The organism is Glaciimonas sp. CA11.2 (assembly GCF_034314045.1).
Taxonomy (GTDB): domain Bacteria; phylum Pseudomonadota; class Gammaproteobacteria; order Burkholderiales; family Burkholderiaceae_D; genus Glaciimonas.
Map to the genome: position 1 here is coordinate 288,358 of NZ_JAVIWL010000001.1, position 57,671 is coordinate 346,028.

Sequence of the window (57,671 nt, forward strand, 5' to 3'; positions counted from 1 at the left end):
CCTTAGGAGGTGTTGGAGGAGACAGGTGTAACTATATCGACTCCTTGACCTGTTGTATGCTGAATTATTCACATACCAGTTATTCATAAGATATATAACTTTCATATAGAGACAAAATTCACACGATCAAAATATTTTTTATCAGAGAAATTGTGCCATCAGATTAAAACGTTTCGCGCGTGACGCAGTCTAATTGATGGTATGAATGATTTCTGGCTCACATATGAATTTATCACCGGGAGAGCGCTATGAATGATAAGGAAAAACGCGATGCATTCGCACGAGAGCTAACACGCCGTTTTGATGAATTTACCAGCTGGGCAATTGAAAACTGGCCGGTCGAATCATTTCCACTGATGCAATCCGACTTCACAGCGACAGGAAAAGATATCAGCGACATTTTGGGACATAAACTTGCTCAAGGCGAAGAAACCGGAGGAGACAACCATGCAGGTAATGTGTCCCAATCTGAGCATGAACCGCAATATGTCAATGTCACGCCAATGCCTTGGCCTTAATAATTGGATGGCAACGCGTGACAGTAAGCTAAGTGCGCACCAATTGAGCACCAATTTTGTGCAAACGCCTCCTCTAAATAAGGAAGTTATTAGAAGTTCGCATTATTTTCACGTAGGTTCTTGCTAGTAACTCTTTTTTCAAGCAATATCGAAAAAGCACCATATATTTTGACTAGCAGCTGAAGCAAACGACAGCGCAGTCAATAGTTTTGCAAGAAATACGCTTAAAAGTCTTCTGATATCGGCACTTAACAATCCCACCTGTGGAGATTACGATGGATACTGTACTGGCCTCACCGCGTTTAACCCGCGCAGGGATTTTGTTTTCAGTAATCGTCGATTATCGGCATTATCAGTGCCTCGTGCCTGCCGCGACCCTTGCGGTATTATCGCATTCTAAAGATCCAAAACTTGACCTATTGACTACTTATCGGGCTTTTCAGACCAAAATTGAGGGCGTTGCACGGCGCGTCATCAATGCTGGTGTCGCAGGTGTTCCGGTGGTTGTGAGCAGCGGATACTTCCACTAGCGCTTGAGCGCATCTCGCAATTTTTAAAAAAAGAAAACGCTCAATATCCAGTTGGGAACAGTAGAAGTTTATGCTTTTTTTTGGTCACTACCGTCCGCCAAACATCATTTTTTACAAGCACATGGCCTCGATGCTTGAAGTAACTAGTTTGTCCTGATCAATCAAAACTGAGGATCGTTACTTGCTCTCGCCCAGTGCTCGCGTTGTAGGTATTGCAGGTGTAACAGGAGCCACGGGTACGATGGGTAAGGCTGGAGTAACGGGCATCGCTGGCGTGATTGCTAGAGATGGACTAAATGTGGAGGGCGTCCTGGACTGTGTTGGTATGGTCGTCTCTGGCAGAGGTGTGAGCTTTTTCTGACAGCCTGCTAACAATCCAGCGGATAAAGCAACGACAATCATTGTTCGACGAATCTGCATACAAAGTCCTTTGTAAAAGACAGCAACAGTGATTTTCTTTCATACTTCTTCTCCGTCCAATTTAGACATCATTTGGATGAATCGTTCCCTCGATATCCAAGACAGACATGTGCGGTCATCGAAGCTTCTTCCAACGTTTATACCTCTTGCGCTCTCTCCAAAGGATGATCTTTACATCAAATGCAACATCGTGCGATTGCTAGTTAACAGCAGCGGGGCACATTACAGTTCTTGCGCGTATAGCTAAACATGATGGCTTAAAAACCATGAGACTTCCAAAAAAATATCGACAAAGAAATTGCACTGGATGTGCAAGTTCCACCGCCATGTATATACTGACAAAGAATTTTTTTAGTACCAACCAACATAAGAACAGCGAGAAATATTATGCAAAATAGTGACGACATTGGTAAGCTCATCCTTCGTGCAACTCTGGCGATATTGATTCTTTTCCACGGAATTTCAAAAATTTTTAATGGTCCTGGTTTTGTCGTCGGCTTAGTCAGCAATGCAGGGTTGCCGCCAGCAGTCGCCTATCTGGTATATGTCGGCGAGGTATTGGCGCCAATAATGATATTGCTAGGCATCTGGACGCGTGTCGGCGCTTTAATCATCGTCATCAATATGTTGTTTGCGTTTTCGCTGGTACACAGCAAACAGCTAATGACCTTGTCCAGCACCGGTGGCTGGGGATTGGAGTTACAGGGATTTTATTTGTTTATAGCGCTCGCGATTTTACTGTTGGGCGCTGGCAGAATGAGCATTGGCGGGCGAGCAGGACGTTGGAACTAAGCGCCTTCGGCTACCGCTTTTATGTTGCATCCAAACCCGCTTAGTTGCGGGTTTTTTTATAGCCTCTAATCTTACGTTTTCCTCTTCTCAAAAAATTATATCGTAATTTGATATAATTCCATTCTTCCATTTCCAACATCGATGCCAAAATGACAGATGAAACTTCTTCTCCGCTCACGAAGCAAGACTTCGAAGCGCTTTCAACATTCCGCTATCAATTACGCAAGTTTTTAAGATTCAGTGAAGAAGCTGCGCAGAGCAACGGTGTCACCCCGCAGCAATATTTGCTGCTATTGCACGTTAAAGGGTCGCCCGGTCGGGACTGGTCGACGGTGGGTGAACTGGCGGAGCGTCTGCAATCACAACACCACAGCGTTGTCGCGCTAGTTTCCCGCTGCGAAAAACTACTGCTTGTACAACGCCGCACCAGCGAAGTCGATCGGCGGCAAGTCAATGTCCATCTTTTACCGGCTGGTGAACGCTGCCTGGCAACCCTCGCCAGCCTCCATCACGAAGAATTAAACACACTGACAGACACCTTCCGTATTCCAAATATCAATGTTAAACATTCATCATGAGCGTTCCTAAACAGGCATCGAATCACGCCCACCTTCATCATTTGCGACGCGATTTTTCAGCCGATCCAAGACTTTTAAAAATCTCATTGATCGCGGTGGTGATCGGCTGCTGCGGGACATTGGCGGCATTTGTATTACTGGCGCTGATTCACCTCTTCACGAATTTATTTTTCTTTCAGACGTGGTCGTTCTCGGTGCGTTCACCGGCTCAGCATCATTTAGGCGTTTGGGTCATCGCCCTGCCAATAATTGGTGGACTGATCGTGGGTCTGATTGCACGTTTTGGTAGCGAAAAAATCCGAGGTCATGGCATCCCGGAAGCGATTGAAGCGATCTTGTTTGGCAAAAGTAAAATGTCGGCCAAGGTCGCCATTTTGAAACCATTATCCTCGGGGATCGTGATCGGCAGCGGCGGACCGTTTGGTGCAGAGGGACCAATCATTATGACAGGTGGTGCTATCGGCTCACTGATTGCACAGCATTTTCACGTGACGTCGGCAGAGCGTAAAACGTTACTGGTTGCCGGTGCCACCGCCGGGATGACGGCTATTTTTGGTACGCCAATTGCTGCGGTATTGCTGGCCGTTGAGTTATTACTGTTCGAATTGCGACCACGTAGCCTGTTGCCTGTGATCGTTGCTTGCACCGTGGCCGGATTTACCCGCCCACTACTGTTGGACGCAGGTCCGCTATTCCCGCTACAAACCGGCGCAGTCGGTCTAGCGACTATGTTCTCTTGCGTGATTGCAGGGATTTGTGGAGGCGCGCTATCGGCCTTTATGTCGACCGCACTGTATAAGATCGAAGATCTGTTTGGCAAGTTGCCGATCCATTGGATGTGGTGGCCGGCAATCGGTGGATTGGCAGTGGGGATTGGCGGATATTTCGAGCCACGTGCGTTGGGCGTCGGTTACGACGTAATTGGTGACCTGCTAAATAATCATTTGGCGTTGCAAGTCGTCGTGAGCCTATTGCTGGTAAAAGCCATTATCTGGATGCTGGCTCTGGGCTCTGGCACGTCCGGCGGCGTGCTCGCGCCGCTGTTGATTATTGGCGCGGGGCTTGGGACCGTCCTTGGCCCACTATTACCCGGTGGTGATATGCATTTGTGGCCGTTGGTTTGCATGGCTGCGGTTTTGGCAGGTGTTTTGGGCGCGCCACTTACGGCTGCGGTATTTGCATTTGGATTGACGCATGACGCTAATGCCCTGCTGCCGCTGCTATTAACCTCGGGCGTAGCGTACGGCTTTACGGTATTAACCATGCGGCGCTCCATCATGACCGAAAAAATCGCCCGTCGCGGCTTTCATATTTATCGTGAATACGGAGTCGATCCACTGGAACGGCAGCATGTCGAAGAAATAAAAAGCGGCGTCGTCGTATCAATACCGTCTGATCTCAACGTAGGGGAAACCTTGACACGATATTTTGGGATAGATCAACAATATCGCTGCTATCCCGTCGTCGATGCAGACCAGCAATTAGTGGGCATGATTGATCGCGCCAGCATTCATCCGCAAGCTGACCCTGCCTCATCCATTGCGATGATATTAAGCCAGTCCGGCCAACATCAATCCCTGATTGTTGCGTTGCCGGGTGAGACCTGCCGTATCGCTGCCGCAAGAATGGCGACACACCACCTGGAAAGATTGCCAGTCGTATCGGATATCCATTCGAAGCGCCTGATCGGCATAATCAGTCGTAGCGATCTGATTAAGACTTATCAATCTTATTTCGACGACGAACAAAAGCGTGAGCGCCTGTTCAGTTCACCGGCGGCGACCAAAATTTAGCATGGCAGCGTAAGTGGCGATTGCGACTGATACCCTGTGACGGTCGTTATCACCGCTGCAAATAAATATACGCAAACAAAATAAACAAATAAGTGCTTGCGCTCCCAGATTTGTCGGACAATAATACAAATGAGAATCATTACTATTTAAACGGTACCAGAAAATCTGACAAGGAGTCCATCTTGACCAAGCCAGTGACATCCAAAGCCTCTTCCGCGCCCACAGATACGATATTGATAGATATTAATGCACACAACATAGCGCCAGAATTGTTGGTGTCTGCCGTGTTGCAACGTATATCGCAGTACAACACACGCAGCCTGGGAACTGGCGATTGTGCGCAATCAGCTGCAACCATTGAATATCATTTGCGCACGCTAGCCGACTTGCCGACTCTAGCGCCAGTACTGCGTGCTACTTGCCAACAGTTATCAGAGCAATGGGCATTGGTGGGAGAGCGAGCCATGCCCACGCATCCGCGCTCCGCGTCCACTTTTCTTACCCGCCTGATTTCTGGTAGTCGTACGAACTAGATGTTTTGGTAGCACCCAATTTAACGGCCAACTGGGCCAATCGCATTCCCCGGGAAGGGAGTAATCCCGCCTGAACTTCGCTGCTATGCCATACGTCTTAACCGGCCGTACCCCACCCTGAGCCGGTTGGTACAGAAATGATTGGTATAAAGCGAATTGTTTAGACGGTGTTTGTCGTGTGTATGTGTTTTATCGGCAGTAGCCACGCTGTCATTCTGTGTAAGGTCTCCTCCTGATACAGTCAAATAGCCAAGCCGATTTTTTTACGAAATAAAGATATTCTTCAATGCTTAAAAACGTTAACAATGCTTTGTCAGTTGACACGAATCTCACATCAACAAATCTCCGTTATTCAAATACGTATTCTTTAATGTGTTGGAAGATAAAATCTTCGTCTCGAAATGACCGCATCGCGCCGCTAATTCGCAGTCTTACAACACAATTGCCATTTGTCCTACATTCAATGCCAGGCGACAAAAGTACACTTCGTTCTATTGAGCATCCATGGTGTCGTTGCCGGGGTTTTCCTTAGATATTACCTATTTACATCCATGAAAGGACGGAACATGAATATCGGTCTCCACCTTACGCCTATCGTCTCTCTGATTGCTGGCGTATTAATTCTGGCTATTCCGCGGCTGCTAAATTACATCATCGCGCTATACCTTATCGTCATTGGCTTAATTGGTCTGCTCGGCAAATAATGTTATTTCAACCAGCATCCTGACGCAGTCAAACGGCTCGTCAGATACAAACACCAGAAAATAGTTTAACTACCTCGTCAGAATCGCTTGACACGTCAAGCGTATATCCCATACATTAAGCCCATGTCTTCTGCAAAACTCTCTTCCCGCTCACTGTTGCTTACCTCTGGCTCCCTGCCAGGGCTACTGCTACTACTGCCGCTAATAGCGCTATCGCTACTACGCGCACTTTGATCTCGACTACGTATTAATTCAGGTACAAACGAGATTGCAACTGGTAAATGTTTGACTCTTGCCAGCAGCAAAAAAACCAAATGCAGTAAAACAGAGAATCCTGGTAAAGGGTCTCGAACAGAAAAGCAAATTTAAAATGTATTTCAAGCCAACCTTCCTAGCATTTATATATGGCGCAAGACACACAAGCGCCGTGACAATGACACTGCCTGTGCGCGCAACCCTATTGCGACTGCTAAAACTACCGATCGGTTGCCTGGCCTCGCGTTAATCTGCAAGTGGCCGTCAGGCAACCTTTTTGCCACTACACACTATTTTCCGAATTTCACCAGTTCTAATAGAGGCTCATCATGATGTTGCAAAACCCAGCTACTAAATATCGCCCGTTTCCACCGATTCCATTGACTGATCGTACTTGGCCCAACCAAATTATCAGCGTGCCACCAATCTGGATGAGCACCGATTTGCGCGACGGTAACCAAGCATTGATCGAGCCTATGGATGCCGAACGCAAACTGCGCTTTTTTGAGTTGCTGGTAAAGGTGGGTTTAAAGGAAATCGAAGTGGGATTTCCATCTGCTTCTCAAACTGATTTCGATTTCGTTCGCAAACTGATTGAAGAAGATCGCATTCCTGACGATGTCACGATCATCGTATTGACGCAATCACGCGAAGAGCTGATTCGTCGCACTGTTGATTCGCTCAAGGGCGCTAAGCGTGCGATGGTCCATTTGTATAACTCCGTTGCGCCGGCATTTCGCAAAATCGTCTTCAAGATGTCCCGCGACGAAATCAAAGCTATCGCCATCGCCGGTACGCAATTGATCAAGCAACTCACGGATGCGCTTCCAGAAACACAATGGCGATTCGAGTATTCTCCTGAATCCTTCAGTATGACTGAACTGGATTTTTCCAAGGACATCTGCGACGCCGTATCTGCGACCTGGGAAGCATCCCCTAAGCGGAAAATCGTTTTTAATCTTCCTGCCACGGTCGAATGCAGCACGCCAAACGTCTACGCCGATCAAATCGAATGGATGCACCGCAATCTGGCCCGTCGTGATTCTGTCATTCTCAGCGTCCATCCACACAATGATCGTGGTACCGGCGTCGCTGCGGCAGAGTTGGCCGTGATGGCAGGCGCTGATCGGGTTGAAGGCTGTTTGTTCGGCAATGGCGAGCGCACCGGCAACGTCGATCTGGTCACGTTGGCACTCAACTTATACACGCAAGGCGTGAATCCAGGCCTGGATTTCTCCGACATCGACAGCGTTCGTCAATGTGTTGAGGACTGCAATCAATTGCCCGTACATCCCCGCCATCCGTATGTCGGCGATCTGGTCTTCACAGCCTTCTCCGGCTCGCATCAGGACGCGATTAAAAAAGGCTTTGAAGCACAACAAGCTGACGCCATTTGGGAAGTCCCGTATTTGCCAATCGACCCGATTGATCTTGGTCGCAGCTACGATGCGGTGATTCGCGTTAACAGTCAATCCGGCAAAGGTGGCATGGCGTATTTGCTGGAACAGGAATATGGCCTGGTCATGCCACGCCGTTTGCAAATAGAGTTCAGCCGTGCAGTTCAAAAAGCAGCCGATTCGACTGGCAAAGAAATCGTCTCGAGCGACATTTACCGGATCTTCAAGGAGGAATACCTTGATAAACAAACCCCATACGTGTATCGCGCGCACCGCATGACCGAAGACTCAAGCAAAGCTGAACCAATCAATATCGAACTCGATATTATGCGCGATGGCCAACAACTAACCCTCAAAGGGAAGGGAAATGGTCCGATCGATGCCTTTGTCAATGCATTAGGACTGGATGTAAAGCTCATGGACTTCCATGAACATGCCATCAGCGCCGGCGCTGATGCGCAAGCCGCCAGTTATATTGAATTGCGCCTGAATGACGCGCCAACCGCATTTGGTGTGGGTATCGACGCCAATATCGTGACTGCTTCATTCAAAGCAGTATTAAGCGCAATCAATCGACAAATTGGCATTGCCAGTGAAGCCGCCAATCAGGAAAACAACCATAGAGCCGCTGCTGCATAAGCATTCATCGACTCTATAACGACTGACGGCTATCGTGGCAACCCCGCGATCGCCGTAACCTGAATCCTGATGTATTACCGTATGTTGTGGATGACGGACCTGTTGCGCTTTGCCGTTACCAATGACAAAGCGCACATCTTTCATAAAAAGACGTGCGCTCGTGTGGTGTTTCGTGTTGTATAGTACCGGACAAAAGCCCGGTCATTACCGATAAACTTAACCCAATTTGGCGTTACCCAACTGTACTAAAACAGTACTAAGCCGTTATTGCGTTTTACGCAGCTACAGCAAAATTTAACGCGTTGATACTGACACGTGCGGCGGCAAATCCAGCTTCTTTAGCATCTGGACCATAATTCAAGCCATCGGCACGTATTACTTCGATATCGGTAATACCTAAGAAACCGAAAACAACTTTCAAGTAGTCCTCATGGGCAAAACCCGTTGGCGTACCAGCGTGTATGCCACCGGATGTCGCCACAATCACTACCCGCTTACCTTTTGCCAAACCTTCTGGGCCAGTTTCCGAATATCGGAAGCTTACGCCCGCAACACAAATCTGATCAATCCATGCTTTTAGTTGCGTTGGAACGGTAAAGTTGTACATTGGCGCGCCAAGGACAATCACATCCGCCGCCATAAATTCGTTCAAAATCGCCTCACCGAAGGCAACCTCTTGCTGTTGCGTCTCGCTGCGTTGTTCAGCGGGCGTACCCTTAGCCACAAACGTTCCACCGGAAATGTGTGCGGTGACGTCTTTGCTCAAATCACGATACACCACTTCAACGCCAGACTCGGCCGACGTCAAATTAGCAACGACCTCACGAGTCAGTGCGCGCGAAGCCGAAGCGTCGCCAAGAATGCTCGAATCAATGTGTAATAATTTCATGATAATTCCGTCCAATAAATGTAGAAACTGTTCAAAATTTGTGACAAATCAGAGCAATTGAAGACTTGTTTCGTCCGATGCACGTCATAAAATAATGAAAGATTCGGATAACGCCAACCTGGCGCATGGTTTAACAGCATCCTACCTTGCACCACAAAATTGAACTAGCCGTCAATACTGAGATATATTGTTCTATATAAAGAACAATGAAAGACAATTGTGAATGATTTAAATGACCTGTATTTTTTCGCTAATGTGGTCGAAGAAGGCGGTTTCACGGCCGCTGGCAGATCCCTTGGGATTCCAAAGTCGCGACTATCGCGTCGCATCTCGGAACTGGAGGCACGGTTGGGCGTCCGATTACTGCAACGCAATACGCGTGGGATTGCACTCACTGATATCGGCAGTCGCTATTACAAGCAATGCCAGATCGTTTTGGCGGCGGCAGAAGCTGCGGAGAACGCGGTCACCAGTTCGCTGACCGAACCGAGCGGTCATGTGCGGGTAAGTTGTCTGGTGCCGATTGCACGTGAAAAGTTGACGCTTGCTCTCCCGTTTTTTTTGGAGCGATATCCTCGCGTAAGTGTCGAGCTGGTATTGACCAATCGGCGCGTCAATTTGCTGGAGGACGGAATTGATATCGCAGTCCGCGTCCGTACCCCTGAAGAGGAAGATCCCAATCTCGCCACGCGCAGACTGCAACGGACTGAAGTTTATCTGGTCGCTGCACCGACCTTAATGAAACAATTCGCGGTCCCGGAACACCCCCGAGCGTTAGCAAAATTTCCTTTTCTCGGTGCAGTCAATCAGGATCGTCGTGCACATTTTCCGATGGTTGGCCCCAACAACGAGCGCTACACACTAGTAGTCGATCCAAGACTAGCGGTGGAAGACTTTACCATTCGAAAACAAGCCGCATTGCACGGCCTTGGGATTACGATGCTGCCATCAGAAAATTGTGACGACGAAATCGCCCGCGGAGAACTGCTGCGCGTCTTGCCAAATTGGGGCATGCCTTCGGGCACGCTGCAACTGGTCTATCTGACGCAGCGCGGACTCCTGCCCGCGGTCCGAGTTTTTATCGATTTTTTAATTGCGGAACTGTCCGAAAAATCAGAAAAAGTTAGTTAGTCAAGGCGCGGCAACGATGATCTCGCTAATCGTACACCACTGAATTGCCAACGCGCAGTCGCAGGGAAAAAATTGCGATAGCTCAATCGTGTGTGACCAATTGGTGTCACACACGACGACCCTCGCAGGACATATTGATTCACCATAAACTTACCGTTGTACTCACCTACCGCGCCTTCAAGCGCAGTGTAGCCCGGATACGGCCCATAACTACTCGTGGTCCATTGCCAGACTTGCCCAAAATAATCGGTCTCATCGTGATCGGCAACGTTAGCCGCACTCTCCCATTCGGCCTCGGTCGGAAGTCGCGCACCCGCCCAACGCGCGTACGCTTCGGCCTCAAAAAATGAAATGTGTGCGACCGCCTCATCCAGCGCTATTGGCTGCAAACCATTCAAGGTAAATTCCTGCCATGTCGAATCAAATTGGGAATGTGATTCTTGCCAGTAAATAGGATGAGTCAATTTTTCCTGCGTAATCCAATCCCAACCTGCGGCAAGCCATAACAAGGGATTTTGATAGCCACCATCTTCAACAAAAGCGAGATATTCACGATTACTGACCAGACGTGTTGCAATAAAAAATGGCTCAACAAATTGGCGATGGCGCGGTGTTTCATTATCAAAGAAAAAACCGACACCATCGTGCCCGATCTCCACAATACCACCATCGAATTTTTGCCAGTGTGATAGCGCTATTTGCGGCAATACATCCCTTGGCGCAACTTGATACAAAGATGTTTCGAGTAATTTATAAGGTGGCTTTAGCGGATTCATCGAAAATAGATGTTTGATATCCGTCAGCAACAACTCTTGATGTTGCTGCTCGTGATGCAATCCTAATTCGACCAGGGCGGCCAACGCATCAGCACTTGCAGATGGTAATTCTAAAGAAAATATTTGCGATACACGTTCGTCTACATTGCGGCGATAAGCCCATACCTCGTCCAATGACGGGCGCGTTATCAAGCCACGCTGCGCGCGCGGATGTTGCTGACCAATACCGTCGTAATAAGAATTAAATAGAACGCGGAACGCAGGATGAAATGGCTGAAAATTCGGTTCGAATCGTTCCAGAATGAATGTCTCAAAAAACCAGGTCGTATGCGCCAGATGCCACTTAACCGGACTTGCATCCGGCATCGATTGCACGCAGCAATCCTCTGCCTCCAAGGGTGCCACAAGCGCCATCGTATCTTCACGCAGCCTGGCAAACAAGGCCGCTAATGTCGCCATAGCCAAGGTCGGGGCCGCCACTTTTTCTACTGTCAAAGCACCCATTCTCATCCTCCCTGCGCGTGACACACCATGAACCACTCATGCGGATCACACCATGTCTGAATCTTGCCAAAACCGGCTTGCTGCAGCAGCGCGGTAAAACTCTGCTGCGTATACTTGTAACTGCTCTCAGTATGAATACGCTCGCCTGCCACGAACTGGCGGCTTCCACCATTTTTCCAGCGCACAGTCACGTTGCGCTTAGCTTCCAGATGCATTTCTACACGATGTTGTTGAGCATTATAAAAGCCGCGATGACGCCATTCACGAAGTTCAAAATCGGCATCCAACAGACGATTAATATGCTGTAAAAGATTGAGGTTAAACGATGCAGTCACTCCCAATGCGTCGTCATAAGCGGCATCCAGAATTGCCTTGTCTTTGATGAGATCGATCCCAATCAACAAGCCGCCACCGCCACTTTTATGTTCACCGTCATCGTTGTCTTTACCGCTATGGTTGCTATGATCGATCCCAATGGTTTTTCGAATCCGCAATAAAAATTTCAGCGCCTCAAGCGGCGTGTAGTTACCGATGGATGATCCCGGATAAAAAAATTGTCTACGTTCGCGCGAGATCGATACGGGTAATTCAAGCTCGTTCGAAAAATCCATGCCGAGACAAGTCATCGCGATGTGGGGAAATTGTTGCTGCAAACCCGCCACCGCCTCTTGCAAAAATTTCTCGGAAATATCGACCGCTACGTATTCACTGGGCTGCAAACTAGGAAAAAGCTTGGCGGCCTTGGCGCAATTGCCAGCGCCAAGATCAATCAACGTCGCCTTACGCCCCACCGCCGTCGCGATTTGTGACGCATACTGATCGAAAATGATTGCTTCGGTGCGGGTCGGATAGTATTCCGGCAACTCACAAATCGCAGCAAACAGACGCGAGCCGAGCGTATCGTAGAGATATTTGGGCGATGTTGACGCCTGAGGTGCCATTAATCCGGCCTCAAGCTGCGTAACGATCGCATCCTCAATATAACTTTGCGGCGTGCAGTTTTCCGGCTGCTCCGGTTGTTGTTGTTGAGCCAAGGAAGTCTCCAGAATGGTAAAAATAGTATTTATCGAACTAAGGCGTCCAACATCAGGCTATATATTTTGATGAGATTTAGGTAAAAGCACCGCGTACGCTAAGAATTGAGATGAATTACCGACAATTCTGCGCTGCTTCGCAACATCTACTACACTAGCAAACTAGTTTGATACCCAGTGATAGTAGTATTTGTATAATTTATCAGAGTATCGACATTCAGGTCAGACACTTGGTTCAAATTTACACGCGGAAATGCCATGCCGCAAACACAGCGCAACAAATTAACCAGTTAGCAACAAAATCAAAAGTAACATGACAACCACAACAAAAGTCCCTCAAAAACGCAGTTTAGCTACTTTAGCCGGATTAATTCCCTACCTTTCTCCTTATAAGCGCCAATTTGTACTGGCTGGGATTGCGCTATTGGTCGCCGCTGCCGCAACGTTGGCGATCCCTTACGCTTTCCGACAAATGATTGATTTGGGCTTTGGTGGAAACGGCATCAAGGACCCAAGCCACATTGATCTGTATTTTCTGGCTTTATTCGGCGTCGCGTGTATTTTGGGCGTAGCCACCGCGGCACGTTTTTACATGGTGTCCTGGCTTGGTGAACGCGTCACTGCGGACCTGCGCAGCGCTGTCTACTCCCACGTCGTGACCCAAAGTCCACAATTCTTTGAGACTACCAAAACTGGCGAGGTGCTCTCTCGCATCACGACCGATACCACGCTGATTCAAGCGCTGGTCGGGACCAGTATTTCAATGGCGTTACGCAATGGTTTACTGTTCGCTGGCGGCTTGATTATGTTGTTCGTCAGCAGTATCAAACTGAGCTCGATCATCATCGTCATGCTGGCCTTGGTAGTGCTACCAATCGTCTGGTTTGGACGGCGCGTACGAAAACTGTCTCGCGCCTCGCAGGATCGTGTTGCAGACGCCTCGGCGATGGCGGGTGAAATCTTGAATGCGATGCCGACTGTACAAGCCTTCACGCATGAAAACATCGAAGGAAACCGTTTTAAAGGCGCCATTGAAAGTGCGTTCGCAACTGCAATGGAGCGAATCCGCGCCCGTTCGTTGTTAACCATGATGGCGATTTTACTAGTGTTCGGTGCGATCGTATTCGTACTATGGTTGGGCGCGCACGCGGTCGTGCAAGGCAAAATGAGTGGCGGTGAACTGGGACAATTTATCTTGTACGCAGCGCTGGTTGCCGGTTCAATCGGTGCGTTGGCAGAAGTCATGGGCGATACGCAACGCGCTGCCGGCGCGACTGAACGCTTACTGGAATTATTATCGGCTAAGTCACCTGTTCAGTCATTATTAGTACCTGAAAACTTGCCGCCACGTACCGAACAAGGTGCGGCAGTAACGCTGGAAAATGTTGCCTTTCATTATCCATCCCGTCCAGACACGGCGTCGTTATCAGCGTTCTCGTTGACTATTCGTCCCGGTGAGACCGTCGCGATCGTTGGTCCTTCCGGCGCGGGTAAAACCACTTTATTTCAACTATTGCTGCGCTTCTATGACCCGCAACAAGGCAGCATCAAACTGGACGGCGTAGACATTAAGTTTCTGGATTTGCATAGTTTACGTGATGCCATCGGGATCGTTCCACAAGACACCGTCATCTTTTCTGCCAATGCGATGGAAAATATTCGGTACGGTCGGGTCGACGCTACGGATGCAGAAGTCATCGCAGCGGCGACCATGGCAGCCGCCGATGAGTTTATTGTCAGGCTTCCTGAAGGATATCAATCGTTTCTGGGCGAACGCGGTGTACGTTTATCTGGCGGCCAGCGTCAACGCATTGCGATCGCCCGCGCCATGTTGAAAAATCCACCATTACTGTTACTGGATGAGGCCACGAGCGCACTTGACGCCGAATCTGAGCGTGTTGTCCAAGGCGCATTGGAAGCTGCCATGGTCGGTCGTACCACGCTGGTGATCGCTCACCGTTTGGCGACAGTCCAACGGGCCGATCGGATTATCGTGCTGGAACACGGCCATATAGTCGAAACAGGAAACCACGCGTCACTTGTCGCACAAAATGGCCTTTACGCGAGTCTGGCGGCGCTGCAATTTGGCACTGCAATTTAATAATGGCATCATCTAAAACCCTTTGATCGGAAAACCGCTATGAGCTTATTATTTTCACCCTTAACTTTACGTAGCGTCACGCTGCCAAACCGGATCGCCGTCGCTCCGATGTGTCAATATTCGGCCCAGGATGGCTTTGCTAACGACTGGCACATGGTGCATTTGGGCAGTCGTGCGGTGGGCGGCGCTGGACTGGTGATTGTTGAAGCGAGCGCGGTCGTTGCCGATGGCCGAATCACACCCGAGGATCTTGGCATCTGGAAAGATGAACATATTGCGCCATTACGCCGGATCACGCAGTTCATTGCTCAGCAAGGCGCAGTAGCCGGCATTCAGCTAGCCCATGCCGGACGCAAAGCCAGTGTCACGCGACCATGGGAATCGACGCAAGGCAGCATTCCATTAGCGCAAGGTGGCTGGCAAACGGTAGCACCGTCGGCACTGGCCTTCGACACTAGTTTCGCAACGCCGTTAGCACTCACGGTGGAACAAATTGCCGATATAGTGCAAGCGTTTGTCGCTGCTGCAGAACGTGCCCACAAGGCTGGTTTCAAACTGATCGAAATACATGCAGCACACGGCTATTTGTTGCACGAATTTCTATCGCCATTAAGCAATACCCGCACCGATCAATACGGGGGCAGCTTTGAAAACCGCATACGTCTGGTCATGGAAGTCGTCACTGCTGTCCGTCAGGTCTGGCCTCAAGAGTTACCGATGTTTGTGCGGGTCTCTGCGACAGAATGGGTCGAGGGCGGCTGGAACCCGGATGAAACAGTGGCTTTGAGCGTATTGCTACGGGAAGCGGGTATCGATCTGGTGGATATCTCGACTGGTGGCAATGCGGCCAATGCCGTCATTCCGGTCGGTCCGGGATATCAGACGCAATTTGCGGCCCGCGTTAAAAAAGAAGCAGGCATTGCCAGCGGTGCAGTTGGCATGATTACGGAGCCGATTCAGGCTGAACACATTTTGCGCACCGAACAAGCCGACCTGATCTTGCTGGCGCGTGAATTGTTGCGCAACCCTAACTGGCCACTACACGCTGCGGATGCGCTGCGTGCCGAAACACCATGGCCACCGCAATATGCTCGCGCCACATCACGCAAAATGCCAATGCGGCCGTCGATTGATTATGGCGATGAGTGAAATCAATCGCGTATAAATTAGCCGTAACTTCGTTCACTCTTAGTTCACGTTAAGTACCGACTAACAGCGATTACGAGAAATCAGCGCTGCCGAACCCGTGAGACGGTTTGGGAGCGTGACCGCAACATCAAGTCGCGGACATACCAAGTCCGACGGCGACTTCAGAAATCAGGCGACGCAACCACACCACGTCGGGCGCAACATGCGAGCGCGTATGCCACAGCATGTAAAACCGCATCTTCGGCATGTCGAAAGGAAGCGGAAATACCTGAATCGGCCAGTCCTTCACAAAGTAATTAGCGAACTGACGACCGGTCGTAAAAATCAAATCTGACTTTGCCAACACATGCGGGACCAATGCAAAATAGGGAATCGCCACCTGAATGTTGCGCTTTAATCCTTGCTCCGCCAAAGCCGCATCAATGCTGCTCCGATGGCCTTCGATGTATGGGGTCGGTGCAAGGTGCGGCATCTCAACGTAATATTTTAGCGTCAGTCCCTTTTTGGCAACCGGGTGATCACGGTGCATCATGCAGACGACTTCGTCCTCAAACAGTTGCGCAAGATGCAAATGCTCAGGCGGATCGGGCCAATTACCGATGACCAGATCCAGCCGTCCGGTCTCCAGCGCATTAGAATAATCCAGCCCAGCATCAAGTGCATGCACCATCAGACTGGCGCCAGGAGCGCGCCGCCGCACTTGTTCAATGATCGAGGGAATCAACAAAACGTTCAGATAGTCCGGCGTTCCTACATGGAATATCCGTACAGTGCTTCCTGCTTCAAATGCTGCTACCGGTGCGCCGATTTTTTCAAATACATCGAGTCCTTCCTTCGCCAGCGCCAATAGTTCCTGCCCGCGCTCGGTTGCTACCATTCCCGTTTTGCCACGCACTAAAATGGCATCGCCGGTCAACTCGCGCAAGCGCTTCAACGTATTGCTGATAGTCGGTTGCGATTGCCCCAACTTAATCGCCGTGCGTGACACACTCTTCTCCACCAGCAAAGTATGCAAGACGCGAAGCAGATAGGTATCGAGATGATGATTAGCGCGAGAAGTCATTAACAGTGGAGGAAAATTGAGTGAACATGAGGCGAACATAAGCCATCGGACAAATATGCCTGACAACTACCAAAAAAGTGTCTTTATACATTCTTGAAGGATAACGGATAAGTGACTGATTGAGTATATTCACATTCGCACAACCCTCATTCGTTTGATGCCTCTTTTCTGCTGTTGGGTGTACGCAATGCGTTGACGAAAAGAGTGCGCATGATTGGTGCACATTTTATGCGCTCCGATTATTCTCATCTCAAGCGGTCTCGGATAAACATTTTCCAACGATGACCGGCATTGAAGGCTTACATAAAGAGATTCACCAAAAATAGGCTCTTTTGAGGCGGCATTACATGATTCAAATTCGATTTCCTACCAACTTTAGACGACCGGTCTAATTTACGCTATACTTGCTAATATCATGCGAGCAACCTACGACATCACCAAACGCCACATACTCGACGCTGGACAGCAAATTATTGCGGTCAAAGGCTTCGCGGGCGTTGGATTAAGCGAAATTCTGAGCGCTGCAGATATTCCAAAAGGATCTTTTTACCATTACTTTGGATCAAAGGAACAATACGGCTGCGCGCTTCTTGAGCAATATTTTGATGAATATCTGGTTAAGCTCAAGCAAATACTGCACGCTCCCTTCGATGCTTCCAATACGGCACAATCAGCACGTTACCGGCTCTTGCAGTATTGGGGAGGATGGGTTGAAAGTCAGTCAAGCCACGACCCCAAGGGACGATGCATGGTGGTGAAGTTGGGCGCTGAAGTTGCCGACTTGTCGGACGATATGCGCATTGCACTGTGCAAAGGGACCAAACGCCTCATGGAGCAGTTGGCTATTTGCATTACCGAGGGCATCACAGAAGGTTCTCTGGATTCTCAGCTTAATCCCGAAAAAACGGCTGAAATGCTTTACCAAATGTGGCTGGGCGCAAGCCTCCTTGCCAAGCTACAACGTGATCGCCGCCCTCTCGAAAACGCCATGGAGACCACCATCAGCGTTTTGAAACAAGGGTAAAACCGCTTCCTTAGCAGTCTTACATTTGTTTACGAGAATCTCCCTGTTCATTCAGCCTATTAACTGAATGCTTTAAACAATCAAAAGCTATTTCTAACCCACATCGCTTGATTTACATGACAGCCCTATTGACTCGTCTTTTAGCTAGTCGACCGGTCTAATTTATAACTAATAAGGAATCGTATGTTTAATTTCGAACTCTATAATCCAACAAAAATTGTATTTGGTCGCGATACCGTCGCCAAACTATCTACATTAGTCCCAACTGATGCGCGCGTATTGATCTTATTCGGTGGTGCAAGCGCACAAAAAAATGGCACACTTGATGAAGTAAAAGCTGCGCTGGGCACACGCGAAGTGCAGGAATTTTCCGGCATCGAACCCAATCCTTCCTACGAAACCCTGATGCGTGCCGTAGAACACGTGCGCCGTGAAAAGATCGATTTCCTGCTAGCCGTGGGCGGTGGCTCCGTCATTGACGGCACCAAATTTATCGCCGCAGCCGCACACTTCGATGGTGAGCCTTGGGATATCGCCGTCAAAGGTGGCGTCAATATAACCAATGCTTTACCTTTTGGGACGGTGTTGACATTGCCCGCCACCGGCTCAGAAATGAACAATGGCGGCGTTGTGACGCGTAAATCAATCCAGGCCAAACTCGCCTTTCATAGCCCGTTGGTTTATCCGCAATTTTCGATACTTGATCCGAGTAAAACCTTTACCTTGCCACCACGTCAAATCGCCAACGGCGTTGTCGATGCCTTCGTGCACACAGTAGAACAATATTTGACCTATCCGGTAAATGGTCAGGTACAGGATCGCTTTGCTGAGGGATTGCTGCTGAGCCTGATTGAAACCGGTCCTCGCGTCATGGCCGAACCCAACGACTATGATGCGCGTGCTAACTTGATGTGGGTGGCGACATTGGCATTGAACGGTTTGATCGGTGCCGGCGTACCGCAAGATTGGGCGACGCATATGATCGGCCACGAACTGACGGCGCAATATGACATTGATCACGCCCGTACCCTGGCAATCGTGTTGCCATCGCTATTGACAGTACAACGCGAAAACAAGCGTGCCAAACTGCTGCAATATGCTGCGAGAGTGTGGAACATCACAGAAGGTAGCGAAGATGCCCGAATTGATCAAGCTATCCAGAACACCCGCGATTTCTTTGAAAGCATGGGCATTAAAACTCGCCTCGGAGATTATGAATTGGGTCAGGCTGCCATTGATATTGTGGTGACACAATTGAGTGCGCACGGGATGACAAAGTTAGGCGAACACAAGGATATTACGCTGGAAGTGAGTCGCAAAATCCTTGAAGGCGCTTTATAGTAAAAGAGACATCCATACCGGATCAGAATGACGTGGCGTACGCGTAACCGCAACCGTACGCATCTGTTCCTTTAATAAGCTGCGAATAGTGCGTGAGCGTTACTGCGTCACTACCGGGCCGGATTTCTTTTTCTCGCATAAACTAATGCAATGCTATTTCATTCGATAGCCATCCTACCGACAACGCCGGGACACCGGCGTTGGTTCAACTTTCAGGAGACATAACCATGCCTAAAGACAACACACTCAATCGCAGTATCGTCCTTGCCGCCCGTCCACATGGCGCGCCGACGGCCGAAACGTTTCGGTTAGAAGAAACGGCTGTCCCGACGCCCGCAACCGGTCAACTATTGCTGCGCACTCTGTATCTGTCGCTTGACCCTTATATGCGCGGCCGTATGAGCGACGCACCATCTTATGCTGAGCCAGTGGCGGTGAATGCGGTTATGGGCGCTGGCACAGTCGCCCGCGTAGAGGCATCGCTGCATTCTGATTTCAAAGTAGGCGATCTTGTGCTCAGCTATAGCGGCTGGCAAGACTATATGTTGTCCGATGGCACCGGTCTGACAAAACTTGATCCTCATCTTCTTAAGCCATCGCACGCGTTAGGGGTACTGGGCATGCCCGGCTTTACCGCGTATGTCGGCTTGCTCGATATCGGTCAGCCGATAGCTGGCGAAACTGTGGTCGTTGCTGCTGCAACCGGCGCGGTTGGCTCTTTAGTAGGACAAATCGCTAAGCTGAAAGGATGTCACGTCGTAGGAATCGCAGGCGGTGCAGAAAAGTGCACATATGCAGTCGATGAGCTAGGTTTTGATGCCTGTATTGATCATCGCAGCAAAGACTTTCCACAGCAACTGGCCGCAGCCTGCGATAAAGGGATTGACGTCTATTTTGAAAACGTTGGTGGTGCAGTATTTGATGCCGTACTACCGCTGTTGAATTCATTTGCACGTATTCCAGTATGCGGCTTAATCGCCAACTATAACGCGACAGGATTACCGGAAGGACCAGATCGCTCATCAATACTTTCACGCGCGATATTGACCCGCCGCCTGAAGATACAAGGATTTATTAATTCAGATTATGCCCCACGTCATAACGCGTTTTTTAGCGAAATGAGCGGCTGGTTAAAAACTGGAAAAATTAAATATCGCGAGGAGTTTGTTGACGGTCTGGAGAATGCACCGCAAGCGTTCATCGGACTGCTTGAAGGTAAAAATTTCGGCAAATTAATTATCAAGGTTGCAGAATAAAGTCCTGCCTTAGTTGGGGTCAGCGTAACCGTATTCACGCTTGCCAAGAATGTCTGATAACAACAAAAAACGCTCGCGAACCGGAATAACCGGAGCGCGAGCGTTTTTACTACCATTAGCCGTCAGACATCCCATCAGGCAGACCGCGATGAACGCACCACGCCGCTGACCGACTTTGCATAAGCCCTAGTTTATTTAGTGCCGAATATCCGATCCCCTGCATCACCTAAGCCAGGAACAATATACGCATGTTCATTAAGGTGGGAATCCAGACTGGCCACATATAATTTAACGTGTGGATGCGCATCCTGAAATACTTGCACGCCTTCCGGTGCGGCAACCAACGCTAGAAAAACAATTTGCGCATCGGTCACACCACGCTGCTTGAGTACATTGACCGCATACACGGCTGAGTTGCCTGTCGCCACCATCGGGTCACAAAGAATAAACGTGCGCTCAGCCAAATCCGGCAAACGCACAAGATACTCAATCGGCTCCAGCGTGGCAGGATCGCGGTAGACGCCAATATGTCCCACGCGGGCCGATGGCACCAAATCCAACAAGCCATCACTCATACCAATACCTGCACGCAGAACTGGCACCACGGCAAGCTTACGTCCGGCAATTACCGGCGCGTCCATACTTTGAATCGGGGTTTCAATACGCTGTGTCGTCAACGGCAAATCCCGCGTGATCTCATATCCCATCAATTGGGTAATTTCACGCAACAACTGGCGGAAAGTACGCGTCGACGTATCCTTACTACGCATATGGGTCAGCTTGTGCTGAATCAACGGATGATTAAGGATAAACAGATTGGGGAAACGCGGGTCGCTGAGCATAAGAATGAGACGAAAAATGATCGGTTGAGGTGAGCGAAACAAGGCAACGTATCTGTCAACAAGTGCCGCCGTATTTTCAGGCGGCGCTTATGAAACTCTCATGCACCTTTTGGAAAGTTTTATGCGACTCTTTAACGGCACCATCGAGGCCCATGCACAGTATGACAACCACCAGCAAACACCAACTACTGCGTGATGGATGCCGAGTTTTTTTCAGGTGCGACTAAAGTCAGCAAAGCTAAAATTTGCTCCAACTCATGGCGTACTTCGATCAGGTTAATTTTATTCTGTGCAGCTTCCGCGGCGGCGGCCATAGAATCTTTTTCTGCCTGCGCCATCCTGCCATCGAGTTTGTTACGCGCACCGCTAATGGTGAAACCTTGCTCATATAACAGTTCGCGGATACGCCGAATCAACAATACTTCATGATGTTGATAATAACGACGATTACCGCGCCGCTTAACCGGCTTCAATTGCGTAAATTCCTGCTCCCAATAACGCAAAACGTGCGGTTTTACGCCACAAAGTTCACTTACTTCACCAATAGTGAAATAGCGCTTTGCAGGAATAGGCGGCAAGACGATAACCTCAGATTTACTAATACGATCATTCATGAATTAGCTTAAAGAACGAGGGAAAAAGGTTGTTGCGAAGTCGCTTCGACCATGCCTTTAAGCTTCTGACTGGCATGAAAAGTGACGACACGACGCGCGGAAATAGGAATCTCTTCACCGGTTTTAGGGTTACGACCAGGTCTTTGTGGCTTGTCACGTAATTGAAAATTACCGAAGCCTGATAACTTAACCGCTTCGCCGCGTTCCAACGCATTCCGCATTTCATCAAAAAAAGTTTCGACCATATCTTTGGCTTCACGCTTGTTAAGGCCAACTTGTTCAAATAAAAGCTCCGCCAACTCGGCTTTTGTTAATGTCGGTAAATCTTTTTCAGCCTGCGAGCGCGCTTGTGCCTCGCGCATCGCCCGATTCAGATCAGCGTCCAATACCGATTCAAACTCAACTGCCTGCATATCGCTCATTCTGCGTTCATTCCGTTGTTCTCACCCTGTTTTGCGATTCGCCACGTCAAAAAAACGAGCATTCTACTTATGCGACTTTTCAGCACGAACAGCTTCGTCATAGCGCCTCTCAGTCACGCACCTGGAGCTTACTTTAAAGCATAGCCTTATTTTCCAACCATAAAGATTAACTTTAAGGTTGGCTCAAAGCTGGCATGAAAAAACCTACCAACGACACTTACTACTGGCACAAACTTCACGTCAAAATGTAAGCCTACCAAATGTGTATTACCTGACAGGTTTTATGTTTTTTAACAATCCAGCGTTTGCTTAACTGCGCAATTTCGCGCCGTCAATCTTTCCAATTGCCGCAATCAAAGCGGTCATGGCAGCATCAACGGTATCGTCTTGAAGGGTGTTTTCAGTATCTTGCAAGGTAAACCGGAAAGCAAGACTTTTTTCGTCATTTTCTAATCCCTTGCCATGATATTCATCAAATAAAACAAAGGCTTGCAGAATTCGACAGGCGTTGTTAGTACTCTTTTCGGTGGCAAAAATATCCAGCAAATCTTGCGCGGGAACACCTTGATTGACGACCACCGCGAGGTCCCGTACCACTGCCGGGAATTTAGAAATGTCGACGTACTTGGGAACTTCGCGTTGCTGTAAAGCCTCTACCGTAATCTCAAATACAACTGCCGCCAGCGGAAGGTCATATTTCTGCTGCAAGCGCGGATGCAGCTCACCAATGAATCCAACGGCCTTGCCGTTCAACATGACCTGTGCCGAGCGGCCAGGATGCAAGGCCGGATGATCAATCTTAGCGAAGCGCAATATTGCCGGAGCGAATAAGGCCTCGAGATCTGCCTTTACATCATAAAAATCGACGACGCGGCTAACCTGTCCCCATTGCTCTTCAGCGTAGGGACCGTACGCCAGACCAGCGACATGTTTCTGTTGATCGAACCCTGCGACTGCTAACGCGCCGTCCTGGCTATCTACGTTACGCAAAAATACGGTACCAGATTCAAAAATACGGACGCGACTCACTTTACGGTTCAAGTTGTATTTCACATTTGCGACCAAACTGGCGATCAATGAAGAACGCATCACGCTCATCTGACTAGCGATAGGATTGATCAGTTTGATTGGTTGCACGTTAGCCGCAAAGTCAACTTCCCAGGCTTCTTCGACAAAGCTAAAGTTAATCACTTCCTGATAGTCCAGCGCGGCTAGCTTATGGCTGATTGCGAACAAAGAGCGCGTATTTTCAGGCGCAATAAACATTTCATTCGGCGCAACCGGCGGCAATGCAGGTATATTTTCAAAACCGTACACGCGCACGATCTCTTCGATCAGGTCTTCTTCAATTTCGATATCGAAACGGTAGGACGGCGGTGTAACCGAAAAAATACCCGGCTCTTGCGTAAACGTCAGATTAAGGCGTGTAAAAATATCCGCTATCAGTGCATCGGTCAGCGGCACACCAATCACCTTCACAGCGCGAGCGGTGCGAACGGTGACGGGCAAGCGTAACGGCAAGTTAATTTTTTGGTCGTCAACAGGACCGACTTTGGTATCGCCGTTGCCGCAAATTTCGATGAGCAACGCTGTGATCCGTTCGATATGTTCAACCGTGGTCGCAAAATCAACGCCCCGTTCAAAACGATGCCCGGCATCTGTGGAAAAATTAAACCGGCGTGCGCGTCCCTGAATCGCTTGCGGAAACCAAAACGCTGCTTCGAGATAAATGTTCTGCGTCTCCAACGAAACAGCGGTCGCGTCACCACCCATGATACCGGCCAGCGATTCGATTTGCTGTTCGTCTGCAATAACGCCAATCCACTCATCAACACTAACGGTATTGCCGTTTAACAGCTTGAGTGACTCACCCGTTTTTCCCCAACGTACATCAAGAATGCCATGGATTTTATCCAGATCAAACACGTGGGTCGGACGACCGAGTTCCAGCATTACATAATTGGAGATATCCACCAGTGCCGATATCGAGCGTTGACCGCTGCGTTCCAGACGTTGCTTCATCCATTGCGGCGTCGCAGCCCTGGCATTCAAACCGCGAATAACGCGGCCCGAAAAACGGCCGCATAAATCTGGTGCCGAAATAGTGACCGGCAATACTTCTGAAATATTGGCGCTTACTGCCTGGTAAGCTGGATGCTTAAGTTCGGTGCCGGTTAATGCAGACACTTCGCGCGCCACGCCCAATACGGAAAGGCAATCGGCCTTATTCGGCGTCAGTTTAATCGTGAATTTCAGATCATTCAGCTCATAATAATCACGAAAATTCATTCCTACTGAAGCATCGCCGGGCAATTCCAGCAGACCTTCGTTTTCTTCGGATAATTTCAGTTCACGGGCCGAACACAACATGCCGTGCGATTCAACTCCACGCAACTCGCCCACTTTGATTTCAAAAGGTTTGCCGTCAGCACCCGGCGGCAGCATGGCTCCCGGCATCGCGCACGGCACTTTAAGGCCAGCGCGAACGTTCGATGCGCCGCACACGATTGTCAACGCAGTGCCGGTTCCAACATCGACCTGACACACATTGAGTCGGTCTGCGTTCGGATGTTTGGCGATGTCTAACACGTGGCCAACCACGACATTCGTGAACGGCGGCGCAACCGGCGCGACCTCTTCTACTTCGAGGCCTGACATCGTCAGCAAGTGGGATAATTCGTCCGAAGTCATGCTCGGATTGACCATTGTACGCAGCCAGCTTTCAGAGAATTGCATAGTAAACCTTCAAAAACCTTTCATCATGGAAGACTCGGATCAGCTTGCTCGCCATGAAGGCGGCACATAGCATCCGAGACGTCTTGGGCGAGCGCGATTTCTAATTAAATTGCTTTAAAAAGCGCAAATCGCCTTCGTAAAATAGACGCAAGTCGCTGATCCCGTAACGCAACATTGTCAAGCGCTCGAGACCTGAGCCGAACGCAAAACCGATAAACTGCTCAGGGTCAAGACCCATATTGCGCACAACGCTCGGGTGAACCTGACCTGCACCGGACACTTCTAACCAACGCCCTTTTAGTGCGCCACTGCCAAATGCGATATCGATTTCGGCCGATGGTTCGGTGAAAGGAAAATAAGAAGGTCGGAAGCGGACTTGTAAATCGTCGGTTTCGAAAAACGCTTTGACGAAATTCAGGTACACGCCCTTTAGGTCGGCAAAACTGATATCTTCAGCGATCCACAAACCTTCAACCTGATGAAACATCGGCGAATGGGTAGCATCACTGTCCACACGATAAGTGCGACCGGGTGCGATTACTTTGATCGGTGGCTTGTTCATGCGCGCATAGCGTACCTGCATCGGACTGGTATGCGTACGCAATAGCAACGGCTTGCCTTGTGTGTCATTGCCTTCGATGTAGAAGGTATCCTGCATTGAGCGCGCAGGATGATTTTCCGGGCTATTCAATGCGGTAAAGTTAGTCCAATCTGTTTCGATTTCGGGACCGTCGGCCACATCAAAACCAATCGACCGGAAAATTTCTTCAACCCGTTCCCAGGTCCGCATCACGGGATGAATTCCGCCAACGCCACGACCACGACCAGGCAAAGTCACGTCAATTGCCTCGGCATTCAAACGGACTTGCATCTGCGCGTCTGCCAGCGCATCACGGCGCGCGGTCAGCGCGTTCTCGATCTGCTGTTTGGCGACATTGATCACGGCACCTTGCACTTTACGTTCGTCCGGTCCGAGCTTGCCCAGACCTTTCATTTGCTCGGTAATTTGACCGGTTTTGCCAAGATATTTGGCTTTGGCGTTTTCCAGCGCAGCCGCATCAATTGCGGCAATAAAATCAGCCTGGGCTTGCGTTACAAGTTGTTCTAGGGAGTTCATGCAGTTTTTCCTGCTCCAATGGGAAGCCGAAAAATTCCAATAAGCATTAGTAATGAAGGGGAGAAATTAAAAAAGTGTTTAAATAACGGCGTTATCCGCATCCACTGCGTTACACCTATCGTCAAATTGCCAAGGGCATTCAGGCGGCGTAACAACACACTTTTAATCTATCCACACTCTCATTTCCAAAGCAAACGGGAACAAGAAACCATTAAAAATTCAGCAAAGACAAACGAATGAAATCGTATTCGATACAGAATAAAATGGCAGTTAAAAAACACAAACGGGGCATAAGGTATACACCTCTGCCCCGCTCGGGATTGCGCATGCTTCATAAATTAAAGTTACCTGAGGTGACCTCAACTCAGCTGCACTAGCAAAACTACGTCGTTAATTACGCAGCGATGATGGCTTTAACTTGATTGACAATCGCAGCAAACGCTGGCTTGTCCATCACTGCCATATCGGCCAGGACTTTACGGTCCAGTTCGATAGAGGCACGTTTCAGACCATTCATGAATACGCTGTATGTAACGCCATGCTCACGAGAAGCGGCGTTAATACGGGCGATCCACAATGCACGGAAGACGCGCTTCTTGTTACGACGATCGCGATACGCGTATTGACCAGCGCGCATAACTGCTTGCTTGGCAACACGGTAAACTTTACTGCGGCGACCGCGGTAACCCTTAGCAAGGGCTAGAACTTTTTTATGACGGGCACGAGCTGTAACCCCACGTTTTACTCTAGGCATAGTAACTCCTTAATAGTGTGAGGTTATGAGTTCGGCAACATTGCGCGGACGGATACCATGTTTGTTTCATGGACACCGACTGAACCACGCAAATTACGTTTGGTCTTGGTTGTTTTTTTGGTCAGGATGTGACGTTTGAACGCTTGACCGCGCTTAACAGTTCCACCCGGACGGACGCGAAAGCGCTTCTTAGCACCGCTTTTCGTTTTCATTTTTGGCATGATTCTATCTGTCCTTAAGGACAGCTCCTTTTTTAACATGATTGTAGGTGGCAACAATCGTTGCACTTGTATGCCTACTCTCACTTGTTTAAACCTGACCACCCAATTCCGTGACCAGATTTTGCAACGGAATCAAGTCCGTTGCTTTTGGATCGGGCGGGCGATAAATCGGTCACCTGATCACAAAATTTGAAAAGAAATGCAATCAACGGAGTCATCCGAATCATTCACTCCTTCTTTGTATTATTTCTTTTTCTTAGGGCCAATGATCATGATCATCTGGCGCCCTTCCATCTTAGGCCACTGCTCAACTTGTCCGAACGGCTCAAGATCAGATTTAAGGCGTTCCAACATGCGCACACCGATATCCTGGTGGGCCATTTCACGACCGCGAAAACGCAGGGTGATTTTGGTTTTATCGCCGTCTTCAAGAAACTTGGTCAAATTGCGCAGTTTGATGCCGTAATCGCCATCATCGGTACCCGGACGGAATTTAACTTCCTTGACCAGAATAACCTTCTGTTTCAATTTGGCTTCGTGGGCTTTCTTCTGTTCCTGGTATTTAAACTTACCATAGTCCATCAGACGCGCAACGGGAGGCTGAGCAGTCGGCGCAATTTCCACCAGATCTACGTTAGCTTCTTCAGCCAGACGAAAGGCTTCCGCCAACGAAACGATACCGAGCGGTTCGTTTTCGACGCCGCTTAGACGCAATTCAGGTGCTGTTACTTCACCATTTATGCGATGTGACTTGTCCGTAGCTATTGCAGTTTCCTTTAAAAATCAAATAGATAAGCCGTGCTTCCACGCTTTGGGTTTTCCGTTCAGGCTTTGGTTTCGACCTCAATTTTAAGGCGTTCTACCAATGCGTCAATTGACATGACACCTAAATCGACATTACCCCGCGCACGCACGGCCACTGTATTTGCATCACGCTCCTTATCACCAATAACGAGGATATAGGGCGGTTTTTGCAAAGAATGCTGGCGTATTTTATAGGTAATCTTCTCATTACGCAAATCTGCCTCTACTCTAAATCCTTGTTTCTTCAGCGTTTGTGCAACACTTTGCACGTATTCCGACTGTGCATCCGAGATATTCAAAATAACAACCTGAACCGGTGCCAGCCATAAAGGCATCGCGCCAGCGTGGTTTTCAATCAAAATACCAATGAAACGCTCCAACGAACCTACAATCGCCCGATGCAACATGACCGGAACCTTGCGATTGTTATCTTCTGTCACATATTCCGCGCCCAAACGACCAGGCATTGAGAAATCGACCTGCATCGTGCCACATTGCCATGAGCGACCAATAGAGTCTTTCAGATGATATTCAATCTTCGGACCATAAAACGCACCCTCACCCGGCAATTCCTCCCAAGTGGTTCCTGACGCACGCAGAGCGTCGCGTAGTGCGTCCTCAGCCTTGTCCCACACATCATCTTCACCGACGCGTTTTTCCGGTCGCAGGGCTAGTTTGACCGCGACTTCGGTAAAACCGAATCGATCATAGACTTCACGTACCACTTTATCAAAAGCCGCAACTTCGCTCTGGACCTGATCTTCGGTACAGAAAATATGACCATCATCTTGCGTAAAGCCGCGCACACGCATCATGCCGTGCAAAGCGCCGGACGGTTCGTTGCGATGGCATTGACCAAACTCGCCAAAGCGCAGCGGCAAATCGCGATAGCTATGCAGTGTAGAGTTAAATATTTCGACATGGCCCGGGCAGTTCATCGGCTTCAGCGCATAGCTGCGATTTTCCGATTCAGTTGTGAACATATTGTCACGGTAATTTTCCCAGTGCCCGGTTCTTTCCCACAACGAACGATCCAGAATCTGTGGTGCCTTTACTTCCTGATAACCATTATCTTGATAGACACGGCGCATGAACTGCTCAACTTGTTGCCAGATAGTCCATCCTTTTGGATGCCAGAAAATCAAACCTGGCGCCTCTTCCTGCATATGGAATAAATCTAAAGCGCGGCCTAGTTTGCGGTGATCGCGCTTTTCTGCCTCTTCCAGCATGTGCAAATAGGCTTCCTGATCTTCTTTTTTAGTCCACGCAGTGCCGTATACCCGTTGCAGCATTTCATTTTTAGCATCACCACGCCAGTAAGCGCCCGCTAACTTCATCAATTTGAAGACTTTTAGCTTGCCGGTAGAAGGTACGTGCGGACCGCGGCACAAGTCGGTGAACGACCCTTCGGTATAGAGCGAAACCTCTTGATCAGCCGGAATTGATTCGATCAACTCAGCCTTATACGCCTCACCAATTGACTTGAAGTAAGCGACCGCTTCGTCACGTGGCAATACCCGGCGTGTCACTGGCTCGTCTTTTTTTGCCAGTTCTGCCATTTTCTTTTCGATGACAACCAAGTCTTCCGGAGTGAACGGGCGTTTATATGCGAAGTCGTAATAGAAGCCATTTTCAATCACCGGACCAATAGTCACTTGCGCGTCGGGGAATAACTCTTTGACTGCATAGGCCAACAGATGGGCGGTCGAATGGCGAATCACATCAAGGCCCTCGGCATCTTTGTCGGTAATGATGGCCAAGGCGACGTCGCGCTCAATCAGATATGAGGTATCAACGACGACGCCATCGACTTTACCTGCTAACGCGGCTTTTGCCAGGCCTGTACCAATACTTGCGGCCACTTGGGCGACTGTCAGTGGCGCATCGAATTGACGCTGTGAACCATCGGGAAGTGTAACTGATACCATTTTGAACTCCATATCGATCATCGCTCTACATTCAGCGATGCCATATTAAATAAAATAAATTGATGAATAATGGTCAAAAATGCAGACGAAAAAAAACGCGGACCAGCCGCGCTTTCTCAACAATGAAAAAGACCTCGACTAGTGTCGCGCGCAGATTGCGGTGGTAGTTCGCGGTGTCATAACCAGGATGCCTTTCTCGCTCTTACAGATATTGTTTCGTGTTTTGACTGCTGTGATGGTCTAAAGCCTGCAGATTGACGGATGATACCAGAAAACCACCGCAATATGGGTAGCTGCGCATCAGCCGTCCAACGAGCGATAAGCGGCGGACGTATCGTTTTAGTCGACTATTTGCCGTTTAAGCCTCATCTGCGATGTAGAGCGAGCCAATGGTAAATCACCCACTTAACGACTTATCAAGTTTACACCTTTATTTTGGTACGTTACTCGCTACGACTGATTTGGCGTCATCTGTACGATTCCACCAACCGCCTCCCAATGCCTGAAATAACGCTGCGGTGTCAGCAAAACGGGCCGCTTGCGCCTGCGCCAGATTGATAATCGCTTGCTGATAGATTAGCTGCGCGGTCAACAGCGTTTGCGGACTGGTTGCGCCTAGTTGCACTGATTTTCGAGAAATTTCCAGACTTTGCGCTGCCGCCCGTTCTGCCGCCAATTGCGCTTTAAGCGTTTGGGCGTCATATTGAAGCGCGCGCAAACTATCGGCAACATTTTGAAAAGCAAGAATCACAGTACTACGATATTGCGCAGCAGCTTGCTCAAACAGCGCCTCAGAGGCCCGCTTTTTATGGAGCAGCGCGCCGCCCGAAAACAACGGTTGCGTCAGTCCTCCGGCTAATCCCCAAAATCCGGTTCCACCCGTAAATAAATTACCGAGCTGACTTGCCGAACTCCCGATATTGGCACTCAACGTTATTTGCGGCAGCATATTTGCTGTCGCCACGCCTACCGCCGCTGACGCCGCATGCAACTGCTCCTCTGCAGCACGCACGTCTGGTCGTTGCCGTACCAGATTTGATGGCAGACTCACTGGCAATTGCTGAGGCAAACTTAATTGTGACAAAACGAATTTTTCATCCAATTCATCACTTGGGAAGCGCCCCGCCAACGCAGTCAATCGATCACGTTGCTGAGACAATGCATTTTGTAAAGGAGGCAAAGTAGCCTGCGTCTGCGCCAGTGCCGCATTTTGGATAGATACGTCAGCCAGCGCCACATCACCCAGTTTGTACTGACGTTGCAATAAATCCAGCAATTTAGTCTGCATGCGGATGACGTACTGGGCCGCAGCGATTTGCGCCCGTAAGGACGCCTCCTGAACAGCTGCTGCGACCACATTTGAAGTCAGCGTCAAATAAGCCGCTTCGAGCTGAAAGCGTTGCTGTGCCGCCTGTGCTTGCAAGTTTTCGACCTGACGCCGATTACCGCCAAAAACATCCAGGTTGTAAGACACATTGAGCTGTGCCGTATGCAGATTAAAGACCGGCGTTTCCGACTGAATCGGCGTCGTCGGCACCTTCTGACGCGTCGGCGTGAAGCTCGCATCAACAGTCGGGAAAAAGCTTCCACGCTGCGCCACGACTTGCTCTTCCGCCGCCCGCAAAGCAGCTTGCGCCGACTGCAAATCCGGGCTGGCCTTCAATGCCTGTGCAATCACCGTATTCAAGGGCGCTGACTGAAATAACGTCCACCATTGCGCCGGAATATCCATACCGGCTACAAATTGCTGTTCGGTCCCACCCATTGTCTCGGCAGAAACGGTTTTAGTTTGTAAAGGCTCTTTGGAATAGCCTTGCACCGATGGTGCGTCGGGCTGCCTAAAGTCAGGGCCAACTGCGCAACCGGCCAACACCATGGCGACTGCCAATAACGGAGGACTTGCGAGAGACTGCAACGTACATTTTTTCATGATTTAACCTATTCAATCTTTGGCCGTACTCCGGCTCAACGATCTATTTTTGTTAATCGACTAGCGGCCATCGGGAGTCGGACTTACCCCTTTACGCCGTTCTATCCAACGCTCCAGAGCGAAATAGAATGTGGGCAAAATAAACAGTGTCAACAGCGTCGCGACCACCAATCCACCGACAACGACCGTGGCCAGGCCGCGCTGTACATCGGTGCCGACACCGGTTGCCAGCGCGGCTGGCAACATGCCAACCGACGCTACGGTTGCAGTCATAAGCACCGGGCGGAAACGTTCAGAGGCGCCCGCCAAAACCGCCTCCATTAACATCACACCTTGTTGTCGCACCCGATTGATGTTGGATACCATGATGATGCCGTTTTGTACCGCAACACCAAATAGAGCGATGAAGCCGACGCCGGTCGCAACGTTAATAGTATTGCCAGTGACACGCAATGCGATCAGGCCGCCCAGTGCGGCCAGCGGCACTACACCCAGAATGAGCATGGCTTGGCGCAATTTGCCAAATCCGGCATATAAAATAAGCGCCATCAAACCCAGTACCAGACCGAAGACCACAATCAGACGTGCTTGCGCCCGCTCCTGATTTTCAAACTGGCCGGCCCATTCCAAACGATATTTGGAATGATCAAACTGCACATCGCTAGCGACCCTGGCTTGCGCATCTTTATAATAGGAAAGCAAATCCCGATCTGCGTAATCAAGTCGTACGGTTAACTGTCTGTGCGTACTTTCATGCGTAATCGTACTTTCGCCAGTTCCAGCCCGAATATGCGCTAATTGAGAAAGCGGAATGCGCGCGCCGCTGGATGCCGTAAGGAGCAAATTTCCCAGCGCCTCGGGACCATTCCGACTATCCTTGGGGAACCGAACCGTCACGTTATAGATACGATCGGCAACATACATCTGCGTCACCGGCGCGCCTCCGATACCGGTCTGTATCAAGTTAGAAATATCGGCAATATTGATACCGAGACGGGCAGCGGCAGCCCGATCAATATCAATCACCATCTGTGGGATCGGTGGTTCCTGAAAAATCGATACGTCAGCACTTCCTCGTACGCCGTGCAGAACGTCAACAATGTTATTGCCGATGCGACGCAACTCTTTGAAATCTTCACCATAGATGCGAATCACCAACGGACTATGCGCGCCACCCACCGCGTCATTAACGCCGTCACTAATCGGCTGACTAATACCGATAGAAAAGCCAGGCAGCTGCACTAGCCGTGCGTTGAGACGTCGAACAAAATCGGCCTTATTTTCTCCAGGAGGCCAGGTGTTATATGGTTTCAACCCCACCGGCACTTCCATATGCGACGGCGTCCATGGATCCGTACCGTCATCACTACGACCAAGCTGCGTGACGACATAAGAAACTTCAGGGAACGATAGCAGCGTACGCCTTAATTCGGCCGCCATTTCGCTGCCTTTTTCCAGCGACAATCCAGATGGCATCTGGACTTGCAACCAAAGCGTCCCTTCATCCAGCTGCGGCATGAACTCGCGCCCGGTAACAGCACCTAAAGCAATCACACCGACCAATGCCACCACACCAATCACATACGCAATCGATGGATTGTTCAACATACCACCAAGTGTATTTCGATAACCTGTACTTAACCATTCGAGGGGCTTGTTATGAAATATTTTGCGTGGCTTTCGCAACGCCATATAGGCCAATCCAGGCACCAGAACGATGCTACAAATAAGCGCACCGATCAGCGCGTAGCTGACGGTGAACGCCATTGGTGATAACAGCTTTCCTTCAGCACGTTCAAACGCGAACAACGGCAAATACGCACTAATAATAATCAACGTCGCAAAGAAAATCGGCTTGATCACTTCGGTGGTCGCTGCACGAACTTCTATCTCGGTTAGCTCTTCAGTTGGCTTGGCCTCGCGCCGCCGCAAAATCGCTTCCGTCACAACAATTGCACCATCCACAATGATGCCAAAATCGATTGCGCCCAACGAGAATAAATTCGCTGGCATTTTGGTCAAATACATCATAATGAAAACAGCTACCAACGCCAGCGGAATCGTCACCGCTGCAACCAGCGCACTACGCGGACTACCAAGAAACAAAATCAGCACGATACATACAAGGCCAATTCCCTCCAGCACCGTGTGGCTGACTTTATGGACGGTCAGTTGAATCAGTTCATCGCGATCAATATAAGGAACAATTCGCACCCCTTGCGGCGCCAATTGTTTCTGTAACTGTGCCACTTTTGCATGCACATCCTTGATCACTTCGGACGCATTTTGATATTTCAATAGCTTGACGATGCCTTCAATCGTATCGGGATTGTTGTCCTTGCCAAGAATTCCCTGACGTTCTTGATGACTGTATTGCAGTTTGCCGAGATCACGCACCAAAACCGGCACACCGCTGACTTGCTTGACCACGACATTGCCAAGGTCCGTCAAGCTGCGCATCATCCCCAGTCCACGTACGACATAACCCTGCTCACCACGGGAAATACGACTGCCGCCTGCGTTGGCGTTATTGTTATTGATCGCAGTGGTCACGTCCGGTAGCGAAACGCCAAAGCGCTGCAATTGATTTTGATCAATCTCAAGCTGATATTCCATCGTCATGCCGCCAAAATTGCCCACATCCGCAATACCTGGAATCTGCCGTAATTCGGGGATGACGATCCAGCGCTGAATCTCTGACAGTTCCATCAAATTCTTGCTATCAGACTCAAGCGTGTAGCGATAAATTTCGCCCGAAGGACCGCTGACCGAATCCAGAGTTGGTGTAATCCCTGTTTGCATTGTTACCAGCGCGATGCGCTCAGTGACGCGCTGACGCTCCCAGTAATCTTCAGCACCATCTTTAAACGTCAGTGTAATCAGGGATAAGCCAAATGTGCTGGACGAGCGTATATGTACCAAACCAGGCGTGCCGCTCAATTGACGTTCTAGCGGTATCGTGATCTGTTGCTCAATTTCTTCCGCAGCCAGACCGGGCGCCTGGGTCGTCACCTGTGCGGAGACATCGGAGAGTTCAGGATAAGCTTCTACCGCCATACGGGTCCACGAATAATAGCCAAACAGCGCCACCAAAATCGTCACCAGAATCACTGCATAGCGCTTTTGCAGGCAATAGCGGACGACGTTATTAATCATTAAGAAGCACTCCGCCCTTAGTCACAACCCGATCCCCGACGTTGAGGCCGGCTTGAATACGGACGCTGCTGTTTGCTTCACTACCCAGTTCAACCTTGTGCCTTACAAACGTCCACGGTGTCGTCTCGACGAAAACGGTAGTGTCATCGTTATTCATGAGTAATGCCGAAGTTGGCACTACTGGCGCGGATGTTTGAGCGACGGCGAACGACACCCTTGCAAACATGTTTGGCTTTAATTTTCCATCGGCATTAGGCATGCTGATACGCACCAACGCACGACGTGTATCCGGTTGCAAAACATCGCTGATAAAACTGACGCTGCCTTTAAATGGCATATCAGCATAAGCTGGCAAATGGATCGCCACTTGCTGTCCGGTCTTGATGGATGACACTAAATTTTCAGGCACATTGGCAGTAATCCAGACGTTATCCAGATTCGCTATCGTCATCATCGACGCGGTTGGATCATTGACGCTTTGACCGACGCCGATTGACAATGCCGTGATACTGCCGGAAGTAGGCGCGACGATATTGAGGCGGCGTCCATTGCTATCTGCGCTTACCACACCCAAGGATTTCAACCGCGTATCAGCGCGAGTAAACTCAGCCTGCGCCTGAATGCTTGCGCTTTCAGCTTGCTCCAAATCCTTCGCCGCGCCTGCGCCAGCGTCTTGAACGCCGCGCTGGCGATCAACGATCTTCTTCGCCAGCTGCAAAGTATCGCGGGTCTTCTGTTGGTCCGACGCTGCTTGCGCAAAATCACCCGACGTCATCACCAGCAACAGCTGTCCTTTTTTGACATGATCGCCAAGGCCAACCTTTAGCTCCAACACTTTTCCCGCAACCGGTGGCACGATATTGATGGTCCGGGAAGGATCGGCTTCTACTTGCGCTGGCAATTCCAGAGCATGTGTGGTATCCATTGCCGCAACCAATTGCACGGTAAGACGGTCACGCAGCGGCGAATGCAAAGGAACTAAAATCTGATCGCCTTTTCTAATCAAATTAGGGATTGGCTCAGCGTTGGCATCTGCTGCATGGATAACACCTTTACTGCTTGACGTAATCCAAACGATTCCGGCAATAGCGAGGACACCGATTGCGAGAATACAAACATTTTTTTTTCTAGGCGGGATAGACTTTTGCATGATGGTACTTATAGTAAGAATCGTTGTTCGCTGATCGGGCTGATCTTCCCAACATCAATGTAATTCTGTTGCATTCGTCGCTTTATCAGGTGTTGTAAAAAGAATGCGACATCAATGTATGGCTTCAGGGCTTGGAGGGTTGATCAACTCTCGTGGCGGGAACCTTGCTGATCAAGGCAGATTTCAAAACGTCGGCCTGTCCGGTGTGCTGATCGACGATTTCAAAAACAATTTTTTCACTATTGAAAAATTGGTATAACTGCTCTTTAACATACGTATTTTTGTCACCAGTAACATCTAATGACAAAGATGAAGCCGCTTGTAGATTGGAACTTACAGTGTGCGTACCGGAGCTGGTTTCCATCACCAGGTAGGTCATCGGAGCCAAATTGGCGATCCATTTACCATCCAAAAAAATCTCAGTCTTTTGTTTCGGCTCCATTGTTCCGGGCCGTATCAGATAAATTTTCCCTAAGCCGTTAGTCGGTGCCACAAACTGCTTAGCGTCGGCATCTTCACCTGACGTTGCAAGCGGCACGGTCACGCATTCAATCTGGTGCAGAAACCGTCGACACGGCACCAGCGCATCCTGTGCGTTTGCCGAAGATATCGTCATGCCCAGCGCTAGCAGGATGTAAATAAATAGGATGCGAGTGGAATAAGTCATTGAGTCGGAACTAGCGCCAGTAAGTAATATGGCACAGGGAACCTAACTAATTGACAGGATTCCTTGCGATTCCAGAAGTAACTACTACAGAATAACCACCGATCCTGTCAATAACCTGAAGGAAACCTGACAAAATCCTGACAAACAAAAGATAAGCGATCAATTGATGGTAATAGACTAAATAGAACGCGGACGGAATGCAGATGCCAACATCGCAATCGAAGCAAAGCCATCCAGATGACCGCTGCCAATTTGGATGATTGTGGGGCGACAGACCTGCAATTAGAGCAGCAATGTAGACTGCAACTAAGACTGCAACTTAGTGGGAGTGCCAAGAATAGGAAAGGGGAAAAGCACTGAGAATATGGTGCCGCATGTCGGTCCGGGTTCCACGGTGATTCTGGCCCCATGGTCTTTGGTAATATCGCGCACAATCGCTAATCCCAGGCCATTGCCAGCAATATTGTCATCAATACGATAAAAGCGCGTAAAGATTAACTCTTGCTCCGAGGCGGCGATGCCGGGCCCCGAATCCTCTACCGAGAAAATGCCGCCATCGTTGCCTTGTATCGTATTAACAGTGACAGTGCCGTTGCCAGGTGAGTAGCGGATCGCATTATCGATCAGGTTATCGATCAGATCACGTAATAGAAATGGATCTCCCATTACACGGGTTTTATGCAGATTAAAACCGATGTCGATAGCCTTTTTATCGGCTTCTTCGACGAAATGCTGAATCGACTCTTCCACCAGTTTATTTAATTCAATGACTTCCAGCCGTTCTTTTTCAAATTTTGTCGGCTCCGCTCTTGCCAAGGCTAACAACTGATTAGTCTGGCGGATCATCCGCTCGGTCGACGATGCCATGAGTTTGATCGAATGCGCGGTTTCCGGTTCGCTAGCGTTCTTTTGTAGTAACCATTCCAATTGCGTTCTGAATCCAGCCAACGGGGTTCGTAACTGGTGCGCGACATTTGCCAGAAAATGTTGCTGTCGCTGAGCGCCGTTTTGCACCTTGTTGAGCAAACCGTTGATAGCCGTCACTACTGGCCCAAGTTCCAGCGGCACATTGTTTTCATCCAACGCGGATAAATCGTCGTGGCTACGTAAATTCAAATCCAGCTGCATTTTTTTCAGCGGCAACAAGCCTTTGCTCACAGCAAACCAGATCGTCGCAATCAACATAATCGCTAATAGCGCCTCCAGTATAGAGAGCGCAAAAAAAATGACGGATCGAATATGGTTACGCTTACGTAGCGTTTCTGCGACGCCGATAAATACCTGCTGGCGCCCAACCGTCGTCTGGAGTGCCACTATTCGCACCGGCTCACCGCGCATTTGACCTTCATAGGGCGTAGGCTCGTTTAATGCTTTTTGCTGCGGCAGCGCCGGAAAATCCGCATCACCAGCGAGCAACTTCCCATCTTGGCTTCGCACCACCAAATAAATGGCGTCAAAGTGATCGACTCGCAATACTTGCTCAGCCTGTTGCGACAACATGCTTTCTACCTGGCCATTCTTTTCCTGCAAACGGGGAACCATGGCCCAGCCAGCATCTGCCAGACTTTGATCGAAGGCAATTTGTGCAGGTACCCAAGCCAGCCAATAACTAAGGCCAGCGCCAACAAAATTCACAATGAGGAGCGGCACAATTAGCCACATCAGCAGGTTGATCCGAATACTGTTCATAGCTCGACTTTTTCCAGCATGTAACCGAATCCTCGTATAGTACGAATTTCAATTCCGGCATCCGCAATTTTCAGTCGAATACGCGAGATATAAACTTCCACCGCATTAAGGGTCAGTTCCGCACCCCAAGGTAAAATCGCATCAATGATCTGTTGCCGCGACACCACGCGGGACGCTTGTTGCAGCAGATATTCAAGGACTGCCCATTCACGTACCGAGAGTTCAATCGACTTACCATTGATTTTTGCTCTGCGGGACGACGTATTGAGTGAGAGTCCACCCAAATGCATCTCCAGCGGCTGTGGCGCGCTGCGTCGCAATAAAGCCCTTACACGTGCCACCAATTCCTGTGTCGCAAATGGCTTCACCAGATAGTCGTCGGCCCCAATCTCCAGACCGTAGACCCGATCCTGGACGGAGTCGCGTGCGGTCAGCAACAACACGGGAATATGGCTGCCACGGGCGCGCAAGCGACGGACGACTTCAAAACCATCCATACCCGGCAAACCGATATCCAACACCACTACGGAAATCTCGGTGCGTTGTAACAGTGCGTCAGCATCGCTGCCATTCTGCACCACGTCAACGACCATTCCATGACCTTTGAATATCCGCAAAATGCCGTCGGCAAGTACTGAGTCATCTTCTACCAACAGAATGTGCATAATCTTATTTGCGAAGTGTGAATATGGGGCAGTAAATATGGGAAGCCGCAAGGAGTGCATCTACTAACCACATTATTTAGAAGCCAATTCTAATCGGTATCGTTGATTGAAAGTGCTGCTCGGCTGCGTGATGACAAAACACACCCCCTAGTCGACGGCGCAACAGCAAGATTGAGCAAAAACTATTCGTTATAAAAAGCCATAAAATTATGTAGTATCGTGCGTGGCCGCACTAAATAATGGCCTAATATTAACTATTTATTGGAAAGACGACTCACGCTAACACGCTCCCCTGAGATTACGTGCGCGAAAAGAGTGGTTTCTGCAACGGGAAAAGGGAAGGCAACGCAAGTGAATCTTGGCCTGTTCGAAATACAGCAATGTCACCACGACAAAAGATAACCCGCCCCAGACTGGATAATCGTATTGACCTCCGATTGACCTCTCTTTTTTCATTAAATTGCAACATTGACATCGTCGTCTGCATCATGACTCTGCGCTATTAAAGGATAAAATTCATGACCGCTGCCATTGGTATTATTTCAACTATCTTAATTACCTTAGTCGCATTGCTACACGTCTATTTTCTAATACTTGAGATGGTGTTCTGGGATAAACCACTAGGACTGAAAACGTTTCGCCTGACGCAAGAATTCGCCACCGCCTCCAAGGCATTAGCAGCGAATCAAGGCTTATACAACGGGTTTCTAGCTGCCGGTTTGTTGTGGGGACTTTGGTTGGGACCAAACGGATTCTCGATCAAAGTGTTTTTCCTGCTATGCGTCATCATTGCTGGCTTATTTGGCGCAGCAACGGTGGGCAAGAAAATTTTGATCGTTCAGGCGCTTCCCGCCATCATTGCCCTAGCTGTGTTGCTGGCGATTTGATCCGTCCTTTGATACTTCTTTGGAGTAGCTCAACAGCTAACTCGGGCATCTTACCTGCATCAACCTTCTATCGCATCAAGCTTTGTTGGAGCTGCACTTATTGATCATCTCAGCGCCGATTTTTTGCGCCTCTCGCTCCGCGTCTTCTTGATTCGCAAAGACGTGCTCAACGGAAACCCGTTGATTAGGAAAAATATTATTCCGGTGCATGGGATTGGGTGACGGCGCAAAGATGGTTAGATATGCGGCCCAATGCTCGCTGTCAGGCAATAAGACGGCCGAATACTCAATTTCATACGTACCTAAAAGTTCGGATGGCATCGTAGTCTCCTCATTGTTAGGAATATCCTACCATGGAAAAAACAAGACTACTTTATCCGAGCTTGTCATAGCTACGCATCTGCATACTCTATTGTCCAGATTGGCATCCGCTTAAAAGGTTTGCCTAATGTTGACGGCCGTCAGTTTGCTTTTTTCTGCGCCAGAATCTTGCCAATTAAGCGTCCTGCAATCCACGACAATGCAACGCCAACACCAAAGATTGTCGAGTTTTCCCAAATGGTACTTACTATGAATGCCGGAAGTACTAGCTTATAAAGCAGCACAAACAAGCAGATCACAACCCACGACGCTATCTGTCCATAATATCTGGGATTGAGTGGCACTTTTTTTTGAATGGGCGGTGAATTTGCACCGCCTGTTTTGCCAACCAGATCAGCGCCGCATTGCGTGCATGTTAAATCGGTCGTGAGGCTTTGCGTCTTGCACTGATGACAAATCATGATTTTCCTAACGTTATTATTGGGAGTGCGCGACGCGTCTGGGATTCTAGCAATGCGCCCAATGTCTAGGCAGGCACTGGCACGCGAATCGGGGAACGGCTAAGAATGGCGCTGAAAATGAAAAAGGCCTTTCCGAAGAAAGACCTTTTATATTCTGGTGGGCGGTGCAGAATTCGAATCTGCGACCCCTTGGATGTCGACCAAGTATTCTAACCAGCTGAACTAACCGCCCGTTTGCAACAGGACAGAATAATACAACAACACTCGCATCTGTACAACCTTATTTTAAAGCTTCTGGCAAAGATTGACCATCAACCACCAGAACGCAGGACTCATATGGCGCCCTACTATTAATTAGATGCAATTTCCCCAGGTAATTTGTGCCAGACGCTGAGGCCTCGAACCTCTTTGTCGATGGTCCCTAGCACACCCTCATGCAATTCAAGCTCGTCGACGCTGGCAAGACGAACGAAAATTTCCGCCAAAGGCGTTAATGGCAAACGCGCCCCATCTTCACCCTCTCCATCCTGGTTATCGCCAAAATCAATGCTAAAGCTATTCTGACCGCGCGTCATGGCAAGGTAAACTTCTGCCAGCAACTCAGAATCGAGCAAAGCGCCATGCAAAGTCCGATGCGCATTTGAAATGCCATAGCGATCACAGAGCGCATCCAGCGAATTCCGCTTTCCGGGATACATTTCCTTAGCTTGCACCAGCGTGTCGATCACGCCATCAATCTCGCTACTAAAAGTTTCAAGGTCCAGGCGTTTAAATTCAGCATCCAAAAAGCCCAGATCGAACGGTGCGTTATGAATGATGACTTCTGCGCCGTTAATATATTCTTTCAGTTCGGCGGCAATCTGTCGAAATTTTGGTTTATCACTCAGAAATTCTGTGGTCAATCCATGAACTGCCAACGCGCCGTCTTCAGAGTCGCGTTCAGGATTAATGTATTGATGATAGTTATTGCCTGTCAAACGACGGTCAATCAATTCAACGCAGCCGATTTCGATGACCCGATCACCGGTGCGCGGGTTAAGGCCTGTGGTTTCGGTATCTAAAACAATTTGTCGCATAGTCACTTATTTTTAAAAACTGGTAAAGGTATACAAAAAGCCAAGATGGCGTTGTTACAATTTGATGGTGATCTGTATTGTCAGCAACGATTGGCGAAGTGGTCAGCTGCTACTAAAAGGTGTACAAAAAAGGACTGTCCGCAAATGCATGCCCTTGGGTGCATGTAGTACCAATTGGGGACCAGATCAACGACAAGACCTAGATATTGGGCAAAAAAAAGCCTGAACTATAAGACCGTCGTCACGCCACGGTTAGCCAGTTCATCAGCACGTTCGTTGCCAACATGACCTGCATGTCCCTTAATCCAGCGCCAATCCATTTGGTGCTGTGCTTGCGCGGCATCCAGAGCCTGCCACAGATCGACATTCTTTACCGGGGCTTTTGCTGCGGTCTTCCAGCCGCGCGCCTTCCAGCCATGAATCCACTCGCTAATGCCTTTTTGAACATATTGGCTATCGGTATGAACGATGACTTCACATGGCTTTTTTAGCGCCTTTAAGGCCTCAATGACGGCTAACAATTCCATCCGATTGTTGGTGGTATTGCGCTCGCCGCCGAATAGTTCCTTCTCGCTACCGTTGGCAATAAGTAATGCGCCCCAACCGCCAGTGCCAGGATTACCTTTACAGGCGCCATCGGTAAATATTTCTACTTTGTCCATGCTTGATATCTTATTCGTTAGTAGTTTGTTAATTGAAAAGAAAAAGAAATCTAAATTCTTTGATCTACAGTGTTATCGCCGTCTTAATTCTTACCTGCTTTGTGCGTTCTGTTCGTCGCCGGCACGCCGTTAGCCGCCTTGATCGCTTTTTTGCTAAACGCGGGACCAATCAGATGCATTCCTTTAACGCGCTTGATCGCTTGCACTATATACGTGGCCCCAAAATATGGCCACCAACGGTTACCCGCTTTCTCCATAAATGAAAATCGGTTCAGCCATTTCGCGGTTGCGCAAGGCGGTGCATAACAACCGAAACGCCCGCGATTCACTTCCATGTTGAGCAACTTCAGCCAATCCTTAAGTCGGAGCAAGCTAATAAATTCGGCATTTTGCGGCAAAAAATGGGCGCCTGAAAGCCGACCGGTCGATTGCCGTATTCCCCATAGGCTGGCTGGATTGAAGCCACAAATAATGACTTGGCCCTCGGGGATTAACACGCGTTCCACCTCGCGCAACACCTGATGCGGCTCGGCAGCAAATTCCAGCACATGCGGCAGAACGACAAGATCGAGGCTTTGCGAGGCAAATGGCAGGTCGGCGAAATCGTGGGCAATAACTATTTTTGATTGCCCCTGATTAGTCTCCATTCTGCCTTGTGTTTGGTCATGCGTCTGATCTTGGCCCGCCGCCTGCATTGACGTAGAATTATTGCAACTTTCGTTCCTATTTTGCGCCCAACTCTCCAACGGTTCACTATCACTTAACCACTTGTGACGCATTCGGTTCGCCCGCAAGGTATCCATTTGAGGCAAACCAATTTGCATCGCATTAAAGCCGAAAATATCTGCGGTCATCGCGTCCAGATGCGCCTGTTCCCAGGTAAGCATATATTGGCCAATTGGCGTTTGCAGCCACGGGCCGAGCGCTATAATAGACTTTTTTGAAGACGGATATTCCATGACTGCCTTGTTAAGTAACGCGTTGAGTGTAGTGGCGATTCCGGCTTTCAATGACAATTACATATGGCTTATACATGATGGATGTCACGCCGCAGTGGTTGATCCGGGTGATGCCGCCCCGGTAATCGCCGCGCTGGGCACCCTGACACTCAAACTTAGCGCTATTTTACTGACACATCACCATGCTGACCATGTCGGCGGGGTGCAAATTTTGTTGCAGCATGCCAATGTCCCCGTTTTCGGCCCCGCACATGAAGTCATCGCTGATGTTACCAAACTATTAAAGGAAGGCGATATTATTGACGTTCCGCAACTGCCATTAACACTGTCAGTACTGGATGTACCGGGCCATACTAGTGGTCATATCGCCTATGTTGCGAACCAACAAAATTGGTTGTTTTGCGGTGACACCTTGTTTGCAGGCGGATGCGGACGCTTATTCGAGGGCACACCAGCCCAAATGGTGACGTCGCTCTCAAAGCTGAGCGCCTTGCCCGCAGAAACACAAGTTTATTGCGCACATGAATATACAATGTCCAATCTGCGTTTTGCGCAGGCAGTTGAACCTGGCAACGGAGCACTGACCCGTCGCATTGCGACAGAACAAGCAAAACGTGATCGCCAAATCCCAACAATACCATCGAGTATTGGCGAGGAAAACGCCACCAATCCTTTTTTGCGTTATGGAGAGCCGGAAATTATCGCCAGCTTGCGACATAGCGATCATCTTCCACATACCGATCAAGATAATCCCATCGCTGCGTTTGCCGCGCTGCGGCTTTGGAAAAATACTTTCAAATAATATGCTCCAAATCCAACAGCCGTCCTTTCGTCACGCCCCATGATCCAACGCCTTAGATTATCTCTTGCCAGAGGGCAACCGCCCTTAAAGTGACGGATTGTCGTCCTGCTGTAAGGTCTAGGTTATTAATTACGCTATTAATCAATCACTTATCTCCTTGAGAAAGCATAATTTTTGCTTGACGCGACAAAAGCTGCTTACGTACACTACGCTCTATATTTCTATTACTTGGCCCTACTGGCCGGTTTCGCAAAAAAGATTCCATGCCATTTAAATTCAAGACATTCGCGCTTGCTGCCATCGCTTTTTTCGGCAATCCGCTGCTGGCCCATGCTAGCGATATTTCTATTTACGCCCCCACTTTTAGTTTAATCGACCCCGCCAATCCAAGCGCTGGTGTGCTTGGTATGACGCAGGTCGACGTCTGGGCGAGAATACGAAAAGGTTTCAGCATTCCCGACCTGGACAACGCACAAGTCACCTCCCAAACTGAATTTTATAGCTCGCGTCCCGATTATTTTGAACGCACCACATTGCGCGCATCTCCCTACTTGTTTCACGTTGTACAGGAGCTCGAAAAACGCGGCATGCCAACTGAACTAGCTTTATTGCCGTTCATCGAGTCATCCTTCAATCCGCAAGCTTTTTCTAGCGCCAAAGCGGTCGGTCTATGGCAGTTCATGCCCGCAACAGGACGCGATTTCAATCTCAAGCAAGATATGTTTAAGGACGACCGGCGTGATGTTCTGGCGTCAACGGACGCCGCACTGACTTATTTGCAAACCTTGTTCGGCATGTTTGGCGACTGGCAACTGGCGCTGGCAGCATATAACTGGGGTCAGGGCTCAGTCCAAAAAGCGATCGACAGAAATCAGGCGGCTGGTTTACCAACCGACTTTGCCAGTCTCGCCTCTCAAATGCCAGCGGAAACGCGTAATTACGTCCCCAAATTGCAAGCCGTTAAAAATATCATCGCAGCACCGGACGCATACAATATTGCGCTCCCGAAGATCGATAATGAACCGTACTTTGTAACCATTGGCAAAACCCGTGACATTGATGTCAAGGTAGCAGCGCAACTGGCAGAACTGTCGCTTGATGATTTTAAGGCGCTCAATCCGCAATTTAACCGACCAGTAATTATCGGTAGTTCGGACACCAAAATTTTGCTTCCGCAATCGAATGCAGAAAAATTTAAGAAAAATATTGCCCAATGGACGAAATCATTGTCCACCTGGACATCTCACACAGTCGGAAATGCACGCGAACGGATTGAGGCGATCGCCGCCAAATTCGACACAACACCTGCGATCTTGCGCGAAGTCAACCATATTCCACCGCGCATGGTATTGAAGGCTGGATCAACTATCCTGGTGCCTAAAACTGAAACACAAAATAGCGATATCACAGCAGAAGTCGCTGACAATGCGACGATGGCAGTGGCACCGGATATTCCAGAAACGCGCCGCATTTTCGTCAAAGTTGGAAAACGCGATACGCTTGCATCCATCGCAGGGCGCTACAACGTTAGTATAAGTCAGGTCAAATCGTGGAACAGTTTACGTCGCGATAGCATTAACCGCGGTCAAAGTCTGCAATTGCAGGTACCAAACCGACCCGGCGCCTCCAATGGCGGGGCCAAACGCGCTTCCACTGGAACGCAATATCATAAAGCCGTGTTGGTAAATAGCCGTGGTCAACGCACAGAGCGCATTGTAAAAGTAGCAAGCCCAGTGAGAAAAGGGAGTGCAACAAAACACAATACAGTCGTCGCCTCCAAAAAAGCACACGCAGCAGATACCAAGGGTGAACTAATCGCGTCTAGCCGTAGCACACGGAAGCAGTAATCCTTATATTCCGATCAATACGCTTACCTATGCTGAGATAAACATCACGGGATAGCGCAAGATAATTCGCGATATGGCGGGGACTAGTTGCCGGGATCGTAATGAACCCCTACAATCTGGCCCAGTTCGCGTAAAAACATATCCGTTACACTGCGATTGATACCTTGGTATTTGTCATTGCGCAGGAACGCACCGCACAACCGCGCCGCCGTCACATGGCGCGCATATCTGGAGTCAACATGGCATTTCTGCAAGGAAAAAAAATCCTGATCACCGGCGTATTGTCGAATCGCTCAATCGCTTATGGCATCGCTCAAGCGTGTAAACGTGAAGGTGCGGAACTAGCGTTTACATACGTCGGCGAGCGCTTTTTAGACCGTATCACCAAATTTGCAGCCGAGTTTGACAGTAAACTCATTTTTAATTGTGACGTTGGCAGCGATGAGCAAATCAACGCATTATTCGCCGATCTGGGAAAATCCTGGGATCAGCTAGATGGTATGGTCCATGCCATTGGCTTCGCCCCGGCAGAATCGATAGCAGGTGATTTTTTGGATGGTTTGTCCCGCGAAGGCTTCAAGATTGCGCATGACATTTCCTCCTATAGTTTCCCTGCAATGGCCAAAGCAGCGTTACCAATGTTGCGTCCAAATTCGGCATTACTGACGTTGACTTACCTCGGCTCTGACCGCGTGGTACCGAACTACAACACCATGGGTCTGGCGAAAGCTTCGCTGGAAGCCAGTGTCCGCTATCTTGCAGAGTCGCTCGGCCCTAAAGGAGTACGCGTCAACGGCATCTCCGCCGGTCCGATCAAAACACTGGCAGCAAGCGGGATCAAAGGCTTTGGCAAAATTCTGGGCTTTGTTGCCGAACACGCCCCATTACGTCGTAACGTCACCCTCGAAGACGTCGGTAACGCATCCGCGTTCCTGCTGTCTGATTTGGCAAGCGGCATCACCGGCGAGATTACCTACGTCGATGGCGGCTTCTCAAAAGTCGTGGGCGGCATCTCCGAGTAAACACTTACCATTTTCTTAAAACATCAACAACGTCCGGATGTCTCGGACGTTTTGCTTTCCTCTGCGGCTGAAGGTCGACAAAAAAACAACGAACGACGGTCTTATAGGTTTCTGTTGAAGCTGTTTATGTGCAACAGCAACATTTTTCGTGTATCACGGGCGAAATTACTGTATTATCATGGGCTGCGTTGCAATATGACGCAAGCAACGATTAAGCGAGCAAGCAAGTTTAATCGTTAAAAACAAAAACAAGTAGCTGCGCAAGCCTAAGCATGTCTTCGTTCAATTTAGACATTGCATTGTAAAAGCCCTCCCGCCTTGTGTGTCGTTTAACTGACACCGTCCCGGCGCAAAGCTTTTGTGCCGAAATTTCTTTGTCGTTTCATAGTCATTTCGTTGGTTGGCGTTGCTTTTTTGCGTTCTCAGCATTTGTCACTTAGTTGATATTTGCACGATGACGCTGAACTTTACGAAAGAAATAAATGACATTTGAATCACTAGGCTTACACGCGTCCGTTATCCAAGCACTGACTGAAGCCGGCTACACAAAACCAACTAGCGTTCAGGAACAAGCTGTTCCAGCCGCTATCGAAGGCCGCGACCTAATGGTATCGTCGCAAACCGGTTCCGGCAAAACTGCAGCTTTCATGCTGCCAGCTCTGCATAAATTCGCGTCTGAGCCTGTTGTTGATCAAACTGGCAAAACACCAAATCAAGAAATGCAAGCATCGCGTTCACGCGGTGATCGCCCACGTTTCAAAGCTGCGCAACCAAAAATGTTGGTACTAACCCCAACACGCGAATTGGCACTGCAAGTAACGAGCGCTACTGATAAGTACGGCTCACACATGAAGCGCATCAAGGCAATTTCGATCCTCGGTGGTATGCCTTATCCTAAACAAATGCAATTGCTGGCTAAAAATCCAGAAATTCTGGTCGCCACACCTGGTCGTTTGATCGATCACATGGAATCAGGCAAGATCGATTTCTCGCAATTGCAAATTCTCGTCCTTGACGAAGCTGACCGTATGTTGGACATGGGTTTCATCGACGATATCGAAAAAATCGTTGCTGCTACACCTGAATCACGTCAAACCATGTTGTTCTCGGCTACGCTTGATGGCGTTGTCGGTAACATGGCAAAACGCATCACTAAAAACCCAATGATCATTCAGATCGCTGGTTCAGCAACCAAGCATGAAAACATTCAACAAAAGGTGCATTTTGTCGACGATCTGTCGCACAAAAATCGTTTGCTGGATCATCTGTTGCGCGACGAAACGATGGACCAGGCAGTTGTATTTACTGCCACCAAGCGTGACGCTGACAATATCGCTGACCGCCTGAACATCGCCGGTTTCGCTGCAGCCGCATTGCATGGTGACATGCATCAGGGCGCCCGTAACCGCACTCTGGACAGTCTGCGTCGCGGTCAAGTGCGCGTATTGGTAGCAACTGACGTTGCCGCACGCGGTATCGACGTCCCAGCCATCACCCACGTGTTCAACTACGATTTGCCTAAGTTCCCTGAAGATTACGTCCACCGTATTGGTCGTACTGGTCGCGCTGGCCGTAACGGTGTGGCTGTATCGCTGGTGAACCATGCTGAAAGCATGAACGTTAAGCGTATCGAGCGCTTCACAAAGCAATTAATTCCGGTCGATGTCGTTGTTGGTTTTGAACCAAAGAAAACAGCTTCTGCACCACGCTCAAACCACAAACCAGGTGGCTGGAAACCGGGCGACAATCGCAGTGCGCCAAGTAAGCCAGGCGGTCGTACGTTCAGCAAGCCAGGCGCTCCGCGTCGTGACGGTGCTGGCGCAGGTGGTGGTGCTGGCGGTGGTTACAAAGGTAACCGCACTAACGACAGCAGCACACGTCGCTCGTTTGGTGATCGTTAATTAGAGATTTGAAATTGGTTGGCAAGACAATCGCTTATTGATTGTTAAGCTACGCTAAGCAAGACGGCCATCGGATTTATTCCGGTGGCCGTTTTTTTATTGGTATTTGGTGTTTTAAGTTTGGTCGTCATTAATTCAAGCGACTTGCACTCTGAGGACCCTTGTCGAGGGAGCACTTCAGTTGGGTGCTTTTTATTGCTCCGACTCAACGCACCCACCAAGGAAGCATAACTAAAAAGAAGGCGATCTCTGAGCCGTAGTAATAAATACGACTAATGAAAAAGTATCTCCAACCTTATTTAACCCGGGTCCGTCCCGAACTCAAATAATCTGCAATTGAATCCTGTGTAACCTCGCCCAAATAACTACTATCGTGATCGATTACTGGCATCCAGCTGGTACTATGCTTATACATTTTGGAGAGCACCACGCGTAAGTTCTCATCCGGTGTTGCGCTAACGGGGAATGGCTTCAACTTATCCGAGCAAGCTCCTTGCGCACCGCGAGCATCCCGACGGGAGACAAAACCCATGGCATGATTGTCCACGTCGGTAACAGTGACGTAGCGATAATCATTTTCGTCCATTAATCCATAAGCATTTGCCAGCGTAGAGTCATCCCGCACGGTCGCAGAAGTCGTCGCGGCATCACCAGCGCGCACTAGTAAAAGGCGTTTCAAAGTGGCGTCCTGACCTACAAATGATCCAACGAACTCATCTTTTGGGCGCGCCAATAGTGTATCGGGATGATCCAGCTGTACCAACTTTCCTGCACGGAAAATCGCAATTTTATCGCCAAGCTTGATCGCCTCGTCAATATCATGACTGACCATAATCACTGTCTTGTTCAATTGACGCTGCATTTGAAAAAACTCATTCTGAATCGACTCGCGATTAATCGGATCGACGGCACCGAATGGCTCATCCATTAGCAAGACTGGAGGATCCGCAGCTAACGCCCGAATCACCCCAATACGCTGCTGCTGACCGCCCGATAATTCGCGTGGATAGCGTTTTAGATATAACTTGGGATCAAGTGCTACCATCGCCATTAATTCGGTCGCGCGCTCACGGCAACGCTTTTTATCCCAGCCCAACAAGCGTGGCACGACCGTGATATTTTCTTCGATAGTCATGTTCGGAAACAGGCCGACCTGCTGAATAACATAACCAATGTGACGACGTAAGGTAACCTCATCGATACCGGTGGTTTCTTCACCATTCAATAAAACACGGCCGGAAGTGGGAACGATCAAACGATTGATCATTTTGAGCGTCGTGCTCTTTCCGCAACCGGAAGGTCCAAGAAATACACAAATTTCACCCTCGGCGACGGTGAGACTTACCTCATCAACGGCTTTTACTTTGACGCCATCTTTTTGGGTGAAGACTTTACTTAGTTTGTCGAGTTCAATCATTATTTCTGCATTCCTTTCGGTGTTAGTACGCGTTGAAGCCACTGCAGCAAAGCGTCGGCAACAATTGCCAGGACGCTGATCAATACCGCACCGACCACGAGTTTTTGCATATTACTTTGGCTAATCGCGTGCAAAATCAGCACGCCCAAACCACCCGCTCCGATCACAGCGGCAACTGCCATCACGCCAATATTCATGACGACTGCGGAACGGACTCCACCTAAAATCACGGGAACAGCCAATGGCAAATCAACCAGACGCAAGCGCTGCCAAAACGTCATGCCGATACCAATGCCCGCTTCTTTGACGCCGTCTTCAATGCCATCGAGTGCCAAATACGTATTGCGCATAATCGGCAACAACGAATACAAAAATACTGCGGTGATGGCGGGTAATGGTCCCAGACCCTGGCCAAAACGGGAGAACAACGGGATCATCAATCCGAATAACGCGATCGATGGTAACGTCAAAATGACGGTGGCCAATCCGAGCATCGGGCTGGCTAACCCACGGTGACGAATCATCACTATGCCAAGCGGAACGCCAACCAAAATGGCCAAACCAACGGCGATACTCACCAACATCAAATGTTGCAAAGTCAGATGTAAAATCTCAGGCCACGCGCCGGAAAGATAGTTAAATAAACTCATTTTGCATCCCTCACATCAAACCTTGAGCGCGTAAAAAATCGGCCGCAACCTGCGCTATCGGTTGTTGATCGATATCCACTTGCTTGTTCATGGCTGCCATTTTTTGCGTGTCGATAGTGGCCGACAAAGCGTTCAACTGTTCGGCCAGCTTTGGATTGGCGTCGAGTATTTCTTTACGAACCATGGGCGCCGCGGTATAAAACGGAAAGAAACCCTTGTTGTCTTCTAGCAGCTTTAAATTAAAACCACCAATGCGACCATCGGAAGAGTACGTAAGGCCAACATACAACTGATCGTTTCGTAACGCGGTATAGACCAGACCGGGATCCATCTGCTTGACCTCACTCCGGTCAAAATGCATGTTGTACAGTTCTGACATTGGGCCTAAACCATCTGAACGTGAGGCAAATTCAAAGTCAACCCCGAACAAATGTTTGCTGTCTGGATCGCGCTCGCGATCCGCTGCGATTCTGTCTACCAGATCTTCTATTGTTTTTATTCCTTCTTCCTCAGCGCGTGTGGCAGGCACTGCTAACGCGTAGGTATTATTTAATTTAGATGGTTTCAGCCATATCAAACCTTTGGCGCCGTCTAATTGTTTGACGCGTTCATAAGATTGCTCGTCGTCCAGCTTCTCGGTAATTTTGTTAAATACAATTAATGAACTGCCGGTATATTCCCAAACGATATCTAGCTGGCCGCTTTCTATCGCCTGGCGCATGATGGTGGTACCCAAGCCATTTTTCAGCTCAACGCTGTACCCTTTAGACTGTAAATACTGTTGCGTCATGGACGATAGAATTAACTGTTCGGTAAAGTTTTTACCGCCGACTACTAAGGGGCCAGCGATCGCGGCTGACGCCATTACGAGACTAAATATGCCGAACGTCATTGTCAGCAAATGCTTTATGCGTAAAAAATTCATTTTTTTCTCCTTCTTAAAAGATGCTGATAAACCGCATCTGAATCTCTGCGGTAGCAATGTCTGCGATATCGTTTATCGCAATAGACCGCGTTTGCTGAGATAGGCGTTGCTGCCGATAGAAACGATGGCATCAAGTATCAGCGCCAGTACTGCCGTGGCGGTGGCACCAAGCAATAGTTGATCCTGGTTGTTGAGATAAATGCCGGGGAAAATAATGCTACCGAGACTTTCGCCACCAATCAAAATCGATAGCGGTGCGGTACCAACATTAATGGCTAAGGCGGTTCGGATACCACCGACAATAATCGGAATGGCATTTGGCAACTCGACCCGGAACAAGATTTGGTAGGGCTTCATACCGACACCCTTAGCCGCGTCGCGTAACGAGGGCGGGACTTGCTTCAGCCCTTCGTACGTATTGCGTACTATGGGTAGTAATGAGGCTAGCCATAAAGCAATGATTGACGGTTTATCACCGATGCCGAAAAACGCTAACGCAAGGGCCAATACGGCGATCGATGGAATGGTGTTGCCGATATTAAATATCTGCATGAATTTTTCAGCGTGGCGCGCGAATAGAGGGCGGCTAAGTAAAATTCCTGCGGGCAGACCGCTCACAAGGGCCAACAACATCGACCAGCCAACTAGTTGCATGTGCCGCATAGTGTAATAGATCAGATCACCTTGATAACGCTCAATGGCGTCGGCACCGACCGTCCAGCCGATGCCCGCCACGGCCAATATAGTGATGGCTGTGCCGACGATGGCATTACGATAGCGATTCGTCATGTTTTACTCCATTTCTGCCGCACGAGTTCAATGCACAGAAAAATACCTGCACACACAATGACGCGCGAGCATGACAAACAAAGCTGTCAATTTATTTATCCCATTCCGTATCCTGAAAGGACTGTTCAGAATGGGTCGACTGCCGCATTGGGGCGGCAAACTGAATGCAGGGATAACCCCACGTTTGATGAAACTCCAACATTTATCGGAGCAATAGACGACCCACTGATGCAGGTCATGAAGCTTCACTGCGCCATTTTGGGGTGGCACAATGTTTCAAAGAGGCACTAGTGTAATGAATTTTCTTGATGAAGTCTAGTAATGATTTTTACCAAACCTATTACCGAAATGTCTATTGACCGCTAAAACTACTATTTTCAGCGTAAAATTTGGAAAAAAGAGAATGGGCAGAGCAGAAAAGCAGAGAACAAAATGAATACGCGTTTATATTTTATTCGTGTTTCTTAACAAAGTCAGTCTGCGATGGCCAAAAGCGCAACCACACACTGACTATTGATGCGTATCGGGCTATCAGTATTAAGCTAAGCGCAATTGACTTGCGGCTAACGCTAATGCAGTAATGCGCGCCCAATCACCCGATTCCAAAGCATCCTTCGGCGTCAACCACGATCCGCCAACACATGCAACATTTTTGCACGCCAGGAACTGTGCGGCAGTTTGTTGCGATATGCCGCCAGTCGGACAAAAAACAACATCACTCAAAGGCCCTGCAATCGCGTTCAACATCCCTACGCCACCTGCTGGAACTGCCGGAAACAGCTTGAGTTGACGAAATCCGGCTTCACGCGCCGCCATCACTTCCGAAGGAGTCATCACCCCCGGCAACAATGGCAAGCCGCTCGACTTTGCCGCAGCGATGAGAGATGAGGTCAATCCGGGGGATACACCGAAAACGGCACCAGCATCACGCGCCGCAACAAATTCGTCCGGATGGGTGAGTGTACCGACGCCAACAATTGCTCCTGGCACTTCGGCCATTGCGCGAATCGCTGCCAGCCCATGAACCGTGCGCAGCGTTACTTCCAGCACACGGATGCCACCGGCAACTAACGCCTTTGCTAATGGGACGGCATGGGCAATATCGTCGATTGCGATCACCGGAATCACTGCAGAAGTGCGCATGATGTCCAGCACTTCGTTGTCATACAAATATTTGGAAGATGTCATATCGTTGCTTTCTTATGTTCGTCAAAACTACGTATTTTTCGGCTACCTCATTTAAGCAACCGTAATAATCTTCATGATCTTAATAAGATCATGAATCTCAGACTTAGTTAGAAACAGCTGCCACCAACTCACGCACAGGAGGTAAGTCAAAACAGGTTGCGCCCTCCTCAGCCGCGCTCACCGTGTTGCGGAACATGGCAAACAATTCGCGCCCCATGCCGACTTGATTAGCGTCCAGATTGACCAACTGCAATTGACGTTGCGCCCACTCTGCGGCTGGCACGATCGCCTCAAGTATACCGTGCTCTGCGTCCATCTTGATCATGTCACCGGTACGCACCAGCGCCAATGGCCCACCGGCCGAGACTTCTGGTGTTACGTGAATTGCTGCCGGCACTTTGCCCGATGCGCCCGACATACGACCGTCGGTAACCAGCGCCACGTGACGCCCCTTGTCTTGCAGCAGGCCCAACGCAGGTGTGAGTGCGTGTAGTTCTGGCATACCGTTGGCACGCGGCCCCTGAAAGCTCAACACAGCGACAAAATCGCGGTCCAACTCACCTGCACGGAAGGCTTTCATAAACGCCTCCTGTGAGTTAAAGACAATCGCGGGCGCTTCTACAATCCAGTGCTCTTTCTTGACTGCTGAAATTTTGATCACTGCACGGCCCAAATTACCGGTCAGCAAACGTAAACCACCGTCTGCGGCAAACGGTGTGGCGGCAGGTCGTAATACCGAGTCATCACCGCTTTTTTCCGGAGCAGGTTTAAATACAACTGCGTTACCTTCTAAAAATGGCTCTGCGCAATGCGCGCGCAAACTGTCTCCGAGAATCGTCGTTACGTCTTCGTGCATCAGGCCAGCATCAAGCAACTCGCGGATCACAAAACCGGTCCCACCAGCAGCATGAAAGTGATTGACGTCTGCATCACCATTCGGATAAATCCGCGTCACCAATGGAACCACGGCTGACAACGCATCAAAATCATTCCAATCAATAACAATCCCCGCAGCTTTAGCAATCGCCACCAAATGTAATGTGTGATTGGTCGAACCGCCGGTTGCTAACAATGTCACGATGGCATTCACAATACTCTTTTCGCTAACCACATGCCCGACCGGGCGATAGTTGCCGCTGTGATCAGTAATCTTCAACGCCTGACGCCCTGCTTCGGCGGTCAGCGCATCACGTAATGGTGTATTCGGGGTGATAAAAGCAGAGCCAGGCAGATGTAAGCCGAGCGCTTCCATCAACATTTGATTACTGTTGGCGGTGCCGTAAAAAGTACACGTGCCGGCGCTGTGATAGGACTGGGATTCAGCCTCTAGCAAACCTGCCCGATCAACTTTGCCTTCCGCATATAACTGGCGAATTTTGACCTTTTCTTTATTCGACATCCCACTGATCATCGGACCACCAGGAACAAAAATCGCTGGTAGATGTCCAAAATGTAATGCGCCAATTAACAGTCCTGGCACGATTTTGTCGCAGATACCCAGATACAACGCGGCATCAAACATGTTATGCGACAGGGCGATAGCCGTTGCCATGGCAATTGCATCACGTGAAAACAATGACAACTCCATACCAGGTTGCCCTTGTGTCACACCGTCACACATTGCAGGCGTTCCACCGGCAAATTGCGCTACGCCACCCGCAGCACGAACGGCATCTTTAATAATTTTGGGGAAATTTTCGAACGGCTGATGCGCCGATAGCATGTCGTTATACGAAGAAATAATCGCAACAGAAAGATCTTTATCCTGTTTAAGTCGTAACTTATCGTTCACCGGAAAGGCGGCAAATCCGTGCGCAAGATTGGTACAAGATAACGCACCGCGCTGTACATCTTGCCGACGCGCTATCTCGATACGCTCCAGATAGGCACTGCGATAAGGTTGGCTGCGCGCGATAATTCGCTCTGTTACTTTGGCAACGCTGGCTAGAACGGACATGTTTTAATCCTCGAAAATAAGCTGAAATAAGCTCGCAGTGCAAAATGGGAAAGCAAGCTTGCGATATTCAAACTGTAATTTTACTACAATTAATTTTCACCCGCCTTCTCTGCTTTAACTATATTTTATTCATTTCGTTGAACTGTAGCGAACATTACCACCACCTGTACAGCTGATTTTCATTTGGAATTGATCCTATATTATAGATATTTCAGCCAAGAAAACAACTTTCCTCGCTACAGAGCCTTTAGGTCCTGTAGCCCGTCAACTTGCGCTGGAGCTGCGGTGCAAATCGAAATCTAGCAACAAATTGTAGTGAAATTACCAAAAAATGTTGTATAGTCCTACTCAACCCAAGCTGCCATGAAAGTCCGGACATGCCTAATACTACCGATACTGCGCACGACACATCTAGCCTCAAACCTGATGCCGCCGCCTTTGAAGCACTACAAAATCACTACACTACGACAAAAAATATCGCACTGCGTGAACTGTTCGATGCTGATCCTCATCGCTTCAAACACTTCTCCTTAGAAGCTTCCGGTCTATTTCTGGATTATGCCAAAAATACGCTGACTAGCGAAACCATGTCTTTGCTATGCGATCTGGCGCGTGAGCGTAAGGTTGAGACGCGACGTGATGCCATGTTTGCTGGCGAAAAAATCAACACTACCGAAGACCGCGCAGTTTTGCACACGGCGCTTCGCACGCCTTGGCCGCCAAGCGCAGGCAATAGAGCACTAGTCATTGATGGACAAAAAATCGATGGTGATGTCCATGCTGTACTTGAACAAATCGCGGCATTTACAGAAGCAGTACGGGCAGGAAAATGGCTTGGCTATAATGGCAAACAGATTACCGACATCGTCAATATTGGCATCGGCGGCTCGGACCTCGGCCCCAAAATGGTTTGCGAGGCACTTCGCGCCTATCAGCATACGGAGCTGAAATTACATTTCGTGTCCAACGTAGATGGCCATGACATCGATGCTGTTTTATCGCAAATTGATCCGGCCACGACCCTATTCGTCATTGCGTCCAAAACGTTCACGACGATGGAAACCATGATGAATGGGCACAGCGCCCGCAACTGGTTTCTGACACAGGCGGACGGCGCGCAGGAAAGCGATCTGACCCATCACTTTGTGGCCGTATCCACCAATACCGAAGGCGTCAAAGCATTCGGCATTGATCCGCAAAATATGTTTCCATTCTGGGATTGGGTTGGTGGTCGCTATTCCGTTTGGTCTTCAATTGGTCTTTCAGTTGCGCTGGCGGTTGGATTTGAACAGTTCAGCGAATTTCTGGCCGGCGCGCATGCAATGGATAACCACTTCCGCAGTGCGCCGCTTGAGCGGAATATGCCCGTTATTCTGGCACTCGTCGGTATTTGGCAACGCAATTTTTGCGGCAGCGCATCGTTATCGATAGCGCCCTACCATCAAGACCTGGGCAATTTCCCATCGTATTTGCAGCAACTGGAAATGGAAAGTAACGGCAAGCGCGTCGCGCTCGATGGCAGTCCGCTTCAGATTAAAACTTGCCCTGTTATCTGGGGAAATGTCGGCACCAATGGCCAGCACGCCTACTTCCAGTTATTACATCAGGGTACCGATGTCACGCCTGTCGACTTCATCGCTGCATTGGCGCCGAGTCATCATCTGCCCGGCCATCAAGCAGCACTA

The 57,671-nt window shown here is 49.2% G+C and carries 51 protein-coding genes and 1 tRNA gene (1 of these 52 running past the window's edge); 21 read left to right on the top strand and 31 right to left on the bottom strand.

Annotated features, from left to right (window positions below; genetic code table 11):
• Nucleotides 1-248: 248 nt before the first annotated feature.
• The 8 genes from RGU75_RS01185 to leuA all read left to right on the top strand — a co-directional run bounded on the left by RGU75_RS01185 (nt 249) and on the right by leuA (nt 8,159).
• Entirely contained in the window at nt 249-518 is a 270-nt protein-coding gene (locus RGU75_RS01185; protein ID WP_322232439.1) for a hypothetical protein, read from the top strand.
• Nucleotides 519-793: 275 nt separating this feature from the next.
• A complete protein-coding gene (locus tag RGU75_RS01190; protein ID WP_322232440.1) occupies nt 794-1,048 on the top strand; it encodes a DUF1488 family protein in 255 nt (84 codons plus the stop codon).
• Between the two features lie 807 nt (nt 1,049-1,855).
• Nucleotides 1,856-2,260 (top strand): DoxX family protein, encoded by a 405-nt coding sequence (locus RGU75_RS01195; protein WP_322232441.1) that lies wholly within the window; start codon nt 1,856-1,858, stop codon nt 2,258-2,260.
• A 149-nt stretch (nt 2,261-2,409) separates the two neighbouring features.
• Nucleotides 2,410-2,838: a MarR family winged helix-turn-helix transcriptional regulator gene (locus RGU75_RS01200; RefSeq protein WP_322232442.1), complete on the top strand. Its 429-nt coding sequence runs from the start codon at nt 2,410-2,412 to the stop codon at nt 2,836-2,838.
• Nucleotides 2,835-4,631, top strand: coding sequence for a chloride channel protein (locus tag RGU75_RS01205; protein ID WP_322232443.1), 1,797 nt, complete (start codon nt 2,835-2,837; stop codon nt 4,629-4,631). Before RGU75_RS01200 ends, RGU75_RS01205 begins: the two co-directional genes overlap by 4 nt.
• Nucleotides 4,632-4,861: 230 nt before the next feature.
• A complete protein-coding gene (locus RGU75_RS01210; protein ID WP_322240145.1) occupies nt 4,862-5,164 on the top strand; it encodes a hypothetical protein in 303 nt (100 codons plus the stop codon).
• Between the two features lie 566 nt (nt 5,165-5,730).
• Nucleotides 5,731-5,868 (top strand): DUF3096 domain-containing protein, encoded by a 138-nt coding sequence (locus RGU75_RS01215; protein WP_322232444.1) that lies wholly within the window; start codon nt 5,731-5,733, stop codon nt 5,866-5,868.
• Between the two features lie 584 nt (nt 5,869-6,452).
• Entirely contained in the window at nt 6,453-8,159 is a 1,707-nt protein-coding gene (gene leuA / locus RGU75_RS01220) for a 2-isopropylmalate synthase (RefSeq protein WP_322232445.1), read from the top strand.
• A gap of 274 nt (nt 8,160-8,433) precedes the next feature.
• Here the strand turns inward: leuA and RGU75_RS01225 are convergent, their stop codons facing one another.
• Nucleotides 8,434-9,048 (bottom strand): FMN-dependent NADH-azoreductase, encoded by a 615-nt coding sequence (locus RGU75_RS01225; protein WP_322232446.1) that lies wholly within the window; start codon nt 9,046-9,048, stop codon nt 8,434-8,436.
• Between the two features lie 219 nt (nt 9,049-9,267).
• Between RGU75_RS01225 and RGU75_RS01230 the strand changes: the two genes are divergently transcribed.
• Nucleotides 9,268-10,179, top strand: coding sequence for a LysR substrate-binding domain-containing protein (locus RGU75_RS01230; protein ID WP_322232447.1), 912 nt, complete (start codon nt 9,268-9,270; stop codon nt 10,177-10,179).
• On the opposite strand, the gene egtB is transcribed toward RGU75_RS01230, so the two are convergent.
• Together egtB and egtD are read right to left on the bottom strand one after the other, a co-directional pair.
• A complete protein-coding gene (gene egtB, locus RGU75_RS01235) occupies nt 10,176-11,465 on the bottom strand; it encodes an ergothioneine biosynthesis protein EgtB (protein WP_416186770.1) in 1,290 nt (429 codons plus the stop codon). The two genes, RGU75_RS01230 and egtB, sit on opposite strands and share 4 nt — an antisense overlap.
• Nucleotides 11,462-12,493 carry an L-histidine N(alpha)-methyltransferase gene (gene egtD, locus RGU75_RS01240; protein WP_322232448.1) on the bottom strand — a complete coding sequence of 344 codons (1,032 nt, stop codon included), beginning with the start codon at nt 12,491-12,493 and terminating at the stop codon, nt 11,462-11,464. The genes egtB and egtD overlap by 4 nt, the downstream gene beginning before the upstream one ends.
• 313 nt (nt 12,494-12,806) lie before the next feature.
• On the opposite strand from egtD, the gene RGU75_RS01245 reads away from it, so the two are divergent.
• Both RGU75_RS01245 and RGU75_RS01250 read left to right on the top strand, forming a co-directional pair.
• Entirely contained in the window at nt 12,807-14,594 is a 1,788-nt protein-coding gene (locus tag RGU75_RS01245; RefSeq protein WP_322232449.1) for an ABC transporter transmembrane domain-containing protein, read from the top strand.
• Nucleotides 14,595-14,633: 39 nt separating this feature from the next.
• Nucleotides 14,634-15,743, top strand: coding sequence for an NADH:flavin oxidoreductase/NADH oxidase (locus RGU75_RS01250; RefSeq protein WP_322232450.1), 1,110 nt, complete (start codon nt 14,634-14,636; stop codon nt 15,741-15,743).
• 127 nt (nt 15,744-15,870) lie between these two features.
• On the opposite strand, the gene RGU75_RS01255 is transcribed toward RGU75_RS01250, so the two are convergent.
• Entirely contained in the window at nt 15,871-16,806 is a 936-nt protein-coding gene (locus tag RGU75_RS01255) for a LysR family transcriptional regulator (protein WP_322232451.1), read from the bottom strand.
• A 415-nt stretch (nt 16,807-17,221) separates the two neighbouring features.
• Between RGU75_RS01255 and RGU75_RS01260 the strand changes: the two genes are divergently transcribed.
• The 3 genes from RGU75_RS01260 to RGU75_RS01270 all read left to right on the top strand — a co-directional run bounded on the left by RGU75_RS01260 (nt 17,222) and on the right by RGU75_RS01270 (nt 20,427).
• On the top strand, nt 17,222-17,830 hold the full coding sequence (locus RGU75_RS01260; RefSeq protein WP_322232452.1) for a TetR/AcrR family transcriptional regulator: 609 nt from the start codon (nt 17,222-17,224) through the stop codon (nt 17,828-17,830).
• A gap of 183 nt (nt 17,831-18,013) precedes the next feature.
• Nucleotides 18,014-19,171 carry an iron-containing alcohol dehydrogenase gene (locus tag RGU75_RS01265; RefSeq protein WP_322232453.1) on the top strand — a complete coding sequence of 386 codons (1,158 nt, stop codon included), beginning with the start codon at nt 18,014-18,016 and terminating at the stop codon, nt 19,169-19,171.
• 227 nt (nt 19,172-19,398) lie between these two features.
• Complete coding sequence (locus RGU75_RS01270; RefSeq protein ID WP_322232454.1) at nt 19,399-20,427, top strand: NADP-dependent oxidoreductase; 1,029 nt, start codon at nt 19,399-19,401, stop codon at nt 20,425-20,427.
• Between the two features lie 191 nt (nt 20,428-20,618).
• Here the strand turns inward: RGU75_RS01270 and upp are convergent, their stop codons facing one another.
• The 15 genes from upp to RGU75_RS01345 form a co-directional block, all read right to left on the bottom strand.
• Nucleotides 20,619-21,269 carry a uracil phosphoribosyltransferase gene (gene upp, locus RGU75_RS01275; protein ID WP_322240149.1) on the bottom strand — a complete coding sequence of 217 codons (651 nt, stop codon included), beginning with the start codon at nt 21,267-21,269 and terminating at the stop codon, nt 20,619-20,621.
• A 185-nt stretch (nt 21,270-21,454) separates the two neighbouring features.
• On the bottom strand, nt 21,455-21,883 hold the full coding sequence (locus RGU75_RS01280; RefSeq protein WP_322232455.1) for a MerR family transcriptional regulator: 429 nt from the start codon (nt 21,881-21,883) through the stop codon (nt 21,455-21,457).
• A gap of 8 nt (nt 21,884-21,891) precedes the next feature.
• Nucleotides 21,892-22,305 (bottom strand): integration host factor subunit alpha, encoded by a 414-nt coding sequence (locus RGU75_RS01285; protein WP_322232456.1) that lies wholly within the window; start codon nt 22,303-22,305, stop codon nt 21,892-21,894.
• Between the two features lie 309 nt (nt 22,306-22,614).
• A complete protein-coding gene (gene pheT, locus RGU75_RS01290) occupies nt 22,615-25,041 on the bottom strand; it encodes a phenylalanine--tRNA ligase subunit beta (protein WP_322232457.1) in 2,427 nt (808 codons plus the stop codon).
• A gap of 100 nt (nt 25,042-25,141) precedes the next feature.
• The gene (gene pheS / locus RGU75_RS01295) at nt 25,142-26,158 is read right to left on the bottom strand and encodes a phenylalanine--tRNA ligase subunit alpha (RefSeq protein WP_322232458.1); all 1,017 of its coding nucleotides are present in this window, start codon (nt 26,156-26,158) and stop codon (nt 25,142-25,144) included.
• Between the two features lie 394 nt (nt 26,159-26,552).
• Entirely contained in the window at nt 26,553-26,912 is a 360-nt protein-coding gene (rplT, locus tag RGU75_RS01300) for a 50S ribosomal protein L20 (protein WP_168055225.1), read from the bottom strand.
• 23 nt (nt 26,913-26,935) lie between these two features.
• Nucleotides 26,936-27,133 carry a 50S ribosomal protein L35 gene (rpmI, locus tag RGU75_RS01305; RefSeq protein ID WP_168055223.1) on the bottom strand — a complete coding sequence of 66 codons (198 nt, stop codon included), beginning with the start codon at nt 27,131-27,133 and terminating at the stop codon, nt 26,936-26,938.
• Nucleotides 27,134-27,376: 243 nt separating this feature from the next.
• On the bottom strand, nt 27,377-27,898 hold the full coding sequence (gene infC, locus RGU75_RS01310; protein WP_108439777.1) for a translation initiation factor IF-3: 522 nt from the start codon (nt 27,896-27,898) through the stop codon (nt 27,377-27,379).
• Nucleotides 27,899-27,957: 59 nt separating this feature from the next.
• Complete coding sequence (gene thrS / locus RGU75_RS01315) at nt 27,958-29,865, bottom strand: threonine--tRNA ligase (protein WP_322232459.1); 1,908 nt, start codon at nt 29,863-29,865, stop codon at nt 27,958-27,960.
• 430 nt (nt 29,866-30,295) lie between these two features.
• Nucleotides 30,296-31,795, bottom strand: a complete 1,500-nt coding sequence (locus RGU75_RS01320; protein ID WP_322232460.1) for an efflux transporter outer membrane subunit — start codon at nt 31,793-31,795, stop codon at nt 30,296-30,298.
• Between the two features lie 60 nt (nt 31,796-31,855).
• Nucleotides 31,856-34,951, bottom strand: coding sequence for a CusA/CzcA family heavy metal efflux RND transporter (locus RGU75_RS01325; RefSeq protein WP_322232461.1), 3,096 nt, complete (start codon nt 34,949-34,951; stop codon nt 31,856-31,858).
• On the bottom strand, nt 34,944-36,101 hold the full coding sequence (locus RGU75_RS01330) for an efflux RND transporter periplasmic adaptor subunit (protein ID WP_322232462.1): 1,158 nt from the start codon (nt 36,099-36,101) through the stop codon (nt 34,944-34,946). Before RGU75_RS01330 ends, RGU75_RS01325 begins: the two co-directional genes overlap by 8 nt.
• A gap of 124 nt (nt 36,102-36,225) precedes the next feature.
• Nucleotides 36,226-36,768, bottom strand: coding sequence for a hypothetical protein (locus RGU75_RS01335; protein ID WP_322232463.1), 543 nt, complete (start codon nt 36,766-36,768; stop codon nt 36,226-36,228).
• Nucleotides 36,769-37,074: 306 nt separating this feature from the next.
• Nucleotides 37,075-38,457 carry a sensor histidine kinase gene (locus RGU75_RS01340; protein WP_322232464.1) on the bottom strand — a complete coding sequence of 461 codons (1,383 nt, stop codon included), beginning with the start codon at nt 38,455-38,457 and terminating at the stop codon, nt 37,075-37,077.
• Complete coding sequence (locus RGU75_RS01345) at nt 38,454-39,122, bottom strand: response regulator transcription factor (RefSeq protein ID WP_322232465.1); 669 nt, start codon at nt 39,120-39,122, stop codon at nt 38,454-38,456. Before RGU75_RS01345 ends, RGU75_RS01340 begins: the two co-directional genes overlap by 4 nt.
• 518 nt (nt 39,123-39,640) lie before the next feature.
• On the opposite strand from RGU75_RS01345, the gene RGU75_RS01350 reads away from it, so the two are divergent.
• Nucleotides 39,641-40,009, top strand: a complete 369-nt coding sequence (locus tag RGU75_RS01350; protein WP_322232466.1) for a DUF1304 domain-containing protein — start codon at nt 39,641-39,643, stop codon at nt 40,007-40,009.
• A 75-nt stretch (nt 40,010-40,084) separates the two neighbouring features.
• Here RGU75_RS01350 and RGU75_RS01355 read toward each other — a convergent pair whose 3' ends face one another.
• From RGU75_RS01355 to RGU75_RS01380, 6 genes are all read right to left on the bottom strand, one after another.
• Nucleotides 40,085-40,330, bottom strand: a complete 246-nt coding sequence (locus RGU75_RS01355) for a hypothetical protein (RefSeq protein WP_322232467.1) — start codon at nt 40,328-40,330, stop codon at nt 40,085-40,087.
• A gap of 140 nt (nt 40,331-40,470) precedes the next feature.
• On the bottom strand, nt 40,471-40,791 hold the full coding sequence (locus RGU75_RS01360; protein WP_322232468.1) for a hypothetical protein: 321 nt from the start codon (nt 40,789-40,791) through the stop codon (nt 40,471-40,473).
• A 155-nt stretch (nt 40,792-40,946) separates the two neighbouring features.
• Nucleotides 40,947-41,023 (bottom strand) — tRNA-Val (locus RGU75_RS01365).
• Nucleotides 41,024-41,141: 118 nt separating this feature from the next.
• Nucleotides 41,142-41,867 (bottom strand): DNA polymerase III subunit epsilon, encoded by a 726-nt coding sequence (dnaQ, locus tag RGU75_RS01370; RefSeq protein WP_322232469.1) that lies wholly within the window; start codon nt 41,865-41,867, stop codon nt 41,142-41,144.
• A gap of 227 nt (nt 41,868-42,094) precedes the next feature.
• Nucleotides 42,095-42,529, bottom strand: a complete 435-nt coding sequence (gene rnhA, locus RGU75_RS01375) for a ribonuclease HI (protein WP_322232470.1) — start codon at nt 42,527-42,529, stop codon at nt 42,095-42,097.
• A gap of 83 nt (nt 42,530-42,612) precedes the next feature.
• Entirely contained in the window at nt 42,613-43,488 is an 876-nt protein-coding gene (locus RGU75_RS01380) for a class I SAM-dependent methyltransferase (protein WP_322232471.1), read from the bottom strand.
• Between RGU75_RS01380 and gloB the strand changes: the two genes are divergently transcribed.
• The 4 genes from gloB (at nt 43,487) to RGU75_RS01400 (ending at nt 49,060) form a co-directional block, all read left to right on the top strand.
• Complete coding sequence (gloB, locus tag RGU75_RS01385; RefSeq protein WP_322232472.1) at nt 43,487-44,290, top strand: hydroxyacylglutathione hydrolase; 804 nt, start codon at nt 43,487-43,489, stop codon at nt 44,288-44,290. The genes RGU75_RS01380 and gloB overlap by 2 nt on opposite strands.
• A gap of 263 nt (nt 44,291-44,553) precedes the next feature.
• Nucleotides 44,554-46,137, top strand: a complete 1,584-nt coding sequence (locus tag RGU75_RS01390) for a transglycosylase SLT domain-containing protein (RefSeq protein WP_322232473.1) — start codon at nt 44,554-44,556, stop codon at nt 46,135-46,137.
• Between the two features lie 239 nt (nt 46,138-46,376).
• Nucleotides 46,377-47,159, top strand: coding sequence for an enoyl-ACP reductase FabI (gene fabI, locus RGU75_RS01395; RefSeq protein ID WP_322232474.1), 783 nt, complete (start codon nt 46,377-46,379; stop codon nt 47,157-47,159).
• A gap of 482 nt (nt 47,160-47,641) precedes the next feature.
• On the top strand, nt 47,642-49,060 hold the full coding sequence (locus RGU75_RS01400) for a DEAD/DEAH box helicase (protein WP_322232475.1): 1,419 nt from the start codon (nt 47,642-47,644) through the stop codon (nt 49,058-49,060).
• A 295-nt stretch (nt 49,061-49,355) separates the two neighbouring features.
• On the opposite strand, the gene RGU75_RS01405 is transcribed toward RGU75_RS01400, so the two are convergent.
• The 4 genes from RGU75_RS01405 to RGU75_RS01420 all read right to left on the bottom strand — a co-directional run bounded on the left by RGU75_RS01405 (nt 49,356) and on the right by RGU75_RS01420 (nt 52,841).
• Complete coding sequence (locus RGU75_RS01405; RefSeq protein ID WP_322232476.1) at nt 49,356-50,477, bottom strand: ABC transporter ATP-binding protein; 1,122 nt, start codon at nt 50,475-50,477, stop codon at nt 49,356-49,358.
• Nucleotides 50,477-51,127: an ABC transporter permease gene (locus RGU75_RS01410; protein WP_322232477.1), complete on the bottom strand. Its 651-nt coding sequence runs from the start codon at nt 51,125-51,127 to the stop codon at nt 50,477-50,479. Before RGU75_RS01410 ends, RGU75_RS01405 begins: the two co-directional genes overlap by 1 nt.
• A 10-nt stretch (nt 51,128-51,137) precedes the next feature.
• Nucleotides 51,138-52,052, bottom strand: a complete 915-nt coding sequence (locus RGU75_RS01415) for a glycine betaine ABC transporter substrate-binding protein (RefSeq protein WP_416186771.1) — start codon at nt 52,050-52,052, stop codon at nt 51,138-51,140.
• Nucleotides 52,053-52,124: 72 nt separating this feature from the next.
• Entirely contained in the window at nt 52,125-52,841 is a 717-nt protein-coding gene (locus RGU75_RS01420; protein ID WP_322232478.1) for an ABC transporter permease, read from the bottom strand.
• Nucleotides 52,842-52,911: 70 nt separating this feature from the next.
• On the opposite strand from RGU75_RS01420, the gene RGU75_RS01425 reads away from it, so the two are divergent.
• Nucleotides 52,912-53,058, top strand: coding sequence for a hypothetical protein (locus RGU75_RS01425; protein WP_322232479.1), 147 nt, complete (start codon nt 52,912-52,914; stop codon nt 53,056-53,058).
• Between the two features lie 320 nt (nt 53,059-53,378).
• Here RGU75_RS01425 and eda read toward each other — a convergent pair whose 3' ends face one another.
• Nucleotides 53,379-54,029 (bottom strand): bifunctional 4-hydroxy-2-oxoglutarate aldolase/2-dehydro-3-deoxy-phosphogluconate aldolase, encoded by a 651-nt coding sequence (gene eda / locus RGU75_RS01430; RefSeq protein ID WP_322232480.1) that lies wholly within the window; start codon nt 54,027-54,029, stop codon nt 53,379-53,381.
• Between the two features lie 103 nt (nt 54,030-54,132).
• Nucleotides 54,133-55,986 carry a phosphogluconate dehydratase gene (gene edd / locus RGU75_RS01435; protein ID WP_322232481.1) on the bottom strand — a complete coding sequence of 618 codons (1,854 nt, stop codon included), beginning with the start codon at nt 55,984-55,986 and terminating at the stop codon, nt 54,133-54,135.
• Nucleotides 55,987-56,363: 377 nt separating this feature from the next.
• On the opposite strand from edd, the gene pgi reads away from it, so the two are divergent.
• Nucleotides 56,364-57,671 carry the 5' portion of a glucose-6-phosphate isomerase gene (gene pgi / locus RGU75_RS01440; protein ID WP_322232482.1) on the top strand. 396 nt of this gene lie beyond the right edge of the window, so the window shows 1,308 of its 1,704 coding nt (coding positions 1-1,308); the start codon lies at nt 56,364-56,366; the stop codon falls past the right edge of the window.

Excerpts from the sequence above, each read along its gene's own strand:
- edd (WP_322232481.1), bottom strand. The coding sequence starts at position 55,986 with ATGTCCGTTCTAGCCAGCGTTGCCAAAGTAACAGAGCGAATTATCGCG.
- RGU75_RS01225 (WP_322232446.1), bottom strand. The coding sequence starts at position 9,048 with ATGAAATTATTACACATTGATTCGAGCATTCTTGGCGACGCTTCGGCT.
- fabI (WP_322232474.1), top strand. The coding sequence starts at position 46,377 with ATGGCATTTCTGCAAGGAAAAAAAATCCTGATCACCGGCGTATTGTCG.
- thrS (WP_322232459.1), bottom strand. The coding sequence starts at position 29,865 with ATGGTATCAGTTACACTTCCCGATGGTTCACAGCGTCAATTCGATGCG.
- RGU75_RS01420 (WP_322232478.1), bottom strand. The coding sequence starts at position 52,841 with ATGACGAATCGCTATCGTAATGCCATCGTCGGCACAGCCATCACTATA.
- RGU75_RS01215 (WP_322232444.1), top strand. The coding sequence starts at position 5,731 with ATGAATATCGGTCTCCACCTTACGCCTATCGTCTCTCTGATTGCTGGC.
- RGU75_RS01415 (WP_416186771.1), bottom strand. The coding sequence starts at position 52,052 with ATGAATTTTTTACGCATAAAGCATTTGCTGACAATGACGTTCGGCATA.
- RGU75_RS01270 (WP_322232454.1), top strand. The coding sequence starts at position 19,399 with ATGCCTAAAGACAACACACTCAATCGCAGTATCGTCCTTGCCGCCCGT.
- RGU75_RS01325 (WP_322232461.1), bottom strand. The coding sequence starts at position 34,951 with ATGATTAATAACGTCGTCCGCTATTGCCTGCAAAAGCGCTATGCAGTG.
- RGU75_RS01255 (WP_322232451.1), bottom strand. The coding sequence starts at position 16,806 with ATGACTTCTCGCGCTAATCATCATCTCGATACCTATCTGCTTCGCGTC.
- RGU75_RS01380 (WP_322232471.1), bottom strand. The coding sequence starts at position 43,488 with ATGGAATATCCGTCTTCAAAAAAGTCTATTATAGCGCTCGGCCCGTGG.
- RGU75_RS01410 (WP_322232477.1), bottom strand. The coding sequence starts at position 51,127 with ATGAGTTTATTTAACTATCTTTCCGGCGCGTGGCCTGAGATTTTACAT.
- gloB (WP_322232472.1), top strand. The coding sequence starts at position 43,487 with ATGACTGCCTTGTTAAGTAACGCGTTGAGTGTAGTGGCGATTCCGGCT.
- egtB (WP_416186770.1), bottom strand. The coding sequence starts at position 11,465 with ATGAGAATGGGTGCTTTGACAGTAGAAAAAGTGGCGGCCCCGACCTTG.
- RGU75_RS01280 (WP_322232455.1), bottom strand. The coding sequence starts at position 21,883 with ATGAATGATCGTATTAGTAAATCTGAGGTTATCGTCTTGCCGCCTATT.
- RGU75_RS01285 (WP_322232456.1), bottom strand. The coding sequence starts at position 22,305 with ATGAGCGATATGCAGGCAGTTGAGTTTGAATCGGTATTGGACGCTGAT.
- RGU75_RS01205 (WP_322232443.1), top strand. The coding sequence starts at position 2,835 with ATGAGCGTTCCTAAACAGGCATCGAATCACGCCCACCTTCATCATTTG.
- rplT (WP_168055225.1), bottom strand. The coding sequence starts at position 26,912 with ATGCCTAGAGTAAAACGTGGGGTTACAGCTCGTGCCCGTCATAAAAAA.
- RGU75_RS01190 (WP_322232440.1), top strand. The coding sequence starts at position 794 with ATGGATACTGTACTGGCCTCACCGCGTTTAACCCGCGCAGGGATTTTG.
- RGU75_RS01350 (WP_322232466.1), top strand. The coding sequence starts at position 39,641 with ATGACCGCTGCCATTGGTATTATTTCAACTATCTTAATTACCTTAGTC.
- RGU75_RS01195 (WP_322232441.1), top strand. The coding sequence starts at position 1,856 with ATGCAAAATAGTGACGACATTGGTAAGCTCATCCTTCGTGCAACTCTG.
- RGU75_RS01320 (WP_322232460.1), bottom strand. The coding sequence starts at position 31,795 with ATGAAAAAATGTACGTTGCAGTCTCTCGCAAGTCCTCCGTTATTGGCA.
- RGU75_RS01405 (WP_322232476.1), bottom strand. The coding sequence starts at position 50,477 with ATGATTGAACTCGACAAACTAAGTAAAGTCTTCACCCAAAAAGATGGC.
- RGU75_RS01250 (WP_322232450.1), top strand. The coding sequence starts at position 14,634 with ATGAGCTTATTATTTTCACCCTTAACTTTACGTAGCGTCACGCTGCCA.
- RGU75_RS01400 (WP_322232475.1), top strand. The coding sequence starts at position 47,642 with ATGACATTTGAATCACTAGGCTTACACGCGTCCGTTATCCAAGCACTG.
- RGU75_RS01330 (WP_322232462.1), bottom strand. The coding sequence starts at position 36,101 with ATGCAAAAGTCTATCCCGCCTAGAAAAAAAAATGTTTGTATTCTCGCA.
- RGU75_RS01345 (WP_322232465.1), bottom strand. The coding sequence starts at position 39,122 with ATGCACATTCTGTTGGTAGAAGATGACTCAGTACTTGCCGACGGCATT.
- rnhA (WP_322232470.1), bottom strand. The coding sequence starts at position 42,529 with ATGGACAAAGTAGAAATATTTACCGATGGCGCCTGTAAAGGTAATCCT.
- RGU75_RS01360 (WP_322232468.1), bottom strand. The coding sequence starts at position 40,791 with ATGATTTGTCATCAGTGCAAGACGCAAAGCCTCACGACCGATTTAACA.
- pheT (WP_322232457.1), bottom strand. The coding sequence starts at position 25,041 with ATGCAATTCTCTGAAAGCTGGCTGCGTACAATGGTCAATCCGAGCATG.
- pheS (WP_322232458.1), bottom strand. The coding sequence starts at position 26,158 with ATGAACTCCCTAGAACAACTTGTAACGCAAGCCCAGGCTGATTTTATT.
- RGU75_RS01425 (WP_322232479.1), top strand. The coding sequence starts at position 52,912 with ATGACAAACAAAGCTGTCAATTTATTTATCCCATTCCGTATCCTGAAA.
- RGU75_RS01340 (WP_322232464.1), bottom strand. The coding sequence starts at position 38,457 with ATGAACAGTATTCGGATCAACCTGCTGATGTGGCTAATTGTGCCGCTC.
- RGU75_RS01185 (WP_322232439.1), top strand. The coding sequence starts at position 249 with ATGAATGATAAGGAAAAACGCGATGCATTCGCACGAGAGCTAACACGC.
- upp (WP_322240149.1), bottom strand. The coding sequence starts at position 21,269 with ATGCTCAGCGACCCGCGTTTCCCCAATCTGTTTATCCTTAATCATCCG.
- RGU75_RS01265 (WP_322232453.1), top strand. The coding sequence starts at position 18,014 with ATGTTTAATTTCGAACTCTATAATCCAACAAAAATTGTATTTGGTCGC.
- RGU75_RS01355 (WP_322232467.1), bottom strand. The coding sequence starts at position 40,330 with ATGCCATCCGAACTTTTAGGTACGTATGAAATTGAGTATTCGGCCGTC.
- RGU75_RS01390 (WP_322232473.1), top strand. The coding sequence starts at position 44,554 with ATGCCATTTAAATTCAAGACATTCGCGCTTGCTGCCATCGCTTTTTTC.
- RGU75_RS01245 (WP_322232449.1), top strand. The coding sequence starts at position 12,807 with ATGACAACCACAACAAAAGTCCCTCAAAAACGCAGTTTAGCTACTTTA.
- dnaQ (WP_322232469.1), bottom strand. The coding sequence starts at position 41,867 with ATGCGACAAATTGTTTTAGATACCGAAACCACAGGCCTTAACCCGCGC.
- RGU75_RS01260 (WP_322232452.1), top strand. The coding sequence starts at position 17,222 with ATGCGAGCAACCTACGACATCACCAAACGCCACATACTCGACGCTGGA.
- RGU75_RS01335 (WP_322232463.1), bottom strand. The coding sequence starts at position 36,768 with ATGACTTATTCCACTCGCATCCTATTTATTTACATCCTGCTAGCGCTG.
- RGU75_RS01200 (WP_322232442.1), top strand. The coding sequence starts at position 2,410 with ATGACAGATGAAACTTCTTCTCCGCTCACGAAGCAAGACTTCGAAGCG.
- leuA (WP_322232445.1), top strand. The coding sequence starts at position 6,453 with ATGATGTTGCAAAACCCAGCTACTAAATATCGCCCGTTTCCACCGATT.
- eda (WP_322232480.1), bottom strand. The coding sequence starts at position 54,029 with ATGACATCTTCCAAATATTTGTATGACAACGAAGTGCTGGACATCATG.
- rpmI (WP_168055223.1), bottom strand. The coding sequence starts at position 27,133 with ATGCCAAAAATGAAAACGAAAAGCGGTGCTAAGAAGCGCTTTCGCGTC.